Origin of the sequence: Streptomyces sp. NPDC058246 (assembly GCF_042881985.1) — a bacterium.
Lineage (GTDB): Bacteria > Actinomycetota > Actinomycetes > Streptomycetales > Streptomycetaceae > Streptomyces.
The window spans coordinates 1-57450 of sequence record NZ_JBHVWZ010000008.1; the positions used below are offsets into that span (position 1 = coordinate 1).

45 protein-coding genes and 1 pseudogene (1 of these 46 only partly in view) are annotated in these 57450 nt (G+C 71.8%); 21 read left to right on the forward strand and 25 right to left on the reverse strand.

Annotation, left to right across the window (positions count from 1 at the left end):
• Nucleotides 1-286 precede the first annotated feature (286 nt).
• Together ACFVXA_RS14040 and ACFVXA_RS14045 are read left to right on the forward strand one after the other, a co-directional pair.
• The gene (locus tag ACFVXA_RS14040) at nt 287-1144 is read left to right on the forward strand and encodes a helix-turn-helix transcriptional regulator (protein WP_362016559.1); all 858 of its coding nucleotides are present in this window, start codon (nt 287-289) and stop codon (nt 1142-1144) included.
• A gap of 349 nt (nt 1145-1493) precedes the next feature.
• Nucleotides 1494-1703: a DUF397 domain-containing protein gene (locus tag ACFVXA_RS14045; protein ID WP_148008907.1), complete on the forward strand. Its 210-nt coding sequence runs from the start codon at nt 1494-1496 to the stop codon at nt 1701-1703.
• A 105-nt stretch (nt 1704-1808) separates the two neighbouring features.
• Here the strand turns inward: ACFVXA_RS14045 and ACFVXA_RS14050 are convergent, their stop codons facing one another.
• Nucleotides 1809-2648 carry a hypothetical protein gene (locus tag ACFVXA_RS14050; RefSeq protein WP_362016562.1) on the reverse strand — a complete coding sequence of 280 codons (840 nt, stop codon included), beginning with the start codon at nt 2646-2648 and terminating at the stop codon, nt 1809-1811.
• Between the two features lie 81 nt (nt 2649-2729).
• Between ACFVXA_RS14050 and ACFVXA_RS14055 the strand changes: the two genes are divergently transcribed.
• Nucleotides 2730-3515: an SDR family oxidoreductase gene (locus tag ACFVXA_RS14055; protein WP_383900538.1), complete on the forward strand. Its 786-nt coding sequence runs from the start codon at nt 2730-2732 to the stop codon at nt 3513-3515.
• 357 nt (nt 3516-3872) lie between these two features.
• Complete coding sequence (locus ACFVXA_RS14060) at nt 3873-5441, forward strand: sodium:solute symporter family protein (RefSeq protein WP_362016566.1); 1569 nt, start codon at nt 3873-3875, stop codon at nt 5439-5441.
• Between the two features lie 104 nt (nt 5442-5545).
• On the opposite strand, the gene ACFVXA_RS14065 is transcribed toward ACFVXA_RS14060, so the two are convergent.
• Nucleotides 5546-6661, reverse strand: coding sequence for an ADP-ribosylglycohydrolase family protein (locus ACFVXA_RS14065; protein ID WP_384398650.1), 1116 nt, complete (start codon nt 6659-6661; stop codon nt 5546-5548).
• A gap of 278 nt (nt 6662-6939) precedes the next feature.
• The gene (locus ACFVXA_RS14070; RefSeq protein ID WP_390025104.1) at nt 6940-9567 is read right to left on the reverse strand and encodes a tetratricopeptide repeat protein; all 2628 of its coding nucleotides are present in this window, start codon (nt 9565-9567) and stop codon (nt 6940-6942) included.
• A gap of 144 nt (nt 9568-9711) precedes the next feature.
• On the opposite strand from ACFVXA_RS14070, the gene ACFVXA_RS14075 reads away from it, so the two are divergent.
• Nucleotides 9712-10257: a DUF2165 domain-containing protein gene (locus tag ACFVXA_RS14075; protein WP_389466374.1), complete on the forward strand. Its 546-nt coding sequence runs from the start codon at nt 9712-9714 to the stop codon at nt 10255-10257.
• Nucleotides 10258-10298: 41 nt separating this feature from the next.
• On the opposite strand, the gene ACFVXA_RS14080 is transcribed toward ACFVXA_RS14075, so the two are convergent.
• Complete coding sequence (locus ACFVXA_RS14080) at nt 10299-12887, reverse strand: bifunctional FO biosynthesis protein CofGH (RefSeq protein ID WP_390025106.1); 2589 nt, start codon at nt 12885-12887, stop codon at nt 10299-10301.
• A 257-nt stretch (nt 12888-13144) separates the two neighbouring features.
• Here ACFVXA_RS14080 and ACFVXA_RS14085 point away from each other — a divergent pair, with 257 nt between their 5' ends.
• Entirely contained in the window at nt 13145-14680 is a 1536-nt protein-coding gene (locus tag ACFVXA_RS14085; protein ID WP_390025108.1) for a CehA/McbA family metallohydrolase, read from the forward strand.
• Nucleotides 14681-14740: 60 nt separating this feature from the next.
• Here the strand turns inward: ACFVXA_RS14085 and ACFVXA_RS14090 are convergent, their stop codons facing one another.
• Nucleotides 14741-15274, reverse strand: a complete 534-nt coding sequence (locus ACFVXA_RS14090) for an HAD domain-containing protein (protein ID WP_390025110.1) — start codon at nt 15272-15274, stop codon at nt 14741-14743.
• A gap of 53 nt (nt 15275-15327) precedes the next feature.
• Nucleotides 15328-15799 (reverse strand): annotated as a pseudogene (locus ACFVXA_RS14095) (TetR/AcrR family transcriptional regulator); the annotation flags it as partial.
• 113 nt (nt 15800-15912) lie between these two features.
• Here ACFVXA_RS14095 and ACFVXA_RS14100 point away from each other — a divergent pair.
• The gene (locus ACFVXA_RS14100; protein WP_362016579.1) at nt 15913-16308 is read left to right on the forward strand and encodes a nitroreductase/quinone reductase family protein; all 396 of its coding nucleotides are present in this window, start codon (nt 15913-15915) and stop codon (nt 16306-16308) included.
• A gap of 232 nt (nt 16309-16540) precedes the next feature.
• Here the strand turns inward: ACFVXA_RS14100 and ACFVXA_RS14105 are convergent, their stop codons facing one another.
• The 6 genes from ACFVXA_RS14105 to ACFVXA_RS14130 form a co-directional block, all read right to left on the reverse strand.
• The gene (locus ACFVXA_RS14105; RefSeq protein WP_384398653.1) at nt 16541-17995 is read right to left on the reverse strand and encodes an aldehyde dehydrogenase family protein; all 1455 of its coding nucleotides are present in this window, start codon (nt 17993-17995) and stop codon (nt 16541-16543) included.
• Nucleotides 17992-19722: an amidohydrolase family protein gene (locus ACFVXA_RS14110; protein WP_383900552.1), complete on the reverse strand. Its 1731-nt coding sequence runs from the start codon at nt 19720-19722 to the stop codon at nt 17992-17994. Before ACFVXA_RS14110 ends, ACFVXA_RS14105 begins: the two co-directional genes overlap by 4 nt.
• 14 nt (nt 19723-19736) lie before the next feature.
• Nucleotides 19737-20855 (reverse strand): LLM class flavin-dependent oxidoreductase, encoded by a 1119-nt coding sequence (locus ACFVXA_RS14115; protein ID WP_362016585.1) that lies wholly within the window; start codon nt 20853-20855, stop codon nt 19737-19739.
• Between the two features lie 136 nt (nt 20856-20991).
• Nucleotides 20992-21777 (reverse strand): glucose 1-dehydrogenase, encoded by a 786-nt coding sequence (locus tag ACFVXA_RS14120; RefSeq protein WP_362016587.1) that lies wholly within the window; start codon nt 21775-21777, stop codon nt 20992-20994.
• 10 nt (nt 21778-21787) lie between these two features.
• Nucleotides 21788-22729, reverse strand: coding sequence for an LLM class F420-dependent oxidoreductase (locus tag ACFVXA_RS14125; RefSeq protein ID WP_390025249.1), 942 nt, complete (start codon nt 22727-22729; stop codon nt 21788-21790).
• A gap of 90 nt (nt 22730-22819) precedes the next feature.
• Nucleotides 22820-24064, reverse strand: a complete 1245-nt coding sequence (locus tag ACFVXA_RS14130; protein ID WP_362016592.1) for an amidohydrolase family protein — start codon at nt 24062-24064, stop codon at nt 22820-22822.
• A gap of 222 nt (nt 24065-24286) precedes the next feature.
• On the opposite strand from ACFVXA_RS14130, the gene ACFVXA_RS14135 reads away from it, so the two are divergent.
• Both ACFVXA_RS14135 and ACFVXA_RS14140 read left to right on the forward strand, forming a co-directional pair.
• Nucleotides 24287-27235: a BTAD domain-containing putative transcriptional regulator gene (locus ACFVXA_RS14135; RefSeq protein ID WP_390025112.1), complete on the forward strand. Its 2949-nt coding sequence runs from the start codon at nt 24287-24289 to the stop codon at nt 27233-27235.
• A 207-nt stretch (nt 27236-27442) separates the two neighbouring features.
• Complete coding sequence (locus ACFVXA_RS14140; RefSeq protein WP_362016596.1) at nt 27443-27616, forward strand: hypothetical protein; 174 nt, start codon at nt 27443-27445, stop codon at nt 27614-27616.
• Nucleotides 27617-27819: 203 nt separating this feature from the next.
• Here ACFVXA_RS14140 and ACFVXA_RS14145 read toward each other — a convergent pair whose 3' ends face one another.
• The gene (locus ACFVXA_RS14145) at nt 27820-29427 is read right to left on the reverse strand and encodes a FadD3 family acyl-CoA ligase (protein ID WP_390025114.1); all 1608 of its coding nucleotides are present in this window, start codon (nt 29425-29427) and stop codon (nt 27820-27822) included.
• Between the two features lie 102 nt (nt 29428-29529).
• On the opposite strand from ACFVXA_RS14145, the gene ACFVXA_RS14150 reads away from it, so the two are divergent.
• The 3 genes from ACFVXA_RS14150 to ACFVXA_RS14160 all read left to right on the forward strand — a co-directional run bounded on the left by ACFVXA_RS14150 (nt 29530) and on the right by ACFVXA_RS14160 (nt 32062).
• Nucleotides 29530-30678, forward strand: coding sequence for a lipid-transfer protein (locus ACFVXA_RS14150; RefSeq protein WP_362016600.1), 1149 nt, complete (start codon nt 29530-29532; stop codon nt 30676-30678).
• Nucleotides 30679-30836: 158 nt separating this feature from the next.
• Nucleotides 30837-31274 (forward strand): Zn-ribbon domain-containing OB-fold protein, encoded by a 438-nt coding sequence (locus ACFVXA_RS14155; RefSeq protein WP_390025116.1) that lies wholly within the window; start codon nt 30837-30839, stop codon nt 31272-31274.
• Nucleotides 31271-32062, forward strand: coding sequence for an enoyl-CoA hydratase/isomerase family protein (locus tag ACFVXA_RS14160; RefSeq protein ID WP_390025118.1), 792 nt, complete (start codon nt 31271-31273; stop codon nt 32060-32062). The genes ACFVXA_RS14155 and ACFVXA_RS14160 overlap by 4 nt, the downstream gene beginning before the upstream one ends.
• Before the next feature lie 276 nt (nt 32063-32338).
• Here the strand turns inward: ACFVXA_RS14160 and ACFVXA_RS14165 are convergent, their stop codons facing one another.
• Together ACFVXA_RS14165 and ACFVXA_RS14170 are read right to left on the reverse strand one after the other, a co-directional pair.
• Nucleotides 32339-34663 carry a serine/threonine-protein kinase gene (locus tag ACFVXA_RS14165; protein ID WP_362016607.1) on the reverse strand — a complete coding sequence of 775 codons (2325 nt, stop codon included), beginning with the start codon at nt 34661-34663 and terminating at the stop codon, nt 32339-32341.
• Nucleotides 34664-34853: 190 nt separating this feature from the next.
• Nucleotides 34854-35570 (reverse strand): VOC family protein, encoded by a 717-nt coding sequence (locus tag ACFVXA_RS14170; protein ID WP_362016609.1) that lies wholly within the window; start codon nt 35568-35570, stop codon nt 34854-34856.
• A 407-nt stretch (nt 35571-35977) separates the two neighbouring features.
• On the opposite strand from ACFVXA_RS14170, the gene ACFVXA_RS14175 reads away from it, so the two are divergent.
• Entirely contained in the window at nt 35978-36613 is a 636-nt protein-coding gene (locus ACFVXA_RS14175; protein ID WP_390025251.1) for a TetR family transcriptional regulator, read from the forward strand.
• A gap of 148 nt (nt 36614-36761) precedes the next feature.
• Here the strand turns inward: ACFVXA_RS14175 and ACFVXA_RS14180 are convergent, their stop codons facing one another.
• Nucleotides 36762-37214: an Lrp/AsnC family transcriptional regulator gene (locus ACFVXA_RS14180; RefSeq protein ID WP_362016611.1), complete on the reverse strand. Its 453-nt coding sequence runs from the start codon at nt 37212-37214 to the stop codon at nt 36762-36764.
• Between the two features lie 82 nt (nt 37215-37296).
• Here ACFVXA_RS14180 and ACFVXA_RS14185 point away from each other — a divergent pair, with 82 nt between their 5' ends.
• The gene (locus ACFVXA_RS14185) at nt 37297-37926 is read left to right on the forward strand and encodes a LysE family translocator (protein ID WP_390025120.1); all 630 of its coding nucleotides are present in this window, start codon (nt 37297-37299) and stop codon (nt 37924-37926) included.
• 42 nt (nt 37927-37968) lie between these two features.
• Here the strand turns inward: ACFVXA_RS14185 and ACFVXA_RS14190 are convergent, their stop codons facing one another.
• Both ACFVXA_RS14190 and ACFVXA_RS14195 read right to left on the reverse strand, forming a co-directional pair.
• The gene (locus ACFVXA_RS14190) at nt 37969-38445 is read right to left on the reverse strand and encodes a nitroreductase family deazaflavin-dependent oxidoreductase (RefSeq protein ID WP_390025253.1); all 477 of its coding nucleotides are present in this window, start codon (nt 38443-38445) and stop codon (nt 37969-37971) included.
• Between the two features lie 203 nt (nt 38446-38648).
• Nucleotides 38649-39947 (reverse strand): acyl-CoA dehydrogenase family protein, encoded by a 1299-nt coding sequence (locus ACFVXA_RS14195; protein ID WP_390025122.1) that lies wholly within the window; start codon nt 39945-39947, stop codon nt 38649-38651.
• 126 nt (nt 39948-40073) lie between these two features.
• Between ACFVXA_RS14195 and ACFVXA_RS14200 the strand changes: the two genes are divergently transcribed.
• Nucleotides 40074-41279, forward strand: coding sequence for an acetyl-CoA acetyltransferase (locus ACFVXA_RS14200; RefSeq protein WP_389754364.1), 1206 nt, complete (start codon nt 40074-40076; stop codon nt 41277-41279).
• A 134-nt stretch (nt 41280-41413) separates the two neighbouring features.
• A complete protein-coding gene (locus ACFVXA_RS14205) occupies nt 41414-42124 on the forward strand; it encodes a pyridoxal 5'-phosphate synthase (protein WP_390025124.1) in 711 nt (236 codons plus the stop codon).
• 28 nt (nt 42125-42152) lie between these two features.
• On the opposite strand, the gene ACFVXA_RS14210 is transcribed toward ACFVXA_RS14205, so the two are convergent.
• The 3 genes from ACFVXA_RS14210 to ACFVXA_RS14220 all read right to left on the reverse strand — a co-directional run bounded on the left by ACFVXA_RS14210 (nt 42153) and on the right by ACFVXA_RS14220 (nt 44066).
• A complete protein-coding gene (locus ACFVXA_RS14210; RefSeq protein WP_362016623.1) occupies nt 42153-42764 on the reverse strand; it encodes a GNAT family N-acetyltransferase in 612 nt (203 codons plus the stop codon).
• Nucleotides 42765-42942: 178 nt separating this feature from the next.
• Entirely contained in the window at nt 42943-43650 is a 708-nt protein-coding gene (locus ACFVXA_RS14215; protein ID WP_390025126.1) for a Zn-ribbon domain-containing OB-fold protein, read from the reverse strand.
• A complete protein-coding gene (locus ACFVXA_RS14220) occupies nt 43614-44066 on the reverse strand; it encodes a DoxX family protein (protein ID WP_362016627.1) in 453 nt (150 codons plus the stop codon). The genes ACFVXA_RS14215 and ACFVXA_RS14220 overlap by 37 nt, the downstream gene beginning before the upstream one ends.
• A 397-nt stretch (nt 44067-44463) precedes the next feature.
• Here ACFVXA_RS14220 and ACFVXA_RS14225 point away from each other — a divergent pair, with 397 nt between their 5' ends.
• From ACFVXA_RS14225 to ACFVXA_RS14240, 4 genes are all read left to right on the forward strand, one after another.
• A complete protein-coding gene (locus tag ACFVXA_RS14225) occupies nt 44464-45675 on the forward strand; it encodes an NAD(P)/FAD-dependent oxidoreductase (RefSeq protein WP_362016629.1) in 1212 nt (403 codons plus the stop codon).
• Between the two features lie 398 nt (nt 45676-46073).
• Nucleotides 46074-48299, forward strand: coding sequence for an acetate--CoA ligase family protein (locus ACFVXA_RS14230; RefSeq protein WP_390025128.1), 2226 nt, complete (start codon nt 46074-46076; stop codon nt 48297-48299).
• A gap of 265 nt (nt 48300-48564) precedes the next feature.
• The gene (locus ACFVXA_RS14235) at nt 48565-49479 is read left to right on the forward strand and encodes an enoyl-CoA hydratase/isomerase family protein (protein WP_383900590.1); all 915 of its coding nucleotides are present in this window, start codon (nt 48565-48567) and stop codon (nt 49477-49479) included.
• A 174-nt stretch (nt 49480-49653) separates the two neighbouring features.
• On the forward strand, nt 49654-50319 hold the full coding sequence (locus ACFVXA_RS14240; RefSeq protein WP_383900889.1) for a flavin reductase family protein: 666 nt from the start codon (nt 49654-49656) through the stop codon (nt 50317-50319).
• A gap of 137 nt (nt 50320-50456) precedes the next feature.
• Here the strand turns inward: ACFVXA_RS14240 and ACFVXA_RS14245 are convergent, their stop codons facing one another.
• Nucleotides 50457-51764, reverse strand: a complete 1308-nt coding sequence (locus tag ACFVXA_RS14245) for an MFS transporter (protein ID WP_384022377.1) — start codon at nt 51762-51764, stop codon at nt 50457-50459.
• Nucleotides 51765-51835: 71 nt separating this feature from the next.
• Here ACFVXA_RS14245 and ACFVXA_RS14250 point away from each other — a divergent pair, with 71 nt between their 5' ends.
• Complete coding sequence (locus tag ACFVXA_RS14250) at nt 51836-52930, forward strand: GlxA family transcriptional regulator (RefSeq protein WP_383737260.1); 1095 nt, start codon at nt 51836-51838, stop codon at nt 52928-52930.
• A gap of 1450 nt (nt 52931-54380) precedes the next feature.
• On the opposite strand, the gene ACFVXA_RS14255 is transcribed toward ACFVXA_RS14250, so the two are convergent.
• The 3 genes from ACFVXA_RS14255 to ACFVXA_RS14265 form a co-directional block, all read right to left on the reverse strand.
• Nucleotides 54381-55430, reverse strand: coding sequence for a Zn-dependent alcohol dehydrogenase (locus ACFVXA_RS14255; RefSeq protein WP_390025130.1), 1050 nt, complete (start codon nt 55428-55430; stop codon nt 54381-54383).
• 10 nt (nt 55431-55440) lie between these two features.
• Entirely contained in the window at nt 55441-56613 is a 1173-nt protein-coding gene (locus ACFVXA_RS14260; protein WP_390025255.1) for an acyl-CoA dehydrogenase family protein, read from the reverse strand.
• Nucleotides 56614-56868: 255 nt separating this feature from the next.
• Nucleotides 56869-57450: the 3' portion of an SDR family oxidoreductase gene (locus tag ACFVXA_RS14265; RefSeq protein WP_390025132.1), read on the reverse strand. 330 nt of this gene lie beyond the right edge of the window; 582 of the gene's 912 nt are visible here — the last part of the coding sequence; its start codon lies off the right edge, out of view — the gene reads right to left on this strand; its stop codon occupies nt 56869-56871.

Genomic DNA, 57450 nt, shown 5'->3' on the forward strand with positions numbered 1-57450 from the left:
CCCTTTTCCTCCACTTTTTGTTTTTGTTTCGCGTTGGGCTGGGGGGGGGGGTGGTGCCCTACGGCCCCCCAAACCCCCCCCACCCCCCCCCCCCCGCGGCCGCATTCCGCGCGAGCGCCGCCAATGGCCGTCGGAGGCCCGGGGCCCGCATATACACGCCGGAACCCCGAACTGGCGCGCACCCAGCGCATATCCGCTGTTTCCCAGCGGTAGAAAGCACCTTGGTGGCAGTCTGCTCAACAGCAGATACGCAAAGTAGAGGCCCGCAGCCGGAGGTGCACGTCCCGTGGCGTCAAGTGTCAATCCCACTGTCCGGCGGCGCCGGCTGGGCCAGGAGCTGCGCCGGCTCCGCGAGCTCAAGGGCATGACGGCCGAAGAGGTCGCCGAGCGGCTGCTGGTCTCGCAGTCGAAGATCAGCCGGCTGGAGAACGGGCGGCGCAGTATCAGTCAGCGCGACGTCCGCGATCTGTGCGGGGTCTACGAGGTGGAGGATCACCGGATCGTCGACTCGCTGATGCAGATGGCCAAGGACTCGCGCCAGCAGGGCTGGTGGCACTCCTTCGGCGACATCCCGTACAGCGTCTACATCGGCCTGGAGACCGACGCCGCGTCACTGCGTGTCTACGACCCCCAGGTCGTCCCCGGCCTGCTGCAGACCCGGCCGTACGCGGAGGCGCTGATCGCGGGCGCCCTGCCGGAGACCGCGCCCGGCGACATCGACAAGCGCGTGCAGGTACGGCTGAAGCGGCAGGAACGAATCTCCGCCCCGGACAACCCGCTGCGCCTGTGGACCGTCCTCGACGAGGCCGCCCTGCGCCGGACCGTCGGCAACCGCTCCCTCATGCGTGACCAGCTGGAGCACCTCGTGGAGCAGTCCCAGCTGCCGCACGTCACCGTGCAGGTGATCCCCTTCGACATGGGCGCCCACCCGGGTCTGAACGGCCAGTACGCGATCCTGGAGTTCCCCGACGCGGCCGACTCCAGCGTCGTCTACATCGAGGGCGTCACCAGCGACCTGTACCTGGAGAAGGCGAACGACGTCCAGAAGTACAGCGTGATGTACGAGCACCTGCGGGCGCAGGCCCTGAACGTGGAGCAGTCGCGCCAGTTCATCGCGGACATCGCCAAGGATTACGCGCGCTGAGCCGAGGGGCTCGAGAACGGCGCGGGAGGACCCCGGCCGGGCACACCCCGACAGCACCCCGCCGGACACCCCGGCAGCACCCCGGCGGGTTCCCGGCAGCACCCCGCCGGGCCCCCCGTCAGGGCTCTCCGACGAGAAGGTGCCGGACCATACACCTTCCCCACGTCGGCAGGGAAGACCCCCTGGAATATGCCATCCAGTCGAGTGAATGGTCGCTTCGTCAGCCGATGTTGGCGAGTAGCGTCGATCACGCCACCGAGCAACAACGTTGGCGCAAACCGAGCAGCGGGTTCCGGAACGAACCAGCGGTGCGGTGACAGCAACTCAACGACTCGCTACTGGAGCGAACATGGCAATTCAGCAGGGCGCCACCGACACCTGGACCAAGTCCTCCTACTCCACCGGCAACGGCGCATGTGTCGAGGTCAAGTCGCCCGTTCTCGCGGCGATGGCCGTACGGGACTCCAAGGTCCCCGAGGGTCCGACGCTGGCGTTTCCCGCGAACTCGTGGAACGCCTTCGTGGCAGAGGTGAGCCGGGGAGCCTTCGACCTCGCCTGACAGATGACCTCACACAATTTCATACGCATCACCGACAGAGCCCTCTCGACCGGCCCGCCGTCCTGGCCGAGGGGGCCCTCCCCTTTCCGGGGGCTCCCCACACGCTCAGCGCAGGCGGTCCACGTACCGGTCCGTCCCCGGCACCGTGGGGATGAACGGCGCCACCAACTCCACCCTCCCGAGGCCGGATTCGTGCACCGCCGCGTCCAGCCCCGTGAAGTACTCCTCCCAGCACTCCCGCGGATCCGCCTCCAGGAACCACAGCAGGGTCAGCCGCGTATCCACGCCCTCGACCTGCTTGACGTACGTCATGCGGTCGCCGGGCAGCGGGGTCGGGCGGAAGACCGTGACCAGGGCGGCGGGTGAGCCGGCGAGACGCTTCGGAAGATGGCGCGACCGCAGCCACTCCAGCAACTCGGCGCGCTGCCCGGCGGATTCCGCGTCGATGACCTCCATCACCAGGCCCGCGTACGGGTGGTCGAGGGCGTGGAAGTCGCGAGGACCCGCGGCTCCGTCGCGGTAGACGGTGGCTTCGTGGTCCTGGAAGGCCGTGAACACATGCGTACGGTCCTGGTAGACGCGGCCGTCGCGGTTCAGCCGCTTGTTGATGCCGACGGTCCACTTCATGTGGTCGTCGTAGCGGCCTTCGGTGACCCAGTAGGTGGAGAGGTAGCAGCCCGCGGTGACCGGCTGGGCGACCGCCGACTTCTCCGGGTGGCGCAGGAGCTGGAGGTCGCGGGTGGCGACCCAGCGGCGTCCGGCGTACATCCAGGGCATCGCCATCGCGCCGGCGTAGTAGTGATCGTCCTCGTACCAGCGGTTGTACGCGTACTCGTGGCCGGGGTGCGGTTCGACCATGGTGATCAGGGCGTGGCCCGGGTGGACGCCGTACGGGCCGAGGGCGGCCAGTTCGGCGTACGTCTCGCTGCGGGTCTCCTCCGACATGACGATCCCCTTCCTTCTTCCGCCGGACGCCCATACTCTGACGCCCCGTCAGACAATGCGCCAGAGCCGGGGAGGCTTCCGATGTCACTGCTCGCGGGCAAGACCGTCGTCGTGTCGGGGGTCGGGGCCGGTCTCGGCCATCAGGTCGCGGCGGCCGTGGTGCGCGACGGCGGCAACGCCGTGCTCGGCGCGCGCACGGAGGCGAATCTCGCCAAGTCGGCGGCCGAACTCGATCCGGACGGCGCGCACACGGCGTACCGGGCGACGGACATCACGGACGAGGGGCAGTGCGAGGCGCTGGCCGCGCTGGCGACGGAGCGGTTCGGGCGGATCGACGCGGTCGTCCATGTCGCCGCCTGGGACAGCTATTTCGGCGGCCTGGAGGACGCCGACTTCGCCACCTGGCAGTCGGTCATCGACGTGAACCTGCTCGGCACCCTGCGCATGACCCGCGCCTGCCTGCCCGCGCTGAAGTCGCGCGGCGGCTCGGTCGTCGTCATCGGCACGCAGTCGTCGGTGGCCGCCCCCTCGCAGGTGCGACAGGCGGCGTACGCGGCCTCGAAGGGCGCGCTGACGAGCGCGATGTACTCCATGGCCCGGGAACTCGGCCCGCACCGGATACGGGTCAACACCGTGCTGCCCGGCTGGATGTGGGGGCCGCCCGTCGAGGCGTACGTGCAGTTCACCGCGCACACCGAGGGCGTGCCGGAGGCGGATGTGCTGCAGCGGCTCACCGAGCGGATGGCGCTGCCCGAGCTGGCCACGGACGGGGATGTGGCGGACGCCGCGGTGTTCCTGGCGTCCGACCGGGCGCGGGCGATCACCGGACAGTCTCTGCTCGTGAACGCCGGCGAACTCATGCGGTAGACACGGCGGCTGCCGCGGCTCCTTTCCCAGTCGCACGGGACCCGCATCCCGTACGCCTGCGTCTCGATCGTCTCCGCCGATCTGTCGATCAGCCGTTGTCTGCTGACGAAGTGCCCGCTCATCGTGTGTTCCGCGTCACGAGCACGACAACCGCCCTACAGGTAAAGTGGAAGTAAAATCGTTCTGCTTTCTGATCTGTGTTCACACTTGTGACCATGAGAGGTCTTGACCGGCCGGTCGAACCAGCGGTTCAATCCCCGAAGTCCCCGCTCCCGCACGGGGCCCCGCCCATGCACGTACTGGCGAAGTGCCGTCCGGTATCTGCAGGTTCACAAGGCGGACCCCTGGAGGGGGCACATGAACGGTCTCGACTGGGTCGTCCTGGTCGCGTACTTCGGCGTCATGACCGCGATCGGTTTCTGGTCCCACAAGCGTGTCGACGACGTCAGCGACTTCTTCACCGCGGGCGGCAAGATGCCGTGGTGGCTGTCCGGCATCTCGCACCACATGTCGGGCTACAGCGCGGTGATGTTCACCGGGTACGCGGGCATCGCGTACACATACGGCATCACGTCGTACGTCACGTGGTCACTGCCCATCGCCATCGGCATCCTGATCGGCGCCAAGGCATTCGCACCCCGGATCAACCGGCTGCGCTCCCGGCTGCACGTGGCCTCGCCGCTGGAGTATCTGAAGGACCGCTACAACGTGCCGACGCAGCAGGCGCTCGCCTGGTCCGGCATGCTGCTGAAGATCGTGGACGTCGGCGCGAAGTGGGCGGCCATCGCCACGCTGCTCAGCGTCTTCACCGGGGTCACGCTCACCCAGGGCATCCTCATCACCGGCGGCATCACGGCCGTGTACTGCACGATCGGCGGGCTGTGGGCCGACGCGCTGACCGAACTCGGCCAGTTCGTCATCCAGTTGCTGGCCGGCGTCTCGATGCTGGTCATCGCGCTGAACAAGATCTCCGACCAGGGCGGGCTGTCCAAGGCCCTCGACTCGCCCAAACTGGACGGTCACGCCAACGGCTTCGCGGGCCCGTATCTCACCGTCTTCTTCATCGCCTATCTCTTCATCAAGCTGTTCGAGTACAACGGCGGCATGTGGAACCAGGCCCAGCGCTACATGGCGACGGGCAGCGCCAAGCAGGCCACGCGGTCGGCCCTGCTGTCCGCCGGGCTGTGGTTCGTCTGGCCGGTCATCCTGTTCATCCCCATGTGGCTGTCGCCGCTGCTGGTGACGGCGAAGAAGCCGGACGGGTCGGACGCGTACGGCCTGATGACCGAACAACTGCTGCCGCACGGTCTGTTGGGCCTGGTCGTCGTCGGCTTCTTCTCGCACACGATGGCCATGTGCTCCTCGGACGCGAACGCGATCGCCGCCGTGTTCACACGGGACGTGGCGCCGGTGCTCTCCAAGGCCGCGCGGGCATGGGACGCGCGGGCCGGGCTGATCGCCGGGCGGGTCACGACCGTCGCCTTCCTCGCCTTCTCCATGGCGGTGGCGACTCAGGTCAACTCCCCCGCCTTCAAGGACATCATCACGGTCGTCATCAAGTGGGTGGCGGGTCTGATGGGCCCGATCGCGATCCCGTTCATCCTGGGTCTGCTCCGGCCGTTCCGTAAGTCCGGTCCGACGGCGGCCCTCACCAGCTGGGCCTGCGGCCTGCTCGCGTTCTTCTTCGTCAACTACAACCTGGACTTCTCCCAGCGCACCGACGTGAAGCTGGAGTACCAGGTCTCCGTCCCGATGGCCATCTCCCTCGTCCTGTACATCCTCATCGGCTTCCTCAAGCCGGAGGACACCCCGGAGCGGGACGCGATCATCGAGAAGATCAACACGGATGACGACGGGGCGGCGTCCGTGGCCGTTCCCGCACCGGCGGAGGCGGTGGACGAGGTGGCGACGCCGGTCAAGGACTAGGGCCTGTCCGCCGGACAGTCCTCAGGCGGCACCGGTCAGGGACCAGCGGGTTCTCGCCCCTGAAACCTGAAAGGGGCACGGGACCGGCGCGACAGGCGCCGCCCTCACCCCCGCGGGTACCGGGCGAGCCACCCCGGAGACGACCCACCCGGCCCGTGCAGGGCCGGTCCCTGGGTCATCTCCATCGCGAAGTCGTCCGCCAGGACCAGGATCGTGGGACGGCCCTCCAGCTCGGCCAGCCAGGCCGGCGGGAGGGCCGTCTCGCCGTGCAGGGCACCCAGCAGACCCCCGGTCAGCGCACCCGCCACCCCGGAGGCCCCACCCTGGTTCACCGCGAGGCACAACCCGTGCCGGATGTCCTCCCCCACCAGCGCGCAGTACACCGCGACCGCGAGCGCCCCCTCCGCCGTACCGTCCCCGGCGAGCTCCTCCACCCGCCCCGGCGACGGCATCCCCTGCCGCACGGCCCCCAGCGCGTGCTGGAGCGCGCCGGTGACGGGCTCGTGCCCCGGACGGGGGGCCAGCATCGCCAGGGCCCGCTGGACGGCCCCGTCGAGGCTCTCCCCGCGGGCCAGACCGTGCACGATCACCGCGTACGCGCCCGCCGACAGGTACGCCACGGGGTGCCCGTGCGTCTGCGCGGCGCACTCGACGGCGAGCTGCACCACCAGCTGCGGCTCCCAGCCGACGAGCAGCCCGAAGGGCGCGGAGCGGGCGGCGGCCTCGGGCCCGGGCTCGCCTGGGTTCTTGGGCGCGTCCAGCGTGCCCATGATCTCGTCACCGAAGCCGAGCAGACAGGAGCGGGCCGGGTCGCGGCGGGCGTACAGCCACTCCTCGCGGGCAAGCCAGCCGTCGTCCTTGCGGCGTTCGTCGGGCCCCCAGTCGCTCTGGGTGGCCGCCCAGCGGCGGTAGGCGCGGTGCAGATCGGTCGGCGGATGCCAGGCGCCGGTGTCGCGGCGCACCTGGGCGCGGATCAGTCCGTCGACGCTGAACAGCGTGAGCTGGGTGAGGTGCGTGACGGCGCCGCGTCTGCCGTGCCCGAAGGCCAGGTCGGTGAGGCCCTCCGCGCCGTAAGCCTCCCGGATCTCCTCCAGGCCGAGCCCGTCGACCGGCGTGCCCAGGGCGTCGCCCACGGCGGCGCCGAGCAGCGTGCCGCGCACCCGGCTGCGGAAGTCCTGCTGTTCGGCACGGCCCCAGACGGCACCGGCTGTCGCACCCACCGAGACCTCCCCAGGAACCGTCCATACGTCCGACAGCTCAGCACTGTAATCGAACGCGAACGGTCGGTTGAGGGCCCGGAACGGTATGCGACATGTGACCCGAGAGGTCACATCGGAGCATTTTCGGAGCCCTGTGCGGTGGATGACGGACCAGGCCGGGTGGGGTGCGGTTCCTTCCCCGGTCCGTGCGGGCTTCGGCCGACGGCGGTCCGACGGCTCGCTCCGGGCCGGCGCGGTCGGCCCACTGCCCGGCGAGCGGCGCCACGGCCGCGCCGGCGCTACTCCGCGTCGCGCCGGCGCAAGACGGCACGCGCCGCGTCGATCCTGTCCGCCATCGTGCCGGGGTCGGCCGGATCGCCGCCGGACTCCGGCGGCAGCACCTCGAGTGCCCGGTCCAGGTCGGCGCGGGCCTCCTCGAAGCGCTCCAGGCCGATCAGCGCCCGGGCGCGGCACAGGAGAGTGGGCGCGTCGTCGGGCTCCAGGCTTCTCGCCCGGTCGGTGTCGGCCAAAGCCCTTTCATGGGCTCCCAGTCGGAGATGGAGCTCCGCCCGGTGGCGCAGCGCCCAGGGGTACTCCGGCAGGAGCGCGACGGCTCGGTCCAGGTCCGCGAGCGCCTCCTCGAAGCGGCCGAGTCCGCTCCGGCAGACGCCGCGGCTCGCGTACGCCGACGCGTACGCGCCGTCGATTTCGATGGCCCGGTCATAGTCGGCCAGGGCTTCCTCGTGGCGGCCCGCGGCCCGCAGGGCGTCACCCCGCTCGCAGTGGCCCCAGCCCCAGTCGGGTTGCAGGCGGAGCCCGAGATCGAGGTCGGCCAGCTGTCGTGCCGGCTCGCCCAGAGTCCGCCACACGCGGGCCCGGCGGCCCAGCGCCCAGGCGTAGTCCGGCTTGAGTTCCAGCGCGCGGTCCAGATCCGCGAGAGCGTCGTCCGGCTGTCCGAGCCGATGACGGGTCGCTCCCCTGGAGGCCCAGGCGAAGTGGTGCGCGGGGGCGAGCTCGATCCCCCGGGTCAGATCCCTGATCGCCTCGTCGTCGTGCCCCAGGATGCGGTGGTACTCGCCCCGTACGGAGATCGTCAGGGCGTGGTCCGGCGCGAGCGCGGCGGCCCGGTCCAGATCGGTGACGGCCGCCTCCTGGTCGCCCAGCCGGTGGTGGGTGAAGGCTCTGCCGCGATAGGCCTGCGCCAGTTCCGGGTCGAGCCCGACGGCCCGGTCGTACTCCGCCAGCGCCTCCTCGTACGCGCCGCTGTCCAGCAGAGCGGACGCCCGCACCGACCGGGCCCGTGCCTGCCGCCGCCCGTCGAACCCGGCCCGGTCCAGCAGCAGCCCGACGGCGGTGGCCACCCCGCCCGCGGCGAGCGCCGCCGACAGGTCCCGCCCCCACTTCCGTACGGCCTCCGCGTCCGCGTCCTCGCCCGCCTCGGCCAGGACCCGCGCCCAGCGCCGGGCGGAGACCTCCCCGCTGTCGCACGCGTCCACGAAGTCCCGCAGCACCATGGGCAGCGCGGCCCGCGTCCCCGCACACAGCGCGTGGTAGGACTCCGCCGACCGCAGCTCCCGCCACCTGTCGTCGGCCCACAGCCCGTCCGTGTCCAGGTCGCCCTCGGCCTCGGCCCGCCACCGTCCGAACGTCTCCGCGAGCCGCGTGTGCCGTTCGGTCCAGCCGCGCGGGGAGCGCAGTCGTTGCAGGCGCAGCATGGGGGCGCGTACGACGTCGTGGTACTGGACGCGGTCCCCGCGCTCCCCGACGAAGGGCAGACCACGCAGCCAGCCGAAGAGGGTGTCGGCCTCCTCGTCCGGGCAGTCCACGGCCACACGGAAGATGTCCGCGTCCAGCCGAAGCGGCAGCGCGCAGGCCAGCGCCGCGGCCCGCCGGACCGGGTCCTGCTCCCACTTCAGGAACCGTTCGACGGCCGTGGCGCTCGGATCCCCCACGTCGTCCGGGTTGCCGGGCCGGGACTCGGCGAGGGTCGAGACGAGGACCGGCAGGCCGCCGGTGAGGCGCAGCACCTCCTCGACGACCGGCTCCGCCACCACGCCCTTGTCGGCGAGCAGGCCCCGCGCCTCGGCCTCCGTGAACGGGCCGAGCGGGACGTCGGTCACGAAGTCGGCGAAGCCGCCCCAGCGGCCGGTGTCGAAGGGGCGCTGCCCGGCGGTCACGACGACGACGTTCGCCGGCAGGGCGCCGTGCCGGTCGGTCGTCATCACCTCGTGCAGCCAGCCGTCGAGGAACGGCCCGGTCCGCTCGTAGGTGTCGAAGAACAGGACGAGCCAGGGGGCGGCGTCGGCGGCCCCGGTCAGCTCGCCGAGCAGCACCGGCGTGAGGACGCGCTCGGGCGACAGGACCAGCTGGACGTCGTCCTGGTTGCGGAAGCGGGCGCTGAGCCCGGCGCGCAGCCGGTCGGCGCCGTGGGCGAGTTGGGCCGCGTCGAGGGTGCCCGCGAACGGGCCGACGACGGGGACGAGGCCCAGCCCGACCAGGCTCGCGCGCGCCGCCGTCATACTCGCGGGCGACGGCTGCGGTTCGAGGGTCTCCACCACCGCCGACTCCGCCTCGTGGCGCCGCTCCCGGTGGGTGGCCAGCAGGCGGTCCAGCTCCTTGAACCGGTGCCCCTGCCGGGCGAACTGCGCGCTCACCGCGGCCATCGCCTCGGGCACGCTGCCGGCGCTCTCGTCGACGTACCCGGTCAGCGCCCCGCGCTCCCGCGCGAGCTGCTCCAACTCCCGTACCAGGAAGGTCTTTCCGACCCCCGCATTGCCGTGCACATGGAACAGGAAGCGGTGCCGCTCGTCCTCCGGCGCCAGCTCGAAGTTCTCCCGGAACGCGGCGCGTTCGGCGCCCCGCCCCACGAACCCGCGCCGCCTGCGGTCCTTGATCAGCTCCTGCATCGACGGCCGCGCCCGCCCCATCCGCCCGTCCCCTCCGCACCGCACCGCACCGCACCGCACCGCACCGCACCGCACCGGTCAGAATCCCGGGCTCCAGTCTGGCTCAACTTGCCCAAAACGACCCGGGAGTTGGGCGGAGAGCATGAGCATGCCCATAGTTGGAGCATGCCGATGACTCGCAACCCCCACCCTGCCGCGTCCACCGCGCTCCCCCTCGCCTCCACCCTCCTCACCGCCACCGTCGCGCTCTACATCTCCCTCGTCGCCTTCGGGAACATCACGGACTTCGACACCAACCAGCAGTTCGTGCGCCATGTCCTCGCGATGGACACCACGTTCAAGGACGACGATCTGATGTGGCGTGCCCTCACCTCGCACGCGTGGCAGGACGCGGCGTACGTGGCGATCATCGTGTGGGAGACGGTCGCGGCACTGGTGCTCATCGCGGGCACCTGGCTGTGGGCCCGCAGGGACTACCCAGAGGCCCGACGCGTCTCCACCCTCGGCCTGTTGATGCTCCTGCTGCTCTTCGGCGCCGGTTTCATCGGCATAGGCGGCGAATGGTTCGCCATGTGGCAGTCGAAGAGCTGGAACGGGCTCGACGCGGCCACCCGCGTCTTCACCCTGAGCGGGATGGTCCTTCTGGTGATCCATCTGCCCTGGGGCGGAGCGTCCACTGCCGGTGCGACCGACTCGGCGGCTACGGACTAGCGAGCCGGTCGCCCCGGGCGCCAGGGCCTCGCGCAGGCCCCTCAGTCCCCCAGCAGCGGCAGCAGTTCCGGCAGATGGCCGTCCGAGGCCGCCGCCGCCCGCTGCCGCTCCTCCGGGACCTCCCCGTACAGCGTCGTGCGCGGCTTGGCCGGGCGGCCCGCCGCCTCGGCCACCGCGATCAGGTCCTTCACCGACTTGTACGAGCCGTACGACGAGCCGGCCATACGGGAGATGGTCTCCTCCATGAGGGTGCCGCCGAGGTCGTTCGCTCCCGAGCGGAGCATCTCCGCGGCTCCCTCCGTGCCGAGCTTCACCCAGCTGGTCTGGATGTTGGGGATGTGCGGGTGCAGGAGGAGGCGGGCCATCGCCATGACCGCGCGGTTGTCGCGGGTGGTCGGGCCGGGGCGGGCGATGCCGGCCAGGTAGACGGGGGCGTTGGTGTGGATGAAGGGAAGGGTGACGAACTCGGTGAAGCCGCCGGTCCGCTGCTGGATGCGGGAGAGCGTGCGGAAGTGGCCGAGCCAGTGGCGGGGCTGGTCCACATGCCCGTACATCATGGTGGAGGAGGAGCGGATGCCCAGTTCGTGGGCCGTCGTGATGACCTCGATCCAGGTGGCCGTGGGCAGCTTGCCCTTGGTCAGGATCCAGCGGACCTCGTCGTCGAGGATCTCGGCGGCGGTGCCGGGGATGGAGTCCAGGCCCGCCTCCTTCGCCGCGGTCAGCCACTCGCGGATCGACAGCCCGGTGCGGGTCGCGCCGTTCACCACCTCCATCGGCGAGAAGGCGTGCACATGCATGCCGGGGACGCGCTCCTTCACCGCTTTGGCGATGTCGAAGTACGCCGTGCCGGGCAGGTCCGGATGGATGCCGCCCTGCATGCACACCTCGACCGCGCCGACGTCCCAGGCCTGCGCCGCGCGGTCCGCCACCTGCTCCAGGGACAGCGTGTACGCGTCCGCGTCCGTGCGCCGCTGGGCGAAGGCGCAGAAACGGCAGCCGGTGTAGCAGACGTTGGTGAAGTTGATGTTCCGGGTCACGATGTACGTGACGTCCTCGCCGACCGCCGACTTGCGGACGTCGTCCGCGATCCGGCAGAGCGCGTCCAGCGCCGGACCGTCCGCGTGCAGCAGCGCCAGCGCCTCGTCGTCCGTCAGCCGTGTCGGGTCGTCCGCCGCCGTCGCGAGCGCCGCCCGTACGTCCGTGTCGATGCGTGACGGCACCATCCCCGGGGCCGCGGCCTCCCGGAGCGCCCCCCAGTCGCCGTACACGACGTCGAAGTCCTCCCGGCGGTCGCCGGTGCGTCCCTCGGTGTCGATCGACACATGCAGATCGGTGCGGCCGAAGGACGTGAAGGCTTCCTCCGGCTCCTGCCACGGGTGCCCCTCGACCACCGCGTCCGCGCGGGCCAGGCCCGTCTCCGGGTCCGCCAGCGCCCGTACGTGCGGCAGCAGCCGGGGGTCCAGCCAGGGCTCGCCGCGCTGCACGAACTCGGGGTAGACGCAGAGGCGTTCGCGCAGTGCGAAGCCCGCGGCGGCCGACTCCGAGGTGAGCAGCTCGATCTGCGGCCAGGGACGCTCCGGGTTCACGTGGTCGATCGTCAGCGGCGAGACCCCGCCCCAGTCGTCGATCCCCGCGCCGATCAGCCGCCCGTACTCGCTGTCGACGAGATTCGGCGGCGCCTGGAGGCAGGCCGCCGGGCCCATGATGTGCCGTGCCACCGCGACGGTGGCGACCAGCTCGTCCAGTTCCGCGTCCGGCATCCCGCGCATCGCGGTGTCCGGCTTGGCGCGGAAGTTCTGGATGATCAGCTCCTGGACGCCGTGGTACGACCGCGACACCCGGCGGAGCGCGAAGAGCGACTCGGCGCGCTCCTCGTACGTCTCCCCGATCCCGATCAGCAGTCCGCTGGTGAAGGGGACGGAGGAGCGGCCCGCGTCCTCAAGGACGCGCAGCCGCACGGCAGGTTCCTTGTCGGGCGAGCCGTGGTGCGGGCCGCCGGGCTCGGACCACAGGCGGGTGGCCGTGGTCTCCAGCATCATGCCCATGCTCGGCGCCACCGGCTTCAGCCGCTGGAAGTCGGTCCAGGACATCACGCCCGGGTTGAGGTGGGGCAGCAGCCCCGTCTCCTCCAGGATGCGGATCGAAATGGCCCGTACGTACGCGATCGTGTCGTCGTACCCGTGCGCGTCCAGCCACTCGCGGGCCTCGGGCCAGCGGTCCTCGGGCTTGTCGCCGAGGGTGATGAGGGCTTCCTTGCAGCCGAGTTCGGCGCCCCGGCGGGCGATGTCGAGGACCTCGTCCGGGGACATGAACATCCCGTGGCCCGCGCGGCGCAGCTTGCCGGGGACCGTGACGAAGGTGCAGTAGTGGCACTTGTCCCGGCACAGCCGGGTGAGCGGGATGAAGACGCTCTTCGAGTACGTGATGACACCGGGCCGGCCGGCCGCCTCGAGGCCCGCGTCGCGCACCCGTGCGGCGGACGCGGCCAGGTCGTCGAGGTCCGCGCCGCGGGCCTGCAACAGCACCGTCGCCTCGGTGACGTCGAGCGCGACGCCGTCCCGCGCACGCTTGAGCGCGCGCCGCATGGAGTTCGCCGTCGGCCCGGTTCCGGGAGTCGCGGAAGTCGTCATCCTTCGAGCATACGATCGCCTTGATCAGGCGTTACAGGGCCTGGCCGTATTCCTCGCCTGCCGCGGATCGTCACAGGGTGCCTCCGGTACCGGCCGTTGCGGGTCCGGCGCCGCCTCGGCAGCTGTCGGTCTGGCCGAAAGGTGCCGATTCCTTTCCCGTGCACCAGCGTTCACGGCTGAATACCAGGCTTGTAGGTGCCCCACGGGCACCACACCATGTCATGTCACTGCCAACTCGACACTCCGGGAGCAGCAGCATGTGCGAGGACGACCACGGAATGGGAATGGGCAGACGCGCCCTGTTCGTGACGGGAGCGGCCGCCGCGCTTACGTTGGGAAGCGTGAGCTTCTCCAACGGCCCCGAGGCCGCAGCGGCAAGCAACCAGGAGACCAGGACGGTACGCGGCACCCTGCCCGTCGGTTCGCCGGACTTCGTGTACCTCCCGGTCGAAGTCCCGCGCGGCGTACGGGAGATCAAGGTCGCGTACACCTACGAGAAGCCGTCCGTCCCGGCCGGCACCGCGGGCAACGCCCTCGACATCGGCATCTTCGACGAGCGCGGCACCGAACTGGGCGGCCGGGGCTTCCGCGGCTGGTCGGGCGGGGCGCGCACGGAGTTCTTCCTCCGCGCCGATGACGCGACGCCCGGCTACATCCCCGGACCGGTCCGCCCCGGCACCTGGCACATCGCGCTCGGCCCGTACACGGTGGCGCCGCAGGGCCTGCCGTACGAGATCACGATCACGCTCACCTACGGCGAGCCCGGCGCCGTCGCGCAGCCGACGTACCCGCCGTCGCGGGCGAAGGGCCGTGGCCGCGCCTGGTACCGCGGCGACTGCCACCTGCACTCCTGGTACTCGGACGGCCGCCGCACCCCCGCGGAGATCGCCGCGCTCGCCCGCGCGGCGGGCCTGGACTTCATCAACACATCGGAGCACAACACCCACTCCTCGCACCCCCATTGGGCGGACCAGGCGGGCGACGACCTCCTGATCATGCTGGGCGAGGAGGTCACGACCCGCAACGGTCACGTGGTGGCCCTCGGCACGGACCCCGGCACCTTCGTCGACTGGCGCTACCGGGCCCGCGACAACCGTTTCGGCCGCTTCGCCCGGCAGATCCGCCGCGCCGGGGGCCTGGTCGTCCCCGCCCACCCGCACGCCACCTGCATCGGCTGCGGCTGGAAGTTCGGCTTCGAGGAGGCGGACGCGGTCGAGGTGTGGAACGGCCCGTACACCCCCGACGACGAGGTGACGCTGGCCGAATGGGACAACACCCTGGTCGCCTCGGTGCGTTCCGGCCACGACTGGATCCCGGCGATGGGCAACAGCGACGCGCACCGCGACCCCGACCCGGTCGGCACCCCGCAGACGGTGGTCCTCGCCGACGACCTGACCCGCGAGGCCATCCAGGAGGGCATCCGCGCGGGCCGCTCGTACGTGGCCGAGTCGAAGCTGGTCTCCCTGACCTTCACGGCGTCCGGCGCGAAGGGCGAACACGCGGGCATCGGCGAACGCCTGCATGTGGACAAGGACACCCCGGTCACCATCCGCCTGGAGGCCACCGGCGCCCCGCGCTGCACGATCCGCTTCGTCACCGACGAGGGAGTGCTCTTCACGAGCGCTCCGTTGCCGGTCTCCGGCTCCGGCACGGCGGAGTGGACCACGACGGCACAGTACGCGGCCTACGTGCGGGCGGAACTGCGGCACGAGGTGGCGGTGGGTCCGCTGCCGGGGGCACTGGCGGCGTTCACGAACCCGATCTTCCTGGGGACGGCGGGCCACCAGGAGTGACACACGGAGAAACGGAGTGACGCACGGACCCGGGCCCTCCGCCGACCCGGCCCTCGCTCATCACCCCAGCCCCGGCCCCAGCCACTCCCTGAGGGCGGCGAAGTCCGTCTCGGTCAGGCCCTGGCGAGGGTCGACGCGATGCAGCAGGGCGCGCCCTCGGTGGTGTGCGCGGACCCAGGCGCGATCGGTGTCGGTGATCTCGTCGTCCACCCAGATGAAGGGACGGCCGGCGGCCCAGGCGACGAGAGGGCGGGTTTTCCAGTGCAGTCCGTGCCTCTCGTCGTGTTCCTCCTGACCGGACGGCTCGGGCCAGGGCACCACCGCCAGCTCGGGCAGGCCGATCCGCGGTGCGATGCTTTCGTTCGCGTCGGCCATCCACGTCGTGGCCCAGACCAGCTCGCAGCGCAGGGCCGTCAGCCGGGCGCCGTGTTCGGGATCGATCCTGGTCAGGAGGGGATGCGCGTCGCCCTTCCGTGGTTCGGGATCTGTGCCGAACGTCGGATACCCGTCCGGGTACTGCTGCGCCGTCGCCCCGAACGGGATGAGGGGCCCGTCGACATCGAGGAAGAGCAGCGGTCGCTCGGCATCGGCCATAGCTGCACGATATCGCCCGTTCGGGGGGCGTACTCAGGACGCCATGGTGACGGTCATGCCCTGAGAGCGTCCTGCGCGCGCGTGTTGGAGAGGCGGTCCAGCCACTCGCCCAGCAGGCCCGTCTCCGCTGGGGTGAAGGCCGGGCTCGGGGTCTGGCGGAGAAGCGCGCCGAGGCGGGTCGCGGTGGCCGGGGACGCCGGTCTCGTCCGGGGTGGCCGTGGACGGCGTACCGGAGCCGGTCACCTCCGGGGTGAAGACCACCGCGTGTACCGCGTCCCGTACCCGGCGGGAGACCGTCTCGTCCGTGAACGTCGCCGGGCGGGAGACCAGCATCAGGGAAACGCCCACGTTGGCGGACATGATCATCTGGGCGGCCAGTTCGGGAGCCAGGCGCAGGCTGCCCTGTTCGGCCGCCCGCTGGAGGTCCGCGGTGAGGATGCGGTGGGACTCCAGTGCGGCGGCCGGAGGCGTGCGCATCGCCGGGGAGTTCATCAGGCGGTAGAGGTTGGGGTTGCGCAGGGCGAACCCGGGCGGGCGGCGCGGTCATACGCCCGCCCCGCCGGCCCGGTGCGGCCCGTGGAATCTCACCGGTGCGGCCCGTGTAATTTCAGCGGTGACACAGGAGAGGCGGTCCCCGCATGACGCGCTACGCCGAGATCAAGTACCGGATCGTCACGCCGTTCCAGCGGCACGTCGGCAATCCGATCCTGCGGCGACTGCCGATTCAGACCGTGCTGGAGACGACGGGCCGGACGTCCGGTCTGCCGCGCCGCACCCCGGTGGGCGGCCGCCGTGTCGGCGATGCCTTCTGGCTGGTCTCCGAATACGGGGAGCGGTCCCAGTACGTGCGCAACATCCTTGCGGATCCGCGGGTCCGCGTGCGGATCCGGGGCCGTTGGCACACGGGCACGGCCCATCTCCTCCCGGACGACGATCCGCGCGCCCGCCTGAGGACGCTGCCCCGCATGAACAGCGCGGCGGTCCGTGCGCTGGGCGGGGGGCTGCTGACGGTGCGCGTCGACTTGGCGGACTGAACCCGAGGGCCGCGCCCCCAGACCCCCTGGCGGGCTCTTGGCCGCGGGGGGGGCGGGTCTGGGCCCGCGGGGGGCGGGTCTGGGCCCGCGGGGGGCGGGGGCTGGGCCCTCGGGTGGGCGGGGGCTCGGCCCGCGGGTGGGCAGGGGCTCGGCCCGCGGGTGGGCAGGGGCTCGGCCCGCGGGTGGGCAGGGGCTGGGCCCGCAGTCCCCCGCGCCTTTGACGGGCGCGGTCTCACCCCGGCCAGACGATCGCCTGCACCTCGCTGTACGCATGCAGGGCGTACGACCCCACGTCCCTGCCCACCCCGCTCTTCTTGAAGCCGCCGAAGGGCGCCTCCATGTTGCGGCCGACCGTGTTCACGCCCACGCCGCCGGCCCGCAGCCGCCGGGCCACACGGAAGGCGCGGGCGATGTCGCCGGACCAGACGTAGTCGATCAGGCCGTAGTCGCTGTCGTTCGCGAGCGCGATGGCTTCTTCCTCGTCGTCGAAGGGGAGGACCACGACGACCGGGCCGAAGATCTCCTCGCGCACCACCCGCATGTCCGGGGTGCAATCGGCGAGGAGGGTGGGGGCCACGTAGAAACCCGAGGCGAGGGCGGGGCGTTCGCCGCCCGTGACCACCCGCGCCCCCTCCTTCCGGCCCAGCTCGACGTACGACTCGACGCGGTCCCGGTGCGCCGCCGAGATGACCGGGCCGACCACCGTCCCCTGCTCCCGCGGATCGCCCACCGTCAAGTTCCCGGCGTAGGCGGCCAGTTGCTCGACCAGCCGGTCGTACACGCCACGCTGCGCGAGCACCCGCGTGGGCGCCGTGCAGATCTGCCCGCTGTAGAAGGAGAACGTCGTGCCGATGCCCCGCACCGCCGACTTCAGATCGGCGTCGTCGAAGACGACCGCCGCGCCCTTGCCGCCCAGCTCCATCAACTGCCGCTTCATCCCGCGCCCGCACACCTCGGCGATGCGCTGCCCGACGGCGGTGGAGCCGGTGAAGCTCACCATGTCCACGTCCGGGCAGTCCACGGCCGCCTCGCCCGCCTCCGCGCGCGAGCCGCTCACCACGTTGACCGTCCCCGGCGGCGCGCCCGCCGCCTCCAGCGCCTCCGCCATCCGGTACACCGACAGCGGGTCCTGCGGGGCCGGCTTCACGACCACCGTGTTGCCCATGGCGAGCGCGGGGGCGATCTTGCCGGCCGGATTCGCCCAGGGGTTGTTGTACGAGGTGATGCAGGTGACCACACCGACGGGCTGGCGCACGGCCAGTGCGCCCATCACCGCGGCCTTCCCGAAGGGGCCGGCCTCGTTGATCTGGGGCGGCAGCGGCTGTTCGACGGGCTCGGCCTTCGCGTACCGCCGGAACCGGGCCACCCCGACGCCCACCTGCATGCCACGGGCCGTCCCCGTCGTGGCGCCGCTCTCGGCCTGGGCGAGTTCGGCGTACGGGAGGAAGTGGCGCTGGATGAGGTCCGCCGCCCGGCCGAGGACGGCGGCGCGCTCCTCGGCCGGGGTGCGGGACCAGGCCGGGAAGGCCTCGCGGGCCGCGGCCGCCGCCGCGTGCACCTGCTCCCGCGAGGCCTCCGGCGCCCGCCCGACAACGCCCTCGGTCGCCGGGTCGATCACCTCGTAGAACCCGTTGTCGGGCGCCACCCACGACCCGCCGATGAACAACCGCTGCTCGTCACCGCTCACTTGGTACTCACCGTCCGCGTGTCCCGCCCCGAGCGGAGCACCTTCCCCGGCACCGCGCCCGTCACCGTGTCGCCCCTGATCGCCTCGACGCCGTTGACCCATACGGCCGTCACACCGAGGGCCTTCGAGTCCAGGCGCGGGCTCTCTCCCGGCAGGTCGTGCACCAGGGTGGCCTTGCCGGCGTCGATCCGTTCCGGGTCGAAGAGCACCAGGTCCGCATGCCACCCCACCTCGACGCGTCCGCGCTCGCGCAGTCCGAAGAGCCGGGCCGGATCGTCCGTCAGCATCCGCACCGCCTGCTCCAGCGTCGCCAGCTTCCGGCCGCGCAGGCAGTCGCCGAGGAAGCGGGTGGTGTACGGGGCTCCGCACATGCGGTCCAGATGGGCGCCCGCGTCGGAGCCGCCGAGCATGACGTCCTGGTGCTGCCAGGTCTCCGCGCGCAGCGCCCACGAGTCGGGGTCGTTGTCGGTGGGCATCGGCCACAGCACCGTACGCAGGTCGTCGTTCGCACAGATCTCGACGAGGCACGCGAAGGGTTCCTGGCCGCGCTCGGCCGCGATGTCGTTCACGACCCGTCCGGTCAGGCCCTCGTTCGCCGCGCTGTAGGTGTCACCGATGACGTACCGGCCGAAGTTGGCGAGGCGCCGGAAGACGCCCGCCTCCTTGGAGTGCGCGCGCCGCAGCATCCCGGCCCGGACGTCCGGGTCGCGCAGCTTCACGATGCGCTCCGGGACGGGCAGCCCGAGGACCGGTCCCCAGCCGGGGATCAGGTTCAGGGCGCAGAAGGTGCCCAGCGACATGTTCATCGGGGTGAGGATCGGCATGGTGAGCGCGACGACGCGGCCGCCGGCCTTGCGGGCGCGCTCGCTCGCCTCCAGCTGGCGGGGGACGCGCTCGGGGACGGCGGCGTCGATCGTCAGGACGTTCCAGTTGAGCGGGCGGCCCGCCGCCGTGCTCATCTCCACGAAGAGATCGATCTCGGCGTCGCTGAACTGGTCGAGGCAGCCGGCCACGATCGCCTCGATCTGGGTGCCCTCGTGCTCGCCCACGGCCCTCGACAGGGCCAGCAGCTCGGCGGGTTCCGCGTGCCGGGAGGCGACCGGTTTCCCGTCGCCGTCGGAGTGGGTGGAGGACTGGGTGGTGGACAGGCCCCAGGCCCCGGCCTCCATCGCCTCGTGGAAGAGGGCCAGCATCTGCCCCAGCTGCTCGTCGGTCGGCCGGCCGCCCACCGCGTCCGGCCCCATCACGTAACGGCGCAGCGCGCAATGCCCCACCATGAAGCCCGCGTTGACGGCGATCCGCCCCTCCAGGGCGTCCAGGTACTCCCCGAAGCTGTGCCAGTTCCAGGGCGCGCCCTCCTCCAGGGCGACCAGGGACATGCCCTCGACCTTGGACATCATGCGGCGCGTGTAGTCGGCGTCCTCGGGCCGCGCGGGGTTGAGCGGGGCGAGGGTGAAGCCGCAGTTGCCGCCCGCGACCGTCGTCACCCCGTGGTTGAGGGACGGGGTCGCGTACGGGTCCCAGAAGAGCTGGGCGTCGTAGTGCGTGTGCGGGTCGACGAAGCCGGGGGCGAGGACGAGTCCGTGCGCGTCCTCGGCCGTCCTCGCCTCCTCGGTGATCCGACCGATCGCGGCGATACGTCCGTCCCGTATCCCCACGTCGGCCGTGTACGCGGGCGCCCCCGTCCCGTCCACGACGGTGGCGCCCTTGATCAGGTGGTCGAGCATCGCGGAGCAACCCCCTATGCGGCCTGGCGGAACCGGGTGGTCCGGTGCACCGGATCCGTGTCGATCTTCGGAATCACGTGCTCGCCGATCAGCTTGATCGTCTGGAGGGTGTCCTCGCGGGAGATCCCGATCGGCAGCCCGAAGCTGAGCTGGTCCGCCCCCGCCTGCTCCCAGCGCTTGCACTGGGTGAGCACCTCGTCGGGGTCGCCGCAGATCAACAGCTCCTCGGCGATGAGGAGTTCGATGATCTCCTCGTTGAACTCGGGGAGCGTCTCGGGCCACACGGGGAAGCCCTCGGGCCGCGGGAAGGTGTCGTGGTAGCGGAAGACCAGCGACTGGAGGTAGTGCAGCCCGCCGGTCGCGGCGATCCGAACCGCCTCCGCGTGCGTCGGAGCGCAGATCGCCGTCGACGTGACCATCACGTTGTCGTTGACGAAGTCCCCGACCGGCCGCGCGTCCACGATCGCCGTCTTGTACTGCTCCAGGACCCACTCCATGTCGGAGACCTTCTGCACGCTGAAGCCGAGGACCCCGAGCCCCTTGCGGGCGGCCATGGCGTACGAGGGCGGCGACCCGGCGGCGTACCACATCGCGGGGTGCGACTTCCCGTACGGCTTGGGCAGGACCTTGCGCGGCGGGAGCTGCCAGTGCTTGCCCTGGAAGCCGGCGTACTCCTCCTGGAGCCACATCTTCGGGAACTCGGCGATGGTCTCTTCCCAGATCTCCTTGGTGTAGTTCATGTCGGTGACGCCGGGTATGAAGCCGAGGATCTCGTGGCTGCCCGCGCCGCGCCCGCTGCCGAACTCGAAGCGGTTCTCGGAGAGATGGTCGAGCATGGCGACCTTCTCGGCCACCTTCACGGGGTGGTTGACCTGGGCGAGCGGGTTGAAGATGCCGGAGCCGAGGTGGATGCGGTCGGTCGCGTGCGCCAGATAGCCGAGGAAGACGTCGTTCGCCGAGAGGTGCGAGTACTCCTCCAGGAAGTGGTGCTCGGACGCCCAGGCGTACTTGAAGCCGGACTTGTCCGCCTGGATGACGTACTCGGTCTCCTCCATCAGCGCCTTGTGCTCCGCGAGCGGATCGGTCTCGGCCCGCTTGCCCACGTATCCCTGTACAAAGAGCCCGAATTCCAAGGAGGTTCACCGTCCCGAGTCTGAAGTCTCTACTTTCTGACGTACCGTCAGATTCTCTTGCCGCCGACTGTGGCACCGCACCCATGCACCGTCAATAGCTGATACGGCGTCACCTGGACGCCTCGCGCACGGTCGCTCAGAGCACACTCACGCCCGCCAGCCAGCCCCCGTCGATCACGAACGGCTGCCCGGTGATGTACGAGGAGTCCTCGCCGGTGAGGAAGAGGGCGAGGCGGGCCACCTCCTCCGGCCGGCCGATCCGCCCGAGCGGCACGAGCTTGCGGTACAGCTCGTCGAGCGCCTCCGAGGCCGCCGCGCTGTCGGCGGGGTCGGCGGCCGGGTCGAGCTGGGCGGGGTTGCTCATGGCGGTGTCGATGGCGCCCGGGCAGACGGCGTTGACCCGGATCTTCTTGGCGGCGAGCTCCAGGGCGGCCACCCGGGTCAGCCCGACGATCGCGTGCTTGGTCGCCGAGTAGGCCCCCACCCACGCCATCCCCGTGAGCCCCGCGTACGAGGCGGTGTTCACGATCGTGCCGCCGCCCGCCGCCTCGATCTCGGGCGCCACGGTCTTGATCCCGAGGAACACCCCGACCTGATTGACCTGGACGACCTGCTGGAACTCGTCGAGGGGCGTGTCGACCAGCTCGTTGAAGCGGAGGATGCCGGCGTTGTTGACGAGCCCGTCGATACGCCCGTACGCGCTCTTCGCGGCCTCGGTGGCCGTGCGCCAGTCGTCCTCCCGGCTCACGTCGAGATGGACGTACCGTGCGCCGATCTCCTTGGCCAGGGTCTCCCCCTGGTCGTCGAGCACGTCGGCGATGACGACCCGCGCGCCCTCCTCGACGAAGAGCCGCGCCTCCTGCTCGCCCTGCCCGCGCGCCGCACCGGTGATGAGGACGACACGTCCGTCCAGCTTGCCCATGGCTGACTCCCTAGGTGAGGTGGGGTGCGACGTCGGCGCCGAACGCCGCTATCTGGTCGGTGAGTTCGCTGCGGCTCCGGCTGCGGAACCGCACCTGGATCTGGTGCACGCCCATCGCGCGGTAGGCCCGCAGCGACTCCGCGAGCGCCTCCGGCGCCCCGTGCAGCGTGCGCCGCCCGACGTCCCAGCCGGGCTCACCGACGTACAGCGGCTCGGTGATGGCGCCGATGGTGAGCGGCTCCTCGATGCCCGCGCCCTCCCGGATCCGGCGCAGCGTGGCGATCTGCTCGGGCAGCCGCTCGCGCGGATCCCCCTGCGGCAGCCAGCCGTCACCCCGCAGCGCGGCCCGGCGTATGGCGGCGGGCGAGGAGCCGCCCACCCAGACGGGCACGTGCTCCTGTGCGGGCCGGGGCCGCTGCCCGAGCCCCTCGAAGTCGTACAGCTTCCCGTGGTGGACCGGGAACTCATCCGGCCCGAGCGCGGCCCGCAGTGCGTCGACGCACTCGTCGAGGACGGCCCCGCGCCGCTCGAAATCGGCCCCGACCGCCTCGAACTCCTCCTGTACGTGCCCCGCGCCGACCCCGAGGATCAGCCGCCCCCCGCTCAGGTGGTCCAGGGTCGCGTACTGCTTGGCGGTGACGAGCGGATGGCGCAGGCCGACGATCGCGACATGGCTGAGCAGCCGTACACGCTCGGTGACGCCCGCCAGATAGGCGAGGGTGGCGACGGGGTCGTACCAGATGGTGCTCATGGCTCCGGCGAGCCGGCGCGGGATGGCCACGTGGTCGCAGCTCGCGAGGTAGGCGAAGCCGGAGCGGTCGGCGGTGCGGGCGATCTCGACGAGGTCGCCCGGGCCGGCGCCCGCCTCCCACCCTTCCGCGTAGATGGTGCTCTGCGACTGGACGGGGAGCTGCATCCCGTACGCCAGTCGTCCCTCGGGCAGTACTTGCATGAGCACGCACCCCTATCTGACGGACCGTCACATAATCGTGCCCGCCATGCTCGTAGCTGACGGCCTGTCAGGCAAGGGGTGCGCGGGGTTTCACGGCGCCCAGAGGCCGTCGTCCGTGAGCCCCAGCAGCTCGATCGCGTTGCGCCGCACGATCCGTTCGACCACGTCGGGGGCCAGGTGTCCCATCTGCGCCTCGCCGACCTCCCGGGACTTGGGCCAGGTGGAGTCGGAGTGGGGGTAGTCGGTCTCGTAGAGGACGTTGGCGACCCCGATGGCGTCGAGGTTCTTCAGGCCGAAGGCGTCGTCGAAGAAGCAGCCGTAGACGTGCTCGGCGAAGAGTTCGGAGGGCGGGCGGTGGACCTTGTCGGCGACGCCGCCCCAGCCGCGGTTCTCCTCCCAGACCACGTCGGCGCGTTCGAGGATGTAGGGGATCCAGCCGATCTGCCCCTCCGCGTACATCACTTTCAGGTTCGCAAAGCGCTCGAACTTGCCGCTCATCAGCCAGTCGACCATCGAGAAGCAGCAGTTGGCGAAGGTGATGGTGGAGCCGACGGCGGGCGGGGCGTCGGCGGAGGTCGAGGGCATCCTGCTGCTGGAGCCGATGTGCATGGCGATGACCGTGCCGGTCTCGTCGCACGCGGCGAGGAAGGGGTCCCAGTCGTCGGTGTGCACGGACGGAAGCCCGAGGTGCGGCGGAATCTCGGAGAAGGCCACCGCGCGTACGCCACGGGCGGCGTTGCGGCGCACCTCCTCCGCGGCGAGCGCGGGGTCCCACAGGGGGATGAGGGTGAGGGGGATGAGACGGCCCCGGGCGGCCGGCCCGCACCACTCCTCGACCATCCAGTCGTTGTACGCCTTCACTCCGAGAAGGCCCAGCTCACGGTCCTTGGCCTCGGTGAAGGTCTGGCCGCAGAAGCGGGGGAAGGTGGGGAAGCAGAGGGCGGACTGGACGTGGTTGACGTCCATGTCGGCCAGCCGCTGCGGGACGTCGTACGAGCCCGGTCGCATCTGCTCGTACGTGATGACTTCGAGGCGTATCTCGTCCCTGTCGTATCCGACGGCGGTGTCGAGGCGGGTGAGCGGGCGGTGCAGGTCCTCGTACACCCACCAGTCGCCGATCGGCCCGTCGTCCCCTGGGCTGCCCATGACCGGCGCGAACTTGCCTCCCAGGAAGGTCATTTCCTTCAGGGGCGCGCGGACTATGCGGGGCCCGGCGTCCTGGTACTTCGCGGGCAGCCGGTCCCGCCAGACGCCGGGGGGCTCCACCGTGTGGTCGTCCACCGAGATGATCTTCGGGAAGTCCGGGACGGTTGCGAGGGTCTCCATGGTCTCCATGAGCTTCACGGTAGCGCTGATCTGACGACCCGTCAGCTATCTGTGGACGTCCCGTCGACTCCTTACTGGTGGGTGAATCCGAGCGGATGTGTGGGGAGACCGTGTGAGGACCTTGTGGTGTCCCGTGCGGCTGCCTGTGATCGCCGTCTCGCACGGCTGACGCATCCGCCATGAACAAGGCAAACTGGCCTCGTTGTACTGACGGTTCGGCAGGGGGCAGCGATGGACGGTGTGCCGCGAGTACCGGAGCAGCGGCGTCCCGAGGAATCGGCGGCGCTGCGCTTCAGCGTGCTCGGCCCGGTGCGCGCCTGGCGCGGGGACGATCCCCTGCCGGCGGGGTCCCCGCAGCAACGCGCCCTGCTGGCCGCGCTGCTGCTCCGCGAAGGCCGCACGGCGACGGCGGCCGAACTCATCGACGCGCTGTGGGGCGACGAGCCTCCGTCCCAGGCACTGGCCGCCGTACGGACGTACGCGTCCCGCCTTCGCAAGACGCTCGGCGCCGAGGTCCTGGTCAGCGAGTCCGGCGGATACGCGATCCGCGCCCCGAGGGAGGGCGCGCTGGACCTGGCCCAGGCCCAGGAACGGGCGGCCGACGCCGAGAAGGCGCGCGGCGCCGGCGACCTGTGCCGGGCCCGCGAACTGCTCAGGGAAGCCCTCGGCCTGTGGGACGGGGAACCGCTGGCGAGCCTGCCCGGGCCCTACGCGGAGACCCAGCGGGCACGCCTGGAGGAGTGGCGCCTGCAACTGCTGGAGTCCCGCCTCGACATGGACCTGGAGCAGGGCTGTCACGCGGAGGCGGTGTCCGAGCTGACCGCGCTGACCGCGGCGCACCCCCTCAGGGAGCGCCTGCGGGAACTGCTGATGCTCGCGCTGTACCGCAGCGGCCGCCAGGCGGAGGCCCTCGCCGTGTACGCCGACACGCGGCGCCTGCTGGCCGACGAGCTCGGGGTGGACCCGCGCGCCGGTCTGAAGGAACTCCAGCACCGCATCCTGCAGGCCGACCCGGGCCTGGCGGAACCTTCGGCCCCGGCCGCCGAGCCCGCGGCGGCACCGGTGCTTCCGGCTCAACTCCCGGCCACCGTGCCCGACTTCACCGGCCGCACGTCCTTCGTCGCCGAGCTGAGCGACGTACTCGCGTCCGCCGAGGGACGGGTGATGGCGGTCTCCGCGCTGGCCGGGATCGGGGGCGTCGGCAAGACGACGCTCGCGGTACACGTCGCCCACCAGGCGCGCGGGGCCTTCCCGGACGGCCAGCTGTACGTCGACCTCCAGGGCGCGGGCTCGCGAGCGGCGGAACCGGAGACGGTGCTGGGGGCGTTTCTGCGGGCCCTGGGGACCGCAGATTCCGCCATCCCCGACTCCCTGGAGGAACGCTCCGCCCTGTACCGCTCCGTGCTGGACGGCCGCCGGGTCCTGGTCCTGCTGGACAACGCCCGCGACGCCGCCCAGGTGCGCCCGCTGCTGCCCGGTACGGAGGGCTGCGCGGCGCTGGTGACGTCACGGATGCGGATGGTGGACCTGGCCGGGGCGCACCTGGTGGACCTGGACGTCATGTCGCCCGAGGAGGCCCTGCTGCTCTTCACGAGGATCGTGGGCGAGGAGCGGGTGGCGTCCGAGCGGGAGGCCGCGCTGGACGTGGTGGCGGCCTGCGGCTTCCTTCCCCTGGCGATCCGGATCGCGGCGTCCCGCCTGGCCGCCCGCCGCACCTGGACGGTGTCGGTCCTGGCGGCGAAACTCGCCGACGAGCGCCGCCGCCTCGACGAACTCCAGGCCGGCGACCTGGCCGTGAAGGCCACCTTCGAGCTGGGCTACGGCCAACTGGAGCCGGCCCAGGCCCGGGCCTTCCGGCTGCTGGGGCTGGCCGACGGCCCGGACATCTCCCTCGCCGCCGCCGCCGCGGTCCTGGACCTCCCGGCCGAGTCGACCGAGGACCTCCTGGAGTCCCTCGTCGACACCTCCCTCCTGGAGTCGGCGGCCCCCGGCCGCTACCGCTACCACGACCTCGTACGCCTCTATGCCCGCTCCTGCGCCGAGCGCGACGAACACCCGCCGAGCGAGCGGGACGCGGCGGTGTCGCGGCTGCTGGACTTCTACTTGGCCACGGCGGCCGGGGTCTACGCGATCGAGCGGCCGGGAGAGCGGGTTCTCACGCACTTCGCGGCGACCAAATGGGCCGGCCTGACCTTCCCGGACCGGGATCGTGCGCTGGAGTGGCTGTTCAGCGAGTCGAACTGTCTCCTCGCCTGCGCTCTGCAGGCGTCGACCACAGGTATGCAGCGCAAGGCCGCGGACTTGTTGATGGCTGCCGTGGATTTGGGTGAATCCGGTGCCAACTCGCTCCAGTTCACCCAGGCCGCCGTCGCGGTGAGCGACGCCGCCCAGGCGGCCGGGGACTCCTGGGCCGAAGGCCGGGCCCGTACGATGCTCACCCACGTGCACAGCGTCAGCGGGCGCTTCGCGGAGGCCGAGGCGGAGGGCAAACGGGCCCTGGAACTCGGGCTTTCGGCGGGCGATCCGGTGGCATGCGGTCAGGCTCCGAACCAGCGGGGCATCATCGCCCTGTACGAGGGCCGCCATGCCGACGCCGAGGCGCACTTCGAACGCGCTCTGGAGGCCTTTCGGTCGGACGGCAACCAGCCGGGCGCCGCCTCGGCCCTGTGCAACCTCTCACGCGTCCACCTGGCCACCGGTCGCACGGAGAGCGCGGTGACGCTGGCACAGACCGGCATCGAGATATACGAGCAGGACGTCACGGGCCAGACCTTGCGGCTCGCCAACGGGAAGTACGCCCTGGGCCTGGCTCTGACCAACGCCGGGAAGACCGCCGAGGCGCAGTCCGCGCTTCTCTCGGCGCTGGAAGTGTTCCGCGACAGCAGACAGCGTCTGTGGCACGGTATGACGCTGTTCCGGCTGGCCGAACTGCACCTCTCGGACCGTGGACCTGCGCTGGCCGCCTCTCACGCCGAGCAGGCGCTGGCGGTGTTGCGCGGCATCGGCGGCGAATGGCGCCGCGGCAACGTCCTCACGGTCCTCGGTCGTGCCCTGATGGCGATCGGGCACACCGACCGGGCCCACGTGTGCTGGCGGGAGGCCTTGGCCATCTTCGAGGAGCTCGGTTCACCGGAGGCCGCCGAGGTACGCAAGCTCGTCGTTCCGGCAGCAGTCGCCTGACCTGGGCTGTTGGGTCGTTCATCAATCGTTTATCGCGGACCGGCACTCTCATGAGTGCCGGTCCGTCGCGTCGGGGGGCAGACGGCTCGGTACCTCGGCCACACCGTTAAGGTGAACGGCCTTACGAATGCCCGTCCGGCGGCCCTCGGGGGAGTCGCCGGGCGGGCACGTCCAGTCCCACACAGAACCTCAAGGGAGTTGACCGTCATGGCCGACAACACGGGCGACATCAAGCCGAACGACGCGCACGCGACCGACGAAGAGCTCACCACCCAGGACGCTCACGCGACCGGCGGCGAACTCAAGCCGGCGGACGCGCACGCCACCGACGAAGAGGTCACCACGCTGGACGCTCACGCCACGACCGAGCGCCCCAACTAGAACCACCTCACACGGGGATCGGCCGCGGCGGCGCGGAGGGGGAGCCGTCGCGGCCGATGTGTTGTTTCGTCCACTGCACCCCGGGTCCCGGTTCCAGCCCCGGTTCCAGCCCGGTCCCGGTTCCGGTCCGGTCCCGGTTCCGGTCCGGTCCCGGTTCCGGTCCGGTCCCGGTTCCGGTCCGGTCCCGGTCCCGGTCCAGTCGGTCACTGAGGTGACCGTCCCCGCAGCTCCCCCTTGACCACCTTCCCGCTCGCGTTCCGCGGCAGCTCGCCCACGAACTCCACCGCCCGCGGCACCTTGTAGTTCGCCATCTCCCGGCGCGACCAGGCGATCAGGTCGTCCGCCGTCAGGACCGAGCCGGCACGGCGTACGACGTAGGCCTTGCCGACCTCGCCCAAGCGGCCGTCCGGGATCCCGATGACCGCCACGTCGGCCACATCCGGGTGCAGGCCCAGCAGTTGCTCTATCTCGGCGGGGTACGCGTTGAAGCCGCCGACGATGAACATGTCCTTGATGCGGTCCGTGATGCGGAGGTTGCCCGACTCGTCCAGGACGCCGACATCGCCCGTGCGCAGCCAGCCGTCGGCATCCAGGACCGCTGCCGTGCCGGCCTCGTCCTCGAAGTAGCCCCGCATGACGTTGAATCCGCGGACCAGGACCTCACCGGGGGTGTCCGGGCCGAGGACCACCCCCGCCGGGTCCACCACGCGCACCTCCGTGTCCGGGATCGCCCGGCCCGAGGTGGAGGCGATCACCGGCGGGGCGTCCCCGCGGCGGCACATCGTCACGATGCCGCTCGCCTCGGAGAGGCCGTACGCCGTGAGGACCGTGTCGATCTTCAGCTCCGCCTTCAGGCGTTCCACCAGGCGGAGCGGGACGACCGCGGCGCCCGTCACCACCAGACGCAGCGCCGAGAGGTCGTACGCGTCCCGGGACGGGTGGTCGAGCAGGGACTGGTGGAGGGTGGGGGGACCGGGGAGGACCGAGACGCGTTCCGAGGCGACGTTCGCCAGGACCGTGTCCACGTTGAAGACGGGCTGCGGGATCATCGTCGCGCCGCGCATCAGGCAGGCCAGCACGCCCGCCTTGTAGCCGAAGGTGTGGAAGAAGGGGTTCACGATCAGATAGCGGTCCCCGGCGCGCAGGCCCGCGAGCTCGCTCCAGATCTCGTAGCCGCGGAGCGTCTGCGCGTGGGTGATCACCGCGCCTTTCGGGCGGCCCGTCGTCCCGGACGTGAAGACGATGTCCGAGGGCGAGGAGGCGGAGAGGCGGGCCGCCCTCCCCCGGACCTCCGCCGATCCCACACCTTCTCCGCTCGCCAGGAAGTCCTTCCACGTACGGAAGTCGGCGGGAGCGTCGTCCGAGAGCACGACCACCTGTTCCAGATGAGGGAGGGCGGGAAGCGGCCCGGGACCCGGGCCCTCCCCTGCCGCCCGCCGCAGCGACGCCACATACGACGTCCCCAGGAACGTGCCCGTCACGAACAGCAGACGGGCCCGGCTCCGGGACAGCACGTACGCCGCCTCCGCCCCCTTGAAGCGCGTGTTCAGCGGGACCAGCACCGCGCCCGCCGACACCGCGCCGAGGGCGGAGACGATCCAGTCGAGGGTGTTGGGGGCCCAGATCGCCACCCGGTCGCCCGTGCGCACCCCGTTCGCCACGCACGCCGCCGCCGCGCGTTCCACCCGGGCGCCCAACTCGGCGTACGAGATCCGCGTACGGCCCTCGACGACCGCCTCGTGGTCCGCGAAGCGCGTCGCCGCCGACCGCACCAGTCCCGGGATGCTGCCCCACTCCAGGTCTCCGCGCATCGCACGCCTCCCACCGCCGAAGTCCTGCTAGCTGACTGACCGTCAGATTAGCTGTAGCCTGACGGCCTGTCAGCAGCCGGGACCGTCTGCGGAGGTGCACCCATGCCGGGGATCAAGGACGCCACTGCCCTCGTCGGAATCGGGCAGACCCGCTTCGCCAAACAACTCCCCGAGTCCGAGAAGGCCTTGGCCTGCCGGGCGATCCTCGCCGCGCTCGACGACGCCGGGATCGCGCCCGCGGAGGTCGACGGACTCGCCTCCTACACCATGGAGGAGACGGACGAGGTCGAGGTGGCCAAGGCGGTCGGCTTCGGCGATCTCACCTTCTTCAGCAAGGTCGGTTACGGAGGCGGCGGTTCGTGCGCCACCGTCGCGCATCTCGCGGCCGCCATCGCCGCCGGGCAGGCGACGGTGGGCGTGGCCTGGCGGTCGCGGAAGCGGGGCAGCGGACCGCGTCCGTGGCGGAACACCGCGGTCCAACTCCCCACTCCCGCCCAGTGGACGCGGCCCTTCGGGCTCCTCCGGCCCGCCGACGAGATCGGCATGCTGGCCCGCCGCTACATGCACGAGTACGGGGCCGACCGGGATCATTTCTTCAATGTCGCGCTCGCCTGCCGGAACCGGGCCAACCAGAACCCGGCGGCGATCATGTACGAGCGCCCTCTCACCAGGGACATGTATATGACCTCGCGGTGGATCAGCGAGCCCCTGTGCCTGTTCGACAACTGCCTTGAGACGGACGGTGCGCTGGCCTGCGTCATCGTGTCGGCCGAGCGCGCCCGCGACTGCCGGCAACGCCCGGTGTACGTCCACTCCGCCGCCCAGGGCCTGCCCGCCCAGCACCACGGCATGGTCAACTACTGGAACGACGACCCGCTCACCGGACCCGCCTGGACCGCCGCCCGACACCTCTGGAAACACGCCGACTTCACCCCGGAGGACGTGGCCGTCGCCCAGATCTACGACGCCTTCACTCCGCTGATACCCCTGTCCCTGGAGGGCTACGGCTTCTGCGGGCGGGGCGAGGGCGCGGCCTTCACGGAGGGCGGCGCGCTGGAGATCGGCGGGCGGCTGCCCATCAACACGGGCGGCGGCGGACTCAGCGAGGCGTACGTGCACGGCTTCAATCTCATCAACGAGGGCGTGAAGCAGTTGCGGGGCACGAGTACCGCGCAGGTCCCCGGGGCCGCCACCTGCCTGGTCACGGCGGGCGAAGGGGTCCCGACCTCCGCCCTTCTTCTGAGGACCTGAGGCCCCGAGGACCCGAGCCTGCGGACCCCGAGCCTGAGGACCCGAGGGCCTGAGGACCCGAGGACCTGAGGACGCGAGGGCCTGAGGACGCGAGGGCCTGACCTGAGCCGAGGACCTACCTGAGGACCTGAGGCCCCCTGAGCAGCTGAGGAGCTGACATGAGCGAGTCCCTTCTCTCCCCCGTCCTCGACGACGACGGCGCACCCTTCTGGCGGTACGCCGCTGAGGGCGAGCTGCGGATCCAGGCGTGCGCCGACTGCGGTGAGCTCCGCTTTCCGCCCCGGCCCTGCTGCCCGCACTGCCACTCCTTCGCGAGCGAGTGGCGGAAGATGAGCGGGAGAGGACGGGTGTGGTCGTACGTCGTCCCCCATCCGCCGCTGCTGCCCGCCTACGCGGCGCAGGCCCCGTACAACGCGATCGTGGTGGAGCTGGCGGAGGCTCCGCGGATACGGCTGGTGGGGAACCTGGTGAGCGGACCCCATGAGCCGCTCGACTCCGTTCCGCCGGACCGGATACGCATCGGGGCGCGGGTCCAGGTGGTCTTCACGGAGGTGGACGGGGTGTCCGTACCGCGCTGGGTCCTGGAGCGGTCATGAGCGGCGACGGTGGCGGTGACGGTCTTGTCATCGGCGTCGACAAGGACACCGGCGTCGCCGTCCTCACCCTCGACCGGCCCGAGAAGCTCAATGCCATCGATCTCGGCATGGCGGCCGAACTCGCGGACGCGTGGCGGGAGTTCCGGTTCGACGACACCGTACGGGCGATCGTCGTCACCGGGGCGGGTACGCGTGCCTTCTGCACCGGGATCGACCGGGACGTCGTCGTGCCGCAGCCCGGCTCCCCCTACATGGTGGACGATCCGCTCGTCGCGATCGGGCCCAAGGCGAACGATCTGTGGAAGCCCGTGATCGCCGCCGTGAACGGGATGGCCTGCGGGGGCGCCTTCTATCTCCTCGGGGAGGCGGAGTTCGTCGTCGCGGACGAGGCGGCAACCTTCTTCGACCCGCACACGACGTACGGGATGGTCAGCGCGTACGAGTCCATCTACATGGCGCAGCGGATGCCGTTCGGGGAGGTCGCGCGGATGGCGTTGATGGGGACCGCGGAGCGGGTGTCGGCGCGGCGGGCGTACGAGGTGGGGCTGGTGTCGGAACTCACCGCGGACGGTGAGGCGTTGGAGGCTGCCGTCGACTGTGCCGCCGTCATCGCCTCGTATCCGGCCTCGGCCGTGCAGGGGACCGTGCGCGCGTTGTGGCTGGCGAAGGAGGCGGCACGGGCGCAGGCGCTCACGCACGCGCCGCAGCTGGTGTCGCTCGGGAACCTCCCGGGGGAACGCCAGCGGGGCCTGTTCACGGGCCGCCGGCCCGGGTTTCGGCTGCGGTAGCTCGGCGAGGTGCTCCGCACGGGGTGGAACCTTCGCCCCCGAACCCCCGCCCCTCAACCGCGGGAGCTCAACCACCGGAGCGCGCACCGCCGGACGGCAACCACCGGAGCGCAACCACCGCTCCTCAACCGCCGGACGGCAACCACCGCAGCGCGCACCTCCGGACGGCAACCACCGGAGCGCACCTGCCGGAGCGCAACCACCGCTCCTCAACCGTCGGAGCGCACCCGCCGGAGGGGAACTCCGGAGAGGCTGAAGGCAGGTGGGGTCCGGTCCTCAGCTTGTCCGAGCCGTCCCCGTCCCCTTCTCCGCGTCCAGCGCGTACACACAGCGGTCCTTGCTGCAGGCGTACACCACCCCGTCCTTGACGACGGGAGCGCCGGTGATCTCGCCGCCCGTGGCCAGCTTCCATCGCAGTCGGCCGTCGTCCGCCTTCAGGGTGTAGAGCAGATGGTCCGTGGAGCCGAAGTGGATGCGGCCCTCGGCCACGGCGGGGGCGCCCACCAGGTCACCCCCGGCCTGGAAGCGCCACTTCGGCGTGCCGGTGACCGCGTCCAGGGTGTACAGCCCCTTGCCGCTGCCGACGTGGACGTGGCCCGCGGCGACGAGGACGGGCTCGATGGAGGCGCGGGACTCGGTGGCGATGCGCCAGCGGTCGCGGCCGTCGGTGGCGTCGAGGGCGTAGACCGTGCCCAGGTAGTCGGCCAGGTAGATGCCGCCGCCCGTCACCGCGGGACCCGGCGCGAAGGTGGGCGGGCAGAGGAAGACGGCCGGGGCCTCGAAGTGCCAGCGGACGTGCCCGCTCGCCACGTCGACGGCGAGGACCCGGGTGCCGGCGGAGATGTAGACGTATCCGTCGGGCGCCGGGGTCAGCCGGACGGGGACGCCGCCGCACGAGGCCGCGTCGCCGATCGGGTACGACCAGCGCTCCTCGCCGGTACGGGCCTCCAGGGCACGCAGCCGGGCGTCCTTCCAGACGTACACCGTGCCGTCGTGCAGGGCGGGCCCGGCCTCGGGGGACTCGAAGTCCGTCTGGGCGCCGGTGATCTCCCACAGTCTCTGTCCGTTGGAGGCCTCCCAGGCCTGTACGCCGCCGCCGCGCGTGCCGGTGACGACCGTCCCCCGGTCGGCCTTGAGGGAGTACACCCAGGCGTCCGTGGACAACCGCCACAGATCTCCGCCCTCCCGGGCGTCCAGGGCGAAGAGCGTCGGCCCGTCGGAGGCGTGGATACGGCCGTCCGCGACCGCCATCGACCAGGCCACGTCGCGCGTCTTGAAGCGGCGTCGGCCGGTCGCGACGTCGAGCGCGTGGACCTCGAAGGAGGTGACGTAGACGAGGTCGTCCGCCACCGACGGTGTCCCCCATACGTCGTTCGACATGCGGAAACGCCACGGTCGCCAGCCCGCGGCCGACTCGGCGGGCGGGGGCGGCGGAACGGTCGGCGCGGGGTCGGCGCCGTTCACGCCGACGCGCGGCCGGGACCAGGACGCGGCGAGGCCCGCCTCCGGAGGGGGCGCCTTGACGGCGGCGGCGCGGGCGTCGGCGACCCGCGGCCCGGGGCCGATGGGCACCTGGGCGCCGGCCAGCCGCACCGGACCGGTGTCGGGCGCCCCGACGGGCACGGGGGCGTGCGAGGGAGGCGGCGGCACGACCGCGCGCCCCCCACTGCGCCCCCCGCCGCCCGAGGCCGGCTTGATCGCGGGCCGGCCACCGCGGCGCGCCTCGATCAGGCCCACCGCCCGCTCGGGCAGCCAGGCCGACGCCGTACCGCTGTCGTCGGAGCCGGAGCCGAAGAGGTGGGGTGCCAGCTGTGCCTGGAGGTCGGCCGGGTTGGGCCGGGCCGTCGCCTCCATCTGCATGCAGGACTCGATGAGCGGACGCAGCTCCTCCGGAAGGCCCTTGAGGTCCGGGCCCTCGCGCAGCAGCATGAACACGGTCTCGACCGGGTTCGCGCCATGGAAGGGGGCATGGCCGGTCGCGGCGAAGACGAGCATCGAGCCGAGCGAGAAGACGTCGCTCGCGCCGGTCACGCTGCGCGAGTCCTTCGCCTGCTCGGGCGACATGTACGCCGGCGTACCGACGGCGACGTTCGTCATGGTCAGACGGGTGTTGGAAACGCCGGACGCGATACCGAAGTCGATGACCCGCGGCCCGTCCTCGACGACGAGGACGTTCGAGGGCTTGAGGTCGCGGTGCACGAGACCCGCGCCGTGGATGGACTGCAGTGCCTCGGCCACGCCCGCCGCCAGCCACCGCACCGCCTGGGCCGGCATGGGCCCGCACTCATTCACTATCTCTTCGAGCGAGGGCGCGGGGACGTACGCGGTGGCCAGCCACGGCACGGCCGCGCGCGGGTCGGCGTCGACCACGGCCGCCGTGTAGAAACCGGAGACCGCCCGGGCGGCCTCGACCTCCCGGGTGAAGCGGACCCGGAACAGCTGGTCCTCGGCGAGTTCCGTCCTGACGGTCTTGATCGCCACGCGCCGGCCGGACGCCGAGCGCGCGAGATAGACCAGCCCCATGCCGCCGGCACCCAGCCGTCCCAGCACCTCGAACGGCCCGATCCGCCGCGGATCGTGCTGCGTCAGCTGATCCACCACTTGCCTGCCACCTCCCCGTACGGGCCACGTCATCCACGTATGAACGCGGCCCCGTGCAGCGTCTCACCACCGCACCGCCATGGCGGCACGCACCCCGATTCTTCCTGGCCGAGCCACAGGTTGCGAACCCGGGGGCGGATCGGGGTGTCTCGGGACAAAAGGACCACGCACCAGCGCTGCCCTACGAGTGTCACCGCTGAAGTACGGCGAACGACGCCCCCTGATTGTCCGTGACCACGGCCACCCGTCCGTACGACGTGTCGAAGGGCGTCGCCTGGACGCGGCCGCCGAGCCGGGTCACCGCCCCGAGAGCGGCGTCGCAGTCCTCGACCCCGAAGTGGACGAGGAAATGGGGCGGCATTCCGGCGGAGAAGACGTCGGAGACATGGGCGCGGCCGAAGTCGGGGGTGGCGTCGGGCCCGAAGAGGGCGCCATGGAAAAGAGCGCCGTAGAAACGGTCGACGGCCGTGGTGTCCCGCGCGTACAGCTCGGCCCAGCAGAAGGTGCCCCGCTCGTGCCGCTTGCCGAACCCGGCGTGGGTGCCGGCCTGCCACAGGCCGAACACGGCGCCCTCCGGATCGGTCGCCAGGGCCGACGTACCCAGGGAGTCGACCGGTGCCGGCGCCACGAAGACCTGCCCGCCCGCGTCCGTGATCCGCCGGGAGAGCGCGGTGACGTCGGGCGTCGCGAAGTACACCGTCCATACGGTGGGCATACGCCCGTCCCGCTTGGGGGTGAGGGCGGCGACGGGCTCACCGTCGAGGTGCGCCAGACCGGACGGCCCGTACCCCTCCGCGAAGGTCCACCCGAAGAGCTCCCCGTAGAAACGCTTGCCCGCCTCCACATCGGGAAGCTGAGCGTCGACCCAACAGGGCACACCCTCGGAGAAAACGACGGAATCGGCCATGCGGCCAAGCTAACGGCCTTCCACCCCCCGCGCGCGGCAGCCCACTCACGCACCCCTCCCCCAATCACCCGCACCCAAGATCACCCGCACCCGCCGACGCACGGGAGGGGCCGTGCCGGTACATCCCATGCCCGTCGCGTACGTGGTCACAGCCAAGCCCCACCACGACAACGAACAGAGGTGTCCATCAGGCGACGGGCAGGATGTACCGGCACGGCCCCGACCCACACCCCGGCGGAAAGGCGACCGCCACAAGCGAACCCCGAACGGAAAGCCGGCCGACGCAAGCGCACCGCACCCGGCGGAAACCGCACCGGCATACGCGCGGAGCGCCCCCGCACCCCATTTGCAGTCGGCCGAATCGCGCTCCGATCACCCCTCGGTAAGCTGACGGCATGACAGGACAAGTGCGTACCGTCGACGGCCGCGTGGCCGGACGGCGAGGGCAGGCGACCCGGCAGAAGCTGCTCGACTGCCTCAGCGAGATGCTCAGCTCCTCGCCCTACCGGGACGTCAAAGTCATTGATGTCGCCCGGAAGGCGGGCACGTCACCGGCGACCTTCTACCAGTACTTCCCGGACGTCGAAGGCGCCGTCCTGGAAATCGCCGAGCAAATGGCCGCGGAGGGCGCGGGGTTGACCCAGCTGCTCGAAGGCCGCTCCTGGGTCGGCAAGGCCGGCTGGAGTACCGCCCAGGAACTCGTCGACGGATTTCTGGAGTTCTGGCGCAGGAACGACGCGATCCTCCGGGTCGTCGATCTGGGCGCCGCCGAGGGCGACAAACGGTTCTACAAGATCCGTATGAAGATCCTTAACTCCGTGAACAACTCCCTTACGGACTCGATTGCCGAACTCCAGTCCAAGGGCAAGGTCGACAAGGACGTGAACCCGGCGGCGATGGCCGGTTCCCTCGTCGCCATGCTCGCCGCGGTGGCCTCGCACCAGAAGGGCTTCCAGACGTGGGGCGTCAAGCAGGCTGAACTCAAGCCGAATCTGGCGCTGTTGGTGCATCTGGGCGTGACCGGCAAGAAGCCGACGAAGTAGGCCCCCTCAACTCCTGTCATGCAGGCGGCAGTCCACCCGTGTGGACTGCCGCCTGCTGCGCTGTAGGAAGCCACTCGGAGCTGCCCCGCAGCGCACGGAACCGCACGGAGCTGCCCCGCACCGCACGGGCAACGCCACCCGCGGACGGCTACCCCGGCAAGGGCCGGTCCGTGACCACGTGCTTCATCACCAGCGTCGACGTCAACCGCTGCACGCCGGGCAACGTCGCCAGCCGGTCGTCGTAGAGCCGCTGGAAGGCCGCGAGGTCGGCGGTGGCGACCCGCAGCAGATAGTCCGGCTCCCCGAAGAGCCGTTGCGCGTCGAGCACCTGGGGGATGTCGGCGACCGCACGCTCGAAGTCCGCGACGGTGTCCCGGTCCTCCTGGTGCATCGAGACGAAGACCAGCGCCTCGAAGGTCAGGCCCACGGCGGCCGGGTCCACGACCGCGCGGTACCCCCGGATGGCGCCGGACCGCTCCAGCTCCCGCAACCGCCGGTGGCAGGGCGAGACACTCAGCCGCACCCGCGCGGCCAGCTCCGTCACGGTCAGCCGCCCGTCCTGCTGCAGCTCGGCAAGAATCTTCTGATCCACGGCGTCCATGAGGTAAATCATCCCCCAGAACCCGCGATCATGGGCAAACTTCGAAAACACCTTTGGGGTAATCGCGCCTAATGTTCCCTGTATGAGTACGGGCTTGGAATGGGGAACGGTCACGGCATTCCTCGCCGTGGATCTGCTGCTGGTGTGCGTGCCGGGCGCCGACTGGGCGTACGCGATATCCGCGGGGCTGCGGGGCCGGTCGGTGCTCCCCGCGGTCTCGGGTCTCGTCGCCGGGTACGCGGTGCACACCCTGCTCGCGGTCGCCGGGCTCGCGGTGCTCGTGGCGGGCTCGCCCGGGCTGCTCACCGCGGTGACCGTGGTGGGGGCGGGGTATCTGGTGTGGCTGGGGTGGAGTGTGCTGCGCAGGCCCGCGACCCCGGGAGCGGCCGCCGACGCCCCCGCCGCCTCGCCGGCCCGCACCTTCCTGCGCGGCGCCGCCATCAGCGGGCTCAACCCCAAGGGCCTGCTGCTCTACCTCTCCGTGCTGCCGCAGTTCCTCAGGCCGGCCGGGCCGCCCGTGGCCGCGCAGACCGCCGTACTCGGCGCCGTCCACATGGCCAATTGCGCCGCCGTGTACCTCACGGTCGGCGTGCTGGCCCGCGCCGTACTCCACGCCCGCCCCTCCGCGGCCCGCGCGGTGACCCGCACCTCGGGCGCGGCGATGCTGGGCATCGGCGGCTTCCTGCTGGTGGAACGCCTGGCCACGCTGTAAAGCGCCGGCGCCCTGGGGCCCGAAGGCCTCAGCGGCCCTCGATCAACGCCGTACGATCCGAAACAGCCGAATCTCCCGATCGACCCGCGCCTGGTACGGGGCGTACGGCGGCCAGAACGCCAGCACCGCCTTCCAGGCCGCGTCCCGCTCCTCCCCCTGAAGCAGTCGCGCGGATACGGGGATGTCCTCGCCCTTCCAGTTGATCTCGACGTCGGGATGGGCGAGGAGGTTGGCCGTCCACGCGGGGTGGTCGGGCCGACCGAAGTTGGAGCCGATGAGAATCCAGCTCCCCGGATCGCCACCGTCCGCCATGACCCACTCGGGCATGGTCCCCTCTGCCCTGGCCCCTCCCGCCATACCTCCGTCGGCCATGCCGCCCTCTGCCATACCGCCCTCGGCAATGCCCCCCTCTGCCATACCGCCCTCGGCGATGACCCCCTCGGGCATGCAGGCCAGCGGCGTCCGCCGCTCCACCCCGCTCTTGGCGCCGCGCGCGGTGAGGATGACGCCGGGCAGCATCTGCGCGCTGAGCAGCACCTTGCCCCGGGTCAGCCGGTGCACCGCCCGGTCGAGGGCGGGCACGAGGTGCGGGGCCACCCGCGCGAAGGCCCGGGTCGAGGACACCTTCTGCACCAGCCGCACACCCGGAACCCTGCGCGGCCCCTTGCCCCCGACGCCCCTTCCCGGCGTCCCGCTCGCGCTCGCGCCCGCGGCTCCAGCCATCAGACCGCCACCTCCCCGCCGTCGAAGAGCCGCGCGGCGTCGGCCGCGTGCCCGCGGAGCCGATGGACCGGCCCGAAGAGCAGTTCGTCGCCGGACGCGCGCTTGAAGTAGAGATGCGCCTCATGCTCCCAGGTGAACCCGATCCCGCCGTGCAACTGGATCCCCTCGGAGGAGGCCGTGCGCAACGCCTCCAGCGCCTGCGCGAGCGCCAGCCCGCCCACCCGCTCCCCACCCGGCCCACCCACCCCGGCCGCCCACGCCGCGTAGTACGCCGCCGACCGCGCCGCCCGTACCGCCACGTACACATCCGCCAGCCGATGCTTCACCGCCTGGAAGGACCCGACCGGCCGCCCGAACTGCTCCCGCTGCCGCACATATTCGACGGTTCGCTCCAGGGCGCGATCGGCGGCGCCCACGGCCTCTGCCGCGAGCACGGCGGCGGCCGTGTCCCCGACACGGGCGAGCGCGGCCGGCACAACGGAGCCGTCCCCGGCACGGTCCCCACGGCGGTCCCCGGAACGGCCCCCGCGGCGGCCCCCGGAGCCCTCCCCTTCGCCTTCGCCCCCGTCGTCGCCGTCGCCGTCGCCGTCGCCGAGCAACTCCGCTTCCACATCACGCAGTTCGATCCGCGCCTGCGACCGCGTCTCGTCCAGGGCCGTCTGCCGCACCCGTACGAGCCCGTCGGCCCCTTCCCGTACGAGGAACAGCAAGGTCCGCGACCGGGCGAACCCGCCGGTGTGCGCGGCCACCACGAGCAGCCCCGCGCTGTGTCCGTCGAGCACCTGTGCCGCCTGCCCGTACAGCCGCCAGGCGCCGTCGACGCGCCGCGCCTGGACGCCCCCGGCGCGGCCGCCACCAGCCCAGTCGCCGCGATTGTCGCCGACCAGAGCGAGCGCCGTCGCCAGACCCGTACCCGGGACGACGAGGGCGGCCGTCAACTCACCGGAGGCGAGGCGCGGGAGCAGCTCGGCGCGCTGGGCCTCGGTGCCGAGGGCCAGGATCAGGGGAGCGGCGAGCACGGCCGTCGCCAACAGTGGGGAAGGAGCGAGAGCGTGCCCCACCTCCTCGGCGGCGAGGGCGAGTTCGGTGACAGAGCAGCCGCCGACACCGCCGTAGGCCTCGGGAAGGGCGAGGCCGGGCAGACCGAGCTGCCTGGCGAGCGCCTCCCACAGGCCCGTGTCGTACCCGGCGGAGGTCCGCACGGCGGCCCGCACGTCCTCCGGGCCGCAGCGTTTGACCAGCAACTCCCGCACCGTGCGCCGGATCTCGTCCTGTTCAGCGGTGAAGCGGGCGTCCATGGGCGGACTCCTCCCAGATCTGACGGGCCGTCATATTAGGACGGGGGAAGCCAGATGCACAGGGGCGTGACGAGGCGACCGACGCGACCACTCCCTCTTGAAGCTATCTGATGTACCGTCAGATTCATGATTCCAGGACAGCGCCCTCCAGGACGGCGCCCGGGGCGACGGAAGGTCGCCGTCGTGGGCACAGCCCTCTCCGACTGCGGTCGCGTCGAGGAGGCGACGCCGTACGCCCTGCACGCCCAGGCCGCCCGCCGCGCGCTGGCCGACGCGGGCCTGGACCGGTCGGTGATCGACGGTTTCGCGTCCGCCGGCCTCGGCACGCTCGCCCCGATCGAGGTGGCCGAGTACCTGGGCCTGCGTCCCACCTGGGTCGACTCCACCTCCGTCGGCGGCGCCACCTGGGAGGTCATGGCGGCGCACGCGGCGGACGCGATCGCGGCGGGCCACGCGAACGCCGTACTCCTCGTGTACGGGTCGACGGCCCGCGCGGACATCAAGGCGGGACGCCGCACCGGCAACCTCTCCTTCGGCGCCCGTGGCCCGCTCCAGTTCGAGGTCCCGTACGGCCACACCCTCATCGCCAAGTACGCGATGGCCGCGCGCCGCCACATGCACGAGTACGGCACGACGCTGGAGCAGCTCGCCTCGGTGGCCGTGCAGGCGCGCGCGAACGCGGCGCGCAACCCGGAGGCGATGTTCCGGGACCCGATCACGGTCGACGACGTCCTGTCCGGACCGATGATCGCGGACCCCTTCACCAAGCTGCACTGCTGCATCCGCTCCGACGGCGGCGCGGCGGTGCTGCTGGCGGCCGAGGAGTACGTACGCGACTGCCGTACGAGCCCGGTGTGGATCCTCGGCACCGGCGAGCACGTCTCGCACACCACGATGTCCGAGTGGGAGGACTTCACGGTGTCTCCGGCGGCGGTGAGCGGCCGCCTCGCCTTCGAACGCGCCGGGGTCCGCCCGGACGAGATCGACTTCGCCGAGATCTACGACGCCTTCACGTACATGACGCTCGTGACGCTGGAGGATCTCGGGTTCTGCGGGAAGGGCGAGGGGGGCGCGTTCGTGGACGCCGGGAAGGGCCGGCTGACGGTGGACGGGGAGCTGCCGGTCAACACCGACGGGGGCGGGCTGTCGGCCCAACACCCCGGTATGCGGGGCCTGTTCCTGCTGGTCGAGGCGGTACGCCAGCTGCGCGGGGAGGCGGGCGATGGGCGGCAGGTGCGTCGGTCCGACGGGGGGCTGCCGGAACTCGCCGTGGCCTCCGGTACGGGGGGCTGGTTCTGCTCCGCGGGGACGGTGGTGCTGGGCCGGGGGTGAGGGGTGGCCGGTGAGCACGCGCGGACACGACAGGCCGCCCGGCGCCCGGCGCTTCGCGCCTTGGGGGACGCGGAGCTGCCGCACGGGGTGCTGATGGCCCGGCTGTGTCAGTCCCTGGAGTGATACTCGGAGGCATGGAACCGGATCTTCATGAGCTGCTCAGATCACTGCGGGTATGGGACACGGAGCTGCCCGGCTTCGAGCCGGCAGCGGCGCCGGAGGAGCCGTTGACCCTGTTCACACGCTGGTTCGCGGAGGCGGTGGCGGCGGGGCAGACCGAGCCGCACACCGTGTCGCTGGCGACGGTGGACGAGGACGGGCGACCGGACGTCCGGACGGTGATGCTGCACGGGGCGGACGCGGCCGGGTGGTCGTTCGCGTCGCACGCGACAAGCCGCAAGGGCCGGCAGCTGGCCGCCCACCCGCACGCCGCGCTGAACTTCTACTGGCCCGCGCAGGGGCGCCAGGTCCGCCTCCGGGGTCCCGTCACGGTCGCGCCGCCCGAGGAGGGCCAGGCGGACCTGCACGCCCGTTCCACCGGCGCGCTGGCCGCCGCACTGGTGGGCCACCAGAGCGAAGTCCTGCCGTCGTACGAGGAGTTGGAGCAGGCGTCGGACGCCGCCTGGTCCCGCGCCCAGCGCGAACCGGACGCCCCCGCCCCCACGTGGACCCTCTACCGACTCCTGCCGGACGAGGTCGAGTTCTTCCAGGGAGACACCCGCCGCCGCCACGTACGCCTCACCTACCGCCGCACGGAACCCACGGAACCCACAGACCCCACGGACCGCAGGGAACCCACGGACCGCACGGCCTCCGGCTGGCTCAAGGAGCTGCTGTGGCCGTGAGGTGGTTGCCGCGGCTCATCCGCGACGCCTACGCGCGGTTGGGATCCGGCGTTTCCGGATCCGTCGCCAGACGTCCGTGCAGGTGTACGTCCCGGAACGCGTCGTGCCGCCCCGCCTCGAACATCGCGCCCCGCAGTGTCCCCTCGTACCGGAATCCGCACCGCTCGGCGACCCGGCAGGAGATGTCGTGGCCGACGGCGTGACCCAGGTCCAGGCGGTGCAGCGCGAGCTCGGTGAAGGAGTAGCGGGTGGCGAGGTCCAGGGCGCGGGTGGCGATCTGGCGGCCCCGGGCATCGGGGAGGACCCAGTAGCCGACCCGGGCGCAGCTCATGACGTGGTCGATCTCGTTGACGCCGATGTGGCCGAGCGGCGCGCCGGTGTCCGGGTCCGCGACGCAGAAGGAGACCCCGGTGCCCTCCGTCGCGCTCGCGGTGCGCGAGCGGAGCGAGTCGCGGGCGCCGTCGATGTCCCGGACGAACCTGAGCGGCGTGTTCCAGCGCTGGAACTCCGGATCGGACAGTCCACGCAGATACGCCGAGACGTCGGCGTCGGACTCCGCGTTCCAGGGGCGCAGCCACAGCCCGTGGCCGCGCAGTTCGGGGAAGGGGCGGACGGCGAATTGCTCATGGACATCGGACATCCAGCCATTCAAACGCCTGAGCGCGCAGCCGTCACGCCCGGGGCACCCCGGCCGTTCCCGCGGACGCGGGAGAACCGGGCCAAGAGGTGGACCCTGGGCCGGGGAGGCGAGCCCGGAGCGGCTGGGGGTATTGGGGTCCGGGGGTACTGGGGTCCGGGGGTACTGGAGTCCGGGGGCACTAGGGACACCCGGGGGTACTAGGGGCAGGAACCCCAGGAACCCCTCCAACCTCGGGCACATCTGAGGCCCCAGTGGCACCAGTCGCACCAGCGGCACCAGCGGCACCAGCGGCACCAGCGGCACCAGCGGCACCAGCGGCACCAGCGGCACCAGCGGCAGTGGGCCGGAATACGGGCGTTCCCGCACGGAAGGCGACCTCCAGCCCCATCCCGATCCGCAGCGCACCCTCCGCGCACTCCACCACCTCGGTCATCATCCGGGGTCCCTCGGCGAGGTCGACGACGGCGGCGACGTACGGCACCCGCGCCCCGAACGGAGGGAGATCGTTCCGGTGGACCACCGACCAGGTGTAGAGCGTGGCGCGCCCGCTCGCGGGGCGCCACTCCACGTGCTCACTCCAGCAGTGCGGGCAGAACTCCCGGGGGTAGTGGTGACTACGGTCGCAGGCGGCGCAGTGCCGGAGCAGTAGCCGCCCCTGGGCCGCCGCATCCCAGTAGGGGCGCGTGAAGGCGTCCACCTCGGGGACGTCGAATCCGGGGGCCTGCGACGTGGCGTCCACCGGGGCCCGGGAACGCGCATCCACCGGGGCCCCGGACCACGCGCTCACCGGGTCCCGCGACGGCCCGCTCGGCGGAGGAGTTCCGAGATGGCCGTGAGTCCGCTCCCCGCTCACGAGAACAACCCCGTCGCATCGTCCAGCGACCATGTCTGCCACGCCATCCCGAAGAAGGCGACGAGCGAGATCAGCGCCATCATCCCGTTCTGCCCCTGCTCGGCCCAGTCGTGGATCATCAGTGTGAAGTAGAGGACGTTGAGCAGCAGGCCGCCGACCAGGGCGACCGGTGTGAGGAAGCCGAGGATCAGCCCCAGCCCGAGCGCCAGCTCGGCGTACGCGACGATGTACGCCATCGCCCGTGGACGCGGGGCGACCACCACGTCGAAGCCGGAGCGCACCGCGTTCCACCGGTGCTTGGCCGCGATGTCCGCCGCCCACGCGATCCCGGTCCCCCGCTCGAACCAGGCCTTCTTGTCCTTGTGCCGCCAGCTCTCCAGCCACCACAGCCCGAGCCCGATACGCAGCACGGCCAGCCACTCCGCCCCACTGAGCCAGATCGTGTCCATGGACTCCCCTGTCGCCACCGGAATCTGACGGTACGTCAGTTCAGCGCACGCGGAGCACCTGCGCAAGAGGCGCACACCACCGACTCCACAACACCGCGAAACGAAACCGGCAGGCACCGCGAAGCCGGCAGGCGCCACGAAACCGGCAGGCGCCGCGGACTCCGCAGCACCACGAACCGGCGCCCGCCGCCGATTCCACAGCACCACGAACCGGCGTCCGCCGCTCACCCCGCTCCGCCGCGGAGGCGTACGCGATCGGCCCGGTCCACAACCCCGCCACAACCAGGTGACCTACGTCACCGGCCCCACCCACTCCTCCTACAGCCGTGATCAGTTCGCAACCGATTCCGGGCTTGACCGAGACCTATCAAGTGACCACGTGATTACGCTCGCGCACATGGCCGACTCGACTGCTTCCTCGACGCCCCGCACGGTGCCGTCCCACGAAGACCGCCCCGTGTACGTGATCGGCGGCGGCCCCGGCGGACTCGCGGCGGCGTACGCGCTGCGCGCCCAGGGCGTACGGGCCGTCGTGCTGGAGAAGTCCGACAAGGTCGGCGCGTCCTGGCGGCGTCACTACGACCGGCTGCATCTGCACACGACCCGGCGGCTGTCGGCCCTGCCGGGACTCGCGATGCCGCGCTCCTTCGGGCGGTGGGTGTCGCGCGACAACGTGGTGCGCTATCTGGAGAAGTACGCCGAGCACCACCAGCTGGAGATCGTCACCGGCGTCGAGGTCTCGCGCGTCGAGCCCGCGCCGGGCGGCGACGGCTGGCTGCTGCACGCCACCGGCGGCCGCGAGCTGACCGGCAGCGCGGTGGTCGTCGCCACCGGCTACAACCACACCCCGCACCTCCCCGACTGGCCCGGCCGCGACGCCTACACCGGCGAGCTGCTGCACGCCGGCGACTACCGCAGCCCCGCCCCCTACGCGGGCCGCGACATCCTCGTCGTCGGCGTCGGCAACACGGGCGCCGAGATCGCCGTGGACCTGATCGAGGGCGGCGCCTCCCGCGTGCGGCTCTCCGTCCGCACCGCGCCGCACATCGTGCGCCGCTCGACCGCCGGCTGGGCCGCGCAGTTCACCGGGATTCTCGTACGGCGGCTGCCGGTGCGCCTCGTCGACCGGCTCGCCGGGCCGATGGCCAAGCTGAGCGTGCCGGACCTGTCGGCCCAGGGTCTGCCGCGCCCCGACACCGGCCTCTACTCCCGTGTCAACGAGGGCTCCATCCCCGTCCAGGACGTCGGCCTCATCAACGCCGTCCGTAAGGGGCGGGTGGAGATCGTGGCCGCGGTGGACGGTTTCGAGGACGGCAAGGTCGCCCTCGCCGACGGGAAGCGGATCGCCCCGGACGTCGTGATCGCCGCGACGGGATACGTCCGCGCGCTGGAGGGCGTCGTGGGGCACCTCGGCGTACTCGACGAGCGCGGACGCCCGGTCGTGCACGGCGCCCGCACCCCCCGCAACGCCCCCGGCCTGTACTTCACCGGCTTCACCAACCCCATCAGCGGCATGTTCCGCGAACTGGCCCTCGACGCGGAGAAGATCGCGAAGGCGGTGGCCCGCACCACGGCCGCGACACGGAACCCGTCGCCCGCCACCCGCTGACCGACCCACCACCCACCCGGCGACCAACCGCCCGGCACACCCAGCCGCAACCAACCGGCAACCGACGAGCCCGGCGCGCCCGACCGGCAACCAAGCCGCCCGCTGCCGACCGGTCCGGTGGCGGACCGGCCCGGCACGCCCATCCGCCGCACGACCCTCAACCTCCTTGCACGCAACGCGTGTTATGCACGCGGGTCGGGCGGGGTCGGATACGCCCGGAGCCGCCCCTGCCGGCTCCCCGACGCGTTCCTGACTCGGCCATGGCGGGTACCACCAAGGTGCCCGCCACAGGTCTTTGCCTGCACAACGGTTCCTGACATGGCGTCAGTTAAGTAATCTGACACAGCGTCAGTTACAAGTTGCCTGTCACACGCTGTCACACAGGAGCGGGCGGACCGATGCTTGGATCAACCCACGGCACCCTCACCACCGACTCCCGCCGGGCCCGGGTCATCGCCTGCGGCGAGCAACCCTCACCGGTCGTGCACGGCCGGCCGGCCGACGTCGACGACCTGGACGTCAGCGGCCGTCCGCTGTACGCCGCCGTACCCGACCTGGGCCGCTTCTTCCGTCCCGAGTCCGTGGCCGTCGTCGGCGCCTCGGACGCCGAGGGGCGGCCGAACACCGGCATCACCCGGCAGTTGGTCGCCTGGGCCGAGCGGGTCGGCGCCCGGCTGCACCCGGTGCACCCCACGCGTCAGTCGGTCTTCGGCATACCCTGCTCCCCCTCCGTCGCGGACCTGCCCGAGCAGGTCGATCTGGCCGTGCTGCTGGTCGGCGACCCCCTTCCCGTGATCGAGGAACTGGCTGATGCCAAGGTGAAGTTCGCCGTCGCCTTCGCCTCCGGGTTCGCCGAGACCGGAGCCGAGGGCGCCGCCGCCCAGACCCGGCTCGCCGCCGCCGTCCGCCGCTCCGGCCTGCGGCTGCTCGGGCCCAACACCAACCTCAACGCCTTCGAGAAGTTCCGCGACGACCTCGACGGTCCCGCGATCGCGCTCATCACGCAGTCCGGGCACCAGGGCCGGCCGGTGTTCGCGATGCAGGAGCTGGGCGTACGGCTCTCCCACTGGGCGCCCACCGGCAACGAGGCCGACCTGGAGACCGCCGACTTCCTCTCCTACTTCTCCGAACAGCCCGAGGTCGGCGCCATCGCCTGCTATGTCGAGGGGCTGAAGGACGGCCGCTCCTTTCTGCTCGCCGCCGACCGCGCCGCCCGCCGCGGGGTGCCCGTCGTCGCGGTCAAGGTCGGTCGCACCGAGACCGGCGCCCGCACCGCCGCCTCACACACCGGCAAGCTGACCGGCGCCGACACGGTGGTGGACGCGGCGATGCGGCAGTACGGCGTGATCCGGGTCGACGGACTCGACGAACTCCAGGACACGGCAGCGCTGTTGGCGCGGGCGCGCGTCCCGCGGGCGGACGGGGTCGTCGTCTATTCGATCTCGGGCGGCACGGGGGCGCACTTCGCGGACCTGGCGAGCGAGGCGGGACTGGCCTTGCCCACCCTGTCCGCCGCCAAGCAGGCCGAGCTGCACGACTGGATCCCGCCGTACCTGAACGTGGCCAATCCCGTGGACAACGGCGGCCATCCGGTCGGCGACTGGCGCGGCCGGAAGATCATCGACGCGATCCTCGCCGACCCCTCCGTCGGGGTGCTGATCTGCCCCATCACCGGGCCCTTCCCGCCGATGAGCGACAAGCTCGCGCAGGATCTGGTGGACGCGGCGGAGCAGACGGACAAGCTGGTGTGCGTGGTGTGGGGGTCGCCGGTCGGCACGGAGGCCGCGTACCGCGAGACGCTCCTCGGGTCCTCGCGGGTCGCCACCTTCCGTACGTTCGCCAACTGCATCACCGCCGTCCGCGCCTACCTGGACCACCACCGGTTCGCGGCCGCCTACCGCTCTCCCTTCGACGAGGCGCCGCGCACCCCCTCGCCCTCCTTCCGCAAGGCTCAGGCGCTGATGCGGCCCGGGCACCAGCTGAGCGAGCACGCGGCGAAGCAGCTGCTGCGCGCGTACGGGATCCGCGTGCCGCGGGAGCAGTTGGTGACCAGCGCGGCGGCGTCCGTGCGGGCGGCGAGCCAGGTCGGCTACCCGGTGGTCATGAAGGCCTCCGGCGCACAGATCGCCCACAAGACCGAACTCGGCCTGGTGAAGATCGGGTTGACCTCCGCCAGCCAGGTGCGCGACGCCTATCGCGAACTGACCGACATCGCGCGCTACGAAGGGATCACGCTCGACGGAGTCCTCGTGTGCCAGATGGTCGAGCGGGGGGTCGAGATGGTCGTCGGCGTAACGCACGACCAGCTCTTCGGACCGACCGTGACCGTCGGGCTCGGCGGCGTCCTCGTCGAGGTGCTGCGGGATGCCGCTGTACGCGTGCCGCCGTTCGGCGAGGACCAGGCGCGGGCCATGCTGGCCGAGCTGCGGGGACGGGCACTCCTCGACGGAGTGCGCGGGGCCCCGCCCGTGGACGTCGACGCACTCGTCGAAGTCGTCGTCCGGGTGCAGCGCATGGCCCTTGAACTCGGGCACGACGTCGCCGAGTTGGACATCAATCCGCTGATGGTCCTGCCCAGGGGGCAGGGGGCCGTCGCGCTCGACGCGCTGGTGGTGTGCCAGTGAGTGGCGGTCACGCCTGCTCTTGAGCGCGCATGCCTCTGAACGTCGGCCCCGCCCGCCCCCGAGCGCGCATGCAGCCGAAAGGCGGTCCCGCCCGCCCCTTCGCGCGCATGCAGCCGAAAGGCGGTCCCGCCCGCCCCTTCGCGCGTATGCCGTCGAACGGCGGTCCCGCACGCTCCTGAGCGCTTGTGCCGCTGAGCGGTCGTCCACACTGCCGCGCCTCTTGCGCACGAGGCTCACCACCCCTCGTACGAAATGGAGTACACCCATGTCCGACTCCCCCCGTGAGTCCCGTGAGTCCCGTGAGTCCGGTCAGTCCGGTCAGTCCCGTCAGTCCCCTGATTCCCGTGAATCCCGTGAAGCTCCTGAATCCCCCGCATCTGCCGAAAAGTCCCTCGACTCATTGATACTTCACGCCACTGACAATGCCGTCGCGTGGATCACTCTCAACCGGCCCGAGGCGATGAACGCACTCACCTGGGACCAGCGGGAACGCGTGATCGCACTGCTCGCGCAGGCGTCCGCCGACCCGGACGTGCGGGCCGTCGTGATCACGGCGACGGGCCGCGGTTTCTGCGCGGGCGCGGATCTGCGCGGGGGTCCGCCGGCCGGGGAGCGGGTGCCGGGCGATGTGGCCCGCACCATCCGCCTCGGCGCCCAGCGCCTGATCGCCGCCGTCCTCGACTGCGAGAAACCGGTGATCGCGGCGGTCAACGGCACGGCCGCCGGGATCGGCGCGCACCTCGCGTTCGCGTGCGACCTCGTGCTCGCGGCGGAGTCGGCCAGGTTCATCGAGGTGTTCGTGCGCCGCGGACTCGTCCCCGACGGCGGCGGGGCCTATCTGCTGCCCCGTCTCGTCGGCCCGCAGCGCGCCAAGGAGTTGATGTTCTTCGGCGACGCGCTGACGGCCGCGGACGCGGAGCGCATCGGGCTCGTCAACAGGGTCGTACCGCGGGACGAGCTGGAGAAGACCGCCCGCGAGTGGTCACAGCGCCTCGCCACCGGCCCGACACGCGCCCTCGCGCTCACCAAACAGCTGCTCAACGCTTCCCTCGACACCGACCGCGCGGCCGCCTTCGCCGCCGAGGCGGCCGCCCAGGAGATCAATATGACGACGGCGGACGCGACCGAAGGGGTCGCGAGCTTCCTGGAACGGCGGACCCCGGAGTACAGGGGCCGCTGACTCGGCCCGCCCATGGGACGAAAGGTACGCCGGGGGTGCACGGGGCCCACGGAAGAGGGGACAGGCCTACCGGCTCTACCGGGTCTCCCGGCTCTCCCGGCTCTACCGGGTCTCCCCCTCTTCCTATCTGACACTCCGTCAGGTTCAATGGTTGATGTGATGGGACACGCAGGGATGGCCGCCGCGGCCGTCCGCTATCTGAGGTCGGCCGGGGCCCCCACCGTCGCGGGGCCCGTCGAGGCGTTGCCGCGCCCGGAGCTGCGCGCGGTCGGCGACGACGAACGGGCGCCGGTCGATCAGGCCGAGTTCCGGCGCGTGCTGGGGAACTTCGCCACCGGCGTGACCGTGGTCACCGCACCGGCCACCAGTGGCGAGGGCGACGGCAACGGCAACGGCAACGGCAACGGCAACGGCAACGGTGACAGTGACGGCGCCGAGCAGGAGGCGGGCCCGGCCGGCTTCGCCTGCCAGTCCTTCTCCTCCCTCTCCCTCGACCCTCCGCTGGTCTGCTTCATGGTCGGTCGTACGTCGACGACCTGGCCGCGGATCGCCCGCGCGGGCGTCTTCTGCGTGAACGTCCTCGGAGCGCACCAGGGTGAGCTGTGCCGCGGCTTCGCGGTGAGCGGCGCGGACAAGTTCGCCGGGGTCGTGTACGACGCGGCGCCCGTCTCCGGCTCGCCCCGCCTCGCGGGCGCCGCGGCCTGGATCGACTGCACGATCCACGCGGTGCACACGGGCGGGGACCACCTGATCGTGGTGGGGCGGGTCGACGCGCTCGGCACCGGCGACGGCACCGACGCCATGACTCCGCTGCTCTTCCACAAGGGACGGTTCCTCTAGGGCCTGCCCGACGGCCTTGGCCGACCGGATCACCCCAGGCGGGATCACCCCAGGCCGGATCACCCCTGGCAGGACTCGCCCCAGGCCGGATCACCCGTGGCAGGACTCGCCCAAGTCCCAGGCAGAACCCGCCCAAGTCACGCCAGAGCCGGCGCCATCCGAACCGGTCGGCGCCGGATCACCAGCGCCATCAGCGCCGCCGCCGCGCACAGTGCACCCGAGGCGTACCAGACGACGTCGTACGAGCCGAAGGTGTCCCGTACGACGCCGCCGAGGAAGGCGACGAGGGCGGCGCCGACCTGGTGGGAGGCGAGGACCCAGCCGAAGACGATGGCGCTGTCCTCGCCGTACTGCTCACGGCAGAGGGCCAGGGTGGGCGGGACGGTGGCGACCCAGTCGAGGCCGTAGAAGACGATGAAGAAGAGCATCGGGGGGTGCACGGTCGGCGCCAGGAGCATCGGGAGGAAGAGCAGCGAGATGCCGCGCAGGGCGTAGTAGACCGCGAGCAGTCGGCGCGGTTCGAAGCGGTCGGTGAACCAGCCGGAGGCGATCGTGCCGACCACGTCGAAGACGCCGATGACCGCGAGGAGCGAGGCCGCCGCCGTGATCGGCATGCCGTGGTCGTGGGCCGCGGGCACGAAGTGGGTCTGGACCAGGCCGTTCGTCGAGGCGCCGCAGATCGCGAACGTCCCGGCCAGCAGCCAGAAGGGGCCCGTACGGACCGCCGAGAGCAGCACGGTCACCGCGCGTCGGGCGGCCCCCTGCACCGGCGCGGGCTTGGGTACGAACTCCGTTGCCCCGTACGGCTTCTGGCCCACGTCCGCCGGGTGGTCGCGCAGCAGCAGCCATACGAAGGGGACGACCGCGAGGGCCGCGAGGGACACCGTCACCGCCGCCGGGCGCCAGCTGTGCTCCGTGACGATCCAGGAGAGGAGCGGGAGGAAGATCAGCTGGCCGGAGGCCGAGGCCGCCGTCAGGATCCCGGTCACCAGGCCCTTCCGTTCCGTGAACCAGCGGTTCGTCACCGTCGCCGCGAAGGCAAGCGCCATCGAACCCGAGCCGAGGCCCACCAACAGGCCCCAGCAGAGCAGCAGTTGCCAGGCCGCCGTCATCCACACGGTCAGCCCGGAGCCGAGCGCGATCACCGTCAGGGCGACCGCCACCACACGCCGGATGCCGAAGCGGTCCATCAGCGCGGCCGCGAAGGGTGCCGTCAGCCCGTACAGCGCGAGGTTGATCGAGACCGCCGCGCCGATCGTGCCGCGCGACCAGTGGAACTCCTGGTGCAGTGGATCGATCAGCAGTCCCGGCAGCGAACGGAACGCCGCCGCGCCGATGATCGTCACGAAGGTGACGGCGGCGACGAACCACGCGCGATGGATGCGGGCTCGTCCCGGGAGAGTGGGCTCCTGTGCGGGGGCGACGGCGTCGGTTGTCTGGGTCACGGCATAAAGCTTCGGGGATCGCATCCCGGCGAACGAGTGGCCCGAGAGACAGCATTCGTTAGGATCGGGCCATGGCCGAGCAACAGGAACCCAGCCGCACCGGACACGCACGCCCGGAATCCTCCCGGCACCGCGTCGTCGTCCTCGCCCTCGACGGGCTGCTGCCCTTCGAGCTGGGCATCCCGCAGCGCATCTTCGGCAAGGCGCGCGACGCGGACGGCCGCCCCCTGTACGAGATCGTCACCTGCTCGGTCCGGGCGCCCGGCCCCGTCGCGACGGACGCCGACTTCGCCGTTCTGATCGCGAACGGCGCGGAGGCGCTGGCCACCGCCGACACCGTCGTCATCCCCGCCTCGTACGAGCTCGGCCCCGTCCACGAGGAAGGTGTGCTCACCCCCGAACTGGCGGCCGCGCTCGCCCACATCCGCCCCGGCACCCGCCTCGTCTCCATCTGCACCGGCGGATACGTCCTCGCCGCCGCGGGTTACCTCGACGGCCGCCCGGCCACCACGCACTGGATGCACGCGGACCACTTCCAGCGGCTCTTCCCGAAGATCCGGGTCGACGCGGACGTGCTCTTCGTCGACGACGGGGACGTTCTCACCTCCGCGGGTGTCGCGGCCGGGATCGACCTGTGCCTCCATCTCGTACGCCGCGACCACGGCGCCGCCGTCGCCAACGAGGTGGCCCGCCGCACTGTCGTACCGCCGCACCGCGACGGCGGCCAGGCGCAGTACATCCAGCGCCCGGTGCCGGAGGCGCAGGCGGCCACCACGACCGCCGCCCGCGCCTGGGCGCTCGGCCGCCTCCACGAGCCGATCCAGCTGCGCGACATGGCCGAGCAGGAATCCATGTCCGTACGCACCTTCACGCGCCGTTTCCGCGAGGAGGTCGGGGTCAGCCCCGGGCAGTGGCTCACCCAGCAGCGCGTCGAACGGGCCCGGCAGCTGCTGGAGTCCAGCGACCTGTCGATCGACCAGGTGGCGCGGGACGCCGGCTTCGGCACGGCCCAGTCGATGCGGCAGCATCTACAGGCGGCTCTCGGGGTCACTCCCACGACATATCGGCGCACGTTCCGGTCCGGGACCGGCACCGGCACCAGCACCAGCACCGGCGGGGGCTCCGGCGGAGGTTCCGACAACTCCCTTGTTTCCGCCGGAGGCTGAGCGCCCACCGGTGTCCGCCCCGCTCGCCGCCCGGCGGCTCTCCCCCAGCGCGCCCACGGTCGTGAGCAGCAGGGTGAGTCCGACGCCCGCCAGGATCGCGGTCGAGGGCGCCACGAAGCGGAGCAGCGCGCCCGCGAGGGAGCCCGTCGCGGCGTATCCCGCGCCCACCGCCGCGTACATCACCGAGTAGCCCGCGGCCAGCGCGCTGGGCGGGAGGGTCTCGCGCAGCGTGAGGTTACGGGTGAGCATGGCGCCCGCCTGCAGCACACCCGCGAGGACGAGCGCGGCCGCCATCCAGGCGAGCACCGGTATCAGCGCGACCAACGCCACGCACCCGGACATCGCGCAGAGCAGCAGCACACTCCGGGTGCGCAGTTGCCCCGGCCAGGTGCGCAGGCCGTACAGGAACGCGCCCGCCGCAGAGCCCAGCGACAGTCCCGTGAGCAGCGGGCCCGCCCAGCCGATCCCCATGGCGCGCTGTTCGAGGAGGGCGGGCAGGACGAGTTCGGCGAGGGCGAGGAGGGAGAGGCCGGCCGCGCCCGTGACGTACGCCGGCCAGGCTCTGGACAGGATCCGTGCCATCGACTCGCCGTCGCGGTCCGCCTCGTCGGCCGGCCAGCCCGCGGGCAGCAGCCACAGGCCCGCGACCGACGACGCCATCAACGCGGCCGCGAGCAGCAGTGGGAGCTCTGGGGCGACACCCAGCGCGAGGCCGGTGACCGCCGCCGGGGTCAGGGACCATATGCCGAACGTCAGCATCGACTCGGCGGACAGGGCCTGGGCCACGGCGTGTTGGGGGACCATGCTGGTGAGCAGGGCGCGCAGGCCGCCGGGGGCCGCGGCGGGGGCGGCGCCGGCGAGGGCGGCGAACGCGGCGAGGACCGCCGGGTGCGCGTCCGGGAACGCGGCCAGGCCCGCGAAGCCGGTCGCGCCACCTGCCAGGCCCGCGGCCAGGTGGGGGCGGGCGCGGTTCGGGCGCATGCGGGTGCCGAGGAGGGGGGCGCCCGCGATCTCGCCGATCACGTACGCCGCGGCCAGGGCTGCGCCCAGGGTGTAGCCACCGGGGCGTTCGCGGGTCAGGAACACCAGGGCCAGCGGGGCCATGGCTACCGGCATGCGGGCGCCGATGGCCACGACAGCCCAGGTCAGGGCCTGTTTGGAGGCGACATCGCGGTAGGTCATGCGATGACGGTAGGGGACGGGACTGACAGGGGCCCAGGGATTTCCCCGGCCTGTGGATAACTTCGGGTGCGGCGCCGACGCGGCCGACACGCAGCGGCGCGGCGCTCGGGAGCGGCGGCTGGACAGAGGGTCTTTCGCCCCCTGTGCCCCTGCTCTTCCCCTACCTCCGCCCCTGCCCTTCCCCTACCTCGGGGCTGCCGCCCCCAGCCCCCGAGCCCCCCGCATCGACCGGAACGGCCTCGTCCCCGAACGCCGGACGGGCTGGAATTCAGAACGTCAGGACCGCCCTCGCCACCCTCCCCTCATGCGCGTCCTGTGCCGCCTTGTCGAAGTCCTCCACCGGGTACGTCGCCGTCACCAGCTCGTCCAGCAGCAGCCGCCCCTCCCGGTACAGCTCCGCGTACAGGGCGATGTCGTGCTGGGGGCGTGAGGAGCCGTAGCGGCAGCCCAGGATGGACTTGTCCAGGTACATGGACGAGACCAGGAAGGACGCCTCGGCCGTCGCCGGGGGCACGCCGAGCAGGACCGCCTGGCCGTGGCGATCGAGCGAGTCGATGGCCTGGCGGATGAGTTCGACGCGTCCCACGCACTCGAAGGCGTGGTCCGCGCCCGAGGGAAGGATGTCCGGCACGCCCTCCGTCGAGGTCAGGAAGTGCGTCGCGCCGAACTGGCGGGCCACGGACTCCTTCGCCGGGTTCGAGTCGACCGCGACGATCTTCAGGGCGCCCGCGAGCCGCGCGCCCTGGAGGACGTTGAGGCCGATGCCACCGGTGCCGATGACGAGGACGCTGTCGCCGCGGTCCACGCGGGCGCGGTTCAGCACGGCCCCGACGCCCGTCAGGACCCCGCATCCGATCAGCGCTGCGGACGTCAGCGGGATGTCCTCCGGTATCCGTACCGCCTGGACCGCCTTCACCACCGTCCGTTCCGCGAAAGCCGAGTTCGACGCGAACTGGTACAGCGGCCGACCGCCTCGCGTGAACGGCCGCTGGGGCATCCCGATCGCCTTGCGGCACATCGTCGGCCGCCCGCGGTCGCACTCGGCGCAGGCCCCGCAGTTGGCGAGCGTGGACAGCGACACATGGTCGCCGGGCTGGACATGGGTGACACCCACACCGACCGCCTCCACCACTCCCGCGCCCTCATGGCCGAGCACCACAGGAACGGGGAAAGGTATGGTTCCGTCCACCACAGAGAGGTCGCTGTGGCAGAGCCCGGCCGCCGAGATCGCGACTCGTACCTCACCGGGTCCTGGATCGCGTATCTCCAGATCGTCCACGACCTGGGTCTGCTTCCCGTCGAAGATCACGCCTCGCATCGCGGCTCCCTCAGCCCTTCGGTTCTCTCGGCAGGCCGAGCACGCGCTCGGCGATGATCGTGCGCTGAATCTCGTCCGAGCCGCCGTAGATCGTGTCGGCCCGGCTGAACAGGAACAGGTGCTGGAACGCGTCCAGTTCGTACGGTGCCGCCGCCGACCAGGCCGCCGGGCCCACCGTCGCTCCGGCGCCCCGCACCTGCACCGCCAGTTCGCCGAGCCGCCGGTGCCAGCCGCCCCACAGCAGCTTCGCCACGCTGGGTGCCCCGGCGTCCCCCGTATCTCCCGCGTCCCCGGCGCCGCCGGAACTCCCGAGCGTGCGCAGGGCGTTCCAACGCATCGTGCGCAGCTCGGCCCACTGACGTACGAGCCGGTCACGTACGACGGGATCGGCGGCCGCGCCCGTCGCGACGGCCGTCTCCACCACCCGCCGCAACTCCGCGGCGAAGCCGATCTGTTGGGCCAGTGTCGAGACGCCACGCTCGTAGCCGAGGAGGCTCATCGCGACGCGCCAGCCGTTGCCCTCGCCGCCGACCACATGTTCGGCGCGGGCCAGCGCCCCGTCGAAGAAGACCTCGTTGAACTCGCTCGTGCCGGTCAGCTGGCGGATCGGGCGGACCTCTATGCGGCCCGGCTGGTCCATCGGGACGAGGAGGAAGGAGAGGCCGTGGTGGCGGGTGGACTCCGGTTGCGTACGGACCAGGACGAAGCACCAGTCGGCCTCGCGGGCGAGGGAGGTCCAGATCTTCTGTCCCGTGACGCGGTACGAGCCGGTGTCCCGTACGGCTGTGGTGCGCACGCCTGCCAGGTCCGAGCCCGCGCCGGGCTCGCTGTAACCCTGGCACCAGAGCTCCTCGCCGCGGGCGACGGGAGGCAGGAAGCGGGTCTTCTGGTCGGCCGTGCCGTGGGCGATGAGGGTGGGGGCCAGGAGGTTCTCACCGATGTGGCCCGAGCGGGTGGGGGCCTTGGCGCGGGCGTACTCCTCGGCCCACACGACCTGTTGGGTCAGGGGGGCCGTCCGGTTGCCGTATCCGGCCTCGTCCCAGCCGAGGCCGATCCAGCCGGCGTTGCCCAGTTCGCGCTCCCAGTCCCGTCCGGCCACCGGGTCACCCGCGAGACGCGCCGCCAGCCAGGCCCGCGCCTCACCCCGGAACGCCTCGTCCTCCGGACCGAATCCGAACTCCACGGTCACCGCCTCACGTTGGCCTGTTCGACGACTGTCGCCCCGGTTCCAGGGGATGGGGCTGCACTCGGGGTGGTTGCGCGGCTCGGCGTTGCGAGGTGCCGCCACGCCCACCACCGTGCCGCCCCCAGCGGCACGACTGCCCGCAGCCCGGGAGGACGGGCTGCCACTCCGCGGCACGCAGCCCACAGCTCACGGCACGCAGCTCACGGCTCACGGTTTGCAGCCCGCAGCTAGCAGGCCGCAGCCACTAGCCCCCTACGCGTTCGGGCGGTTCTTCTCCGCCGCCGCCCTGGCCATCGCCTCCACCCGTTCCAGTAGCGGCATCGGGTCCACGCCCACGGTCCCCGGCAGGAAGTCCGCGATCTTCTCCGGTGTCCAGGAGCCCTCCGCGTAGCCCGCTCGCAGTTCCCTCGGCTGGGCCCAGACGGCGATCTTGGGGCCGGCGATCGTGTAGACCTGGCCGGTGATCCGTTCGTCGCGGGCCCGGTCCGACAGGAGGTAGACCACCAGCGCGGCCACGTCCTCCGGCTCGCCGATCTCCGTGAGCTCCATGGGGACGTTGGCGGACATACGGGTGCGGGCGACCGGCGCGACCGCGTTCGCCGTCACCCCGTACTTGTGCAGGCCGAGCGCCGCGCTGCGGACGAGCGAGATGATCCCGCCCTTGGCTGCACTGTAGTTGGCCTGCGACACCGACCCCTGGTGGTTTCCGCTGGTGAAGCCGATCAGGGTGCCCGAGCCCTGCTTGCGCATCACCGCCGAGGCGGCCCGGAAGAGGGTGAACGTGCCCTTGAGGTGGGTGGCGACCACCGGGTCCCACTCCTCCTCGGACATGTT

Coding starts and splice junctions, on each gene's coding strand:
- ACFVXA_RS14170 (WP_362016609.1), bottom strand. CDS start 35,570: ATGGCCGATTCCGTCGTTTTCTCCGAGGGTGTGCCCTGTTGGGTCGAC.
- ACFVXA_RS14090 (WP_390025110.1), bottom strand. CDS start 15,274: ATGGCCGATGCCGAGCGACCGCTGCTCTTCCTCGATGTCGACGGGCCC.
- ACFVXA_RS14230 (WP_390025128.1), top strand. CDS start 46,074: ATGCTTGGATCAACCCACGGCACCCTCACCACCGACTCCCGCCGGGCC.
- ACFVXA_RS14180 (WP_362016611.1), bottom strand. CDS start 37,214: ATGGACGCCGTGGATCAGAAGATTCTTGCCGAGCTGCAGCAGGACGGG.
- ACFVXA_RS14160 (WP_390025118.1), top strand. CDS start 31,271: ATGAGCGGCGACGGTGGCGGTGACGGTCTTGTCATCGGCGTCGACAAG.
- ACFVXA_RS14200 (WP_389754364.1), top strand. CDS start 40,074: ATGATTCCAGGACAGCGCCCTCCAGGACGGCGCCCGGGGCGACGGAAG.
- ACFVXA_RS14060 (WP_362016566.1), top strand. CDS start 3,873: ATGAACGGTCTCGACTGGGTCGTCCTGGTCGCGTACTTCGGCGTCATG.
- ACFVXA_RS14235 (WP_383900590.1), top strand. CDS start 48,565: ATGTCCGACTCCCCCCGTGAGTCCCGTGAGTCCCGTGAGTCCGGTCAG.
- ACFVXA_RS14140 (WP_362016596.1), top strand. CDS start 27,443: ATGGCCGACAACACGGGCGACATCAAGCCGAACGACGCGCACGCGACC.
- ACFVXA_RS14255 (WP_390025130.1), bottom strand. CDS start 55,430: ATGCGAGGCGTGATCTTCGACGGGAAGCAGACCCAGGTCGTGGACGAT.
- ACFVXA_RS14250 (WP_383737260.1), top strand. CDS start 51,836: ATGGCCGAGCAACAGGAACCCAGCCGCACCGGACACGCACGCCCGGAA.
- ACFVXA_RS14135 (WP_390025112.1), top strand. CDS start 24,287: ATGGACGGTGTGCCGCGAGTACCGGAGCAGCGGCGTCCCGAGGAATCG.
- ACFVXA_RS14195 (WP_390025122.1), bottom strand. CDS start 39,947: ATGGACGCCCGCTTCACCGCTGAACAGGACGAGATCCGGCGCACGGTG.
- ACFVXA_RS14220 (WP_362016627.1), bottom strand. CDS start 44,066: ATGGACACGATCTGGCTCAGTGGGGCGGAGTGGCTGGCCGTGCTGCGT.
- ACFVXA_RS14185 (WP_390025120.1), top strand. CDS start 37,297: ATGAGTACGGGCTTGGAATGGGGAACGGTCACGGCATTCCTCGCCGTG.
- ACFVXA_RS14120 (WP_362016587.1), bottom strand. CDS start 21,777: ATGGGCAAGCTGGACGGACGTGTCGTCCTCATCACCGGTGCGGCGCGC.
- ACFVXA_RS14100 (WP_362016579.1), top strand. CDS start 15,913: ATGACGCGCTACGCCGAGATCAAGTACCGGATCGTCACGCCGTTCCAG.
- ACFVXA_RS14210 (WP_362016623.1), bottom strand. CDS start 42,764: ATGTCCGATGTCCATGAGCAATTCGCCGTCCGCCCCTTCCCCGAACTG.
- ACFVXA_RS14155 (WP_390025116.1), top strand. CDS start 30,837: ATGAGCGAGTCCCTTCTCTCCCCCGTCCTCGACGACGACGGCGCACCC.
- ACFVXA_RS14050 (WP_362016562.1), bottom strand. CDS start 2,648: ATGTCGGAGGAGACCCGCAGCGAGACGTACGCCGAACTGGCCGCCCTC.
- ACFVXA_RS14045 (WP_148008907.1), top strand. CDS start 1,494: ATGGCAATTCAGCAGGGCGCCACCGACACCTGGACCAAGTCCTCCTAC.
- ACFVXA_RS14080 (WP_390025106.1), bottom strand. CDS start 12,887: ATGACGACTTCCGCGACTCCCGGAACCGGGCCGACGGCGAACTCCATG.
- ACFVXA_RS14110 (WP_383900552.1), bottom strand. CDS start 19,722: ATGCTCGACCACCTGATCAAGGGCGCCACCGTCGTGGACGGGACGGGG.
- ACFVXA_RS14130 (WP_362016592.1), bottom strand. CDS start 24,064: ATGGAGACCATGGAGACCCTCGCAACCGTCCCGGACTTCCCGAAGATC.
- ACFVXA_RS14205 (WP_390025124.1), top strand. CDS start 41,414: ATGGAACCGGATCTTCATGAGCTGCTCAGATCACTGCGGGTATGGGAC.
- ACFVXA_RS14075 (WP_389466374.1), top strand. CDS start 9,712: ATGCCGATGACTCGCAACCCCCACCCTGCCGCGTCCACCGCGCTCCCC.
- ACFVXA_RS14225 (WP_362016629.1), top strand. CDS start 44,464: ATGGCCGACTCGACTGCTTCCTCGACGCCCCGCACGGTGCCGTCCCAC.
- ACFVXA_RS14085 (WP_390025108.1), top strand. CDS start 13,145: ATGTGCGAGGACGACCACGGAATGGGAATGGGCAGACGCGCCCTGTTC.
- ACFVXA_RS14055 (WP_383900538.1), top strand. CDS start 2,730: ATGTCACTGCTCGCGGGCAAGACCGTCGTCGTGTCGGGGGTCGGGGCC.
- ACFVXA_RS14150 (WP_362016600.1), top strand. CDS start 29,530: ATGCCGGGGATCAAGGACGCCACTGCCCTCGTCGGAATCGGGCAGACC.
- ACFVXA_RS14240 (WP_383900889.1), top strand. CDS start 49,654: ATGGCCGCCGCGGCCGTCCGCTATCTGAGGTCGGCCGGGGCCCCCACC.
- ACFVXA_RS14190 (WP_390025253.1), bottom strand. CDS start 38,445: ATGCTGCCCGGCGTCATCCTCACCGCGCGCGGCGCCAAGAGCGGGGTG.
- ACFVXA_RS14215 (WP_390025126.1), bottom strand. CDS start 43,650: ATGGTCGCTGGACGATGCGACGGGGTTGTTCTCGTGAGCGGGGAGCGG.
- ACFVXA_RS14070 (WP_390025104.1), bottom strand. CDS start 9,567: ATGGGGCGGGCGCGGCCGTCGATGCAGGAGCTGATCAAGGACCGCAGG.
- ACFVXA_RS14145 (WP_390025114.1), bottom strand. CDS start 29,427: ATGCGCGGAGACCTGGAGTGGGGCAGCATCCCGGGACTGGTGCGGTCG.
- ACFVXA_RS14125 (WP_390025249.1), bottom strand. CDS start 22,729: ATGCAAGTACTGCCCGAGGGACGACTGGCGTACGGGATGCAGCTCCCC.